Here is a 57,671-nt window from a genome sequence, read left to right as displayed (position 1 = left end):
CCCGGCAAGCGTCAGCGCGTGCGGCTCACCGGCGATCTTCCTTCGCCGCAAAACCCGCCGCCGGGCTGCAAATTCCATACCCGCTGTCCGCTGGCGATTGACCTGTGCCGGAAGGAAGCGCCACCCCGCCATGAGGCCGGCAACGGTCACACGGTGTCCTGTCACCTAATCAATGACGAACTCTCGATCCTGAGGTAGTGCGATGCCGCTCTTCAATGCTGCTCCTGCTGTTCCGGTTCTCCTCTCCGGCAGCCCTTGCGAGCGCGGGCGCGCGCAAGCGGCCAGGGCTGGCGTGAGCGAGTCCCAGGTCCGAACCGCCGTCCTTGGCCGTGTCGAGGAGGCCCGCGCCGCCGGCCTGATCGACGCCGATGGCTTGCGTTACGTCGAGGCCCAGCGCGCCTTCCTGACCGCCAACGATCCTGACACCATGGCGGAACTGGCCGGCATAGCTGAAGGGTTCGGCGTTCCTGAGGACGATCTCTTCGTCCACCAGCACCTTACAGTCCTTCGCGACCTCAAGACGGGTGCGCACATCGACACGGATGGTTGCAGCACCTGGGCGGTCGGCGATAGCGAGGATGGACCGCTTGTCGTGAAGAATCGCGACTTCTCGGGGTCGCATCTCGGCGTGCAGCGCGTCTTCCTGCATGAGGGTCCGGACATTGCGACCGGCCGGATGATCTGCGTCGGTAGCGCCGGCAGCCCCGGGGCCTATTCGAGCGGGATAAACGCGGCGGGTCTCGCCCTCGTCGACAACCACGTGGGAACCAACCACCATGGTGTCGGCTGGCTCCGCTACTTTGCGATGACCCGGATACTGGCAACGTGCCGCACGGTCGACGAGGCGATCAGCTTCATCGCCGCACGGCCCCATGCCGGCGGCGGAAATCTCATATTGGCCGATCGCAGCGGGGCGACGGCTGCAATCGAATTGGGAACTGGTTCATCCGGCATCGAGAAGGGCGCGGCATCTTGGCGGACCAACCATTTCGTCACGGCGAACATGGCGGACTGCAATCTTCTCGAGCATGGCGACCGGATCGACGACAATTCGTCGATCCGGTTCGACTTCCTGTCGCGCATGGTTCCGAACCGGCGTTGGAGCGTCGAAGCGGCTGCAGCCCTGATGGCGACCCATGCCGAGGACGGGGCAGGCATGGCCCCGCTCTGCCAGCATCCGGACCACGACGGTTCCCAGACCATTTCCTCCGTCATCTACCGCTGCGACAAGGCGAGCCTTCATTTTCTGGAGGGGAACCCCTGTTCGGGAGAGTGGCAGTTGTTCGAAATGACCGTATAATCGCCATGTCTCAACCAGGGCGACCCATGGCGAATTACGAGCGTGATCTGATCGGCGAGCATGCGAGCATCGATGCCCTGCGGAAGCTGATCACGCGTGTGGCCAAGAGCCCCGCCCGCACGGTCCTCATCTACGGCGAGACCGGGACCGGCAAGGGACTGGTGGCGCGCATGCTGCACCAGCAGTCGGCGCGAGCTTCGGGCGAGTTCGTCGACATCAACTGTGCGGCTATCCCATCGAGCCTGCTGGAATCAGAACTGTTCGGGCATGAGCGCGGCGCCTTCACCGGCGCCCAGGTCAAGAAGGCCGGCCTGGTCGAGATGGCAAACCACGGCACGGTGTTCCTCGACGAGATCCGCGAAATGGACCTCGTGCTGCAGGCCAAGTTGCTGAGCTTCCTCGACACGCAGAGATTCCGTCGGGTCGGAGCCGTCACTTCGACTTCGGTCGACGTCAGGCTCGTCGCCGCGACGAACAAGATCCTGCTCGGCGAGGTCAATTCCGGACGTTTTCGCGAGGATCTCTATTACCGGCTGCAGGTGGTTGCGATCAACCTTCCGGCACTCAGGGAACGCGCCTCCGACACCCTGATCCTGGCGCAGCACTTCGTCGACAAGTTCAACGTCCAGTACAGTCGCAAAATCAAGGGCATGAGCGAGGAGGTCCAGCAGATATTCCTGGACTATCCCTGGCCCGGAAATGTTCGCGAGCTGGAAAACCTGATCGAACGCATTTTCATTCTCGAGGACGACGACCTCATCCTGCCACGACACCTGCCTGACCGCATTGTGCGAACCGTCAGGGCGAAGGCCGCGGGTGTCGTGTCTCACCCGAAGGAGCAAGCCTCCGTCGATGATCTCTCGCTCGGTTTTCACGGGGCCACTGCTCACTATCAGAAGCAACTGATCGAGGCAGCACTCGCGGCGGCGGCTGGAAATCTCCAGCGCGCTGCGGCAACCCTGAAACTGAGCCGGCATGCCATGCGCCACCAGATGATCAAGCTCGGCCTGATCAACGACTGAGGCGGCGCGCAGCGCACGACACGCCGCGTGCGTTTCGCGCAACCCTGTCGGACCGGATTATTTCGGCGCTTTTCGCGATGCATTTTCAATACCTTAGACGTGCGTCTACGTTTGGCACGTTGCATGCATTCACCAGGACAAGACGGTTCTCGTTCTTCAATGGAGAAAGTGCATGCGATCTATGAAGATCATCTGCCCTAACGGGCATCTGGGTTTCGCGCCGCTGAAGCCTGCGAGCTTCCACATCGGCGTCGACGCCGGCCCCGACTTCATCGCAGCCGACAGCGGAAGCGATGACATCGGCCCGGTGCCGCTCGGCAACGATACCTGCGCAAGTCCCAAGGCCTGGCAGGCACATGACCTCGAAGAGATGTTGCTGGCCTCGCGTCGTATCGGCGTGCCGATGATCATCGGCTCGGCGGGAGACACCGGCACCAACAGCCGGGTCGACATGTATGTCGAAATGATCCGCGAAATTGCCGAAAAGCACAGTCTGCCGCCTTTCCGCATCGGCTGGTTCTACTCCGAGGTCGACAAGGAGTTGATCCGTTCAAGGATGCGTTCCGGCTCGACCGTCGAGGGCCTCGATGCCCGTCCGCCGTTGACGGAGGCGGTGCTGGATACCACCGATCGTGTTGTCGCCATGGCCGGCGTTCATCCGTTCCGCGCTTTGCTCGACCAGGGCTGCGACGTCATCATCGGCGGCCGCTCCTCAGATAGCGCAGTATTCGCGAGCGCTGCGCTTGCCCGCGGGTTTCCCGAGGCGCAGTCCTATTATCTCGGCAAGGTGCTGGAATGCGCTTCGTTTTGCGCGGAACCCTATGGCGCCAAGGAAACCGTCCTCGGTGAAGTCACGCAGGACTGGGTGGAAGTCACGGCCATGGCGCCAGAACAGCGCTGCACCATCGCCTCCGTCGCCGGTCACGCCATGTACGAGCGCTCCAACCCGTTCTTCGAGTATGTCGCCGGCGGCATGCTCGACATGACCAATTGCGTCTACGAACAGGTTTCGGAGAAGACCACCCGGGTCACCGGCATGGAATTCGTCCCCGCAACCGATTTCCGCGTCAAGCTGGAAGGTTCCGGCAAGCTCGGCGAACGCTTCGTCGGAATGGCCGGCATTCGCGATCCCTACACCATTGCTCACGTCGACGAGGTAATCGAATGGGCGAGAACGCAGGTACGCGAGCGCTTCGGCCCTGAAGGCTGGGAACTGCACTACAACGTCTTCGGCCGAAACGGCATCATGGGCCACATGGAACCGCTGAAGGACAAGCCGGCGCACGAGCTGATGATCGTGGTACAAGGTGTGGCTCCCACCAGGGAGATGGCCGAGGAGGTCACCATCACCGGCACCCGCCAGCTGTTCTACGCCCGTCTCCCCGACGTCAAGGGTACCGCCGGTGGCGTCTCCTTCATCCTTGACGAAGTCATGCCGGCAAGCCCAGCCTATCACTGGACCCTCAATCACACGATGTCGGTCAGCGACCCGCTGGAACTCTTCCCCACCCACACCGCCATCATCGCCAATGGGCAGATCGAGGCTACGCAATGACCGTGACCAAACTTTCCGACCTCGCCAAGACGATCCGCAGCAAGAATGCCGGCACGGACAAGATCACCTTCGACGTCATCTTCCGCGAGCGCGAGACCTACGACAGGGTTAAACGTTCAGGAGCGCTGACGCCGGAGACGGTCTGCGCCATCCTCGGCATCGACCGGGCACGGCTGACCGATTTCGTCGAATATGATCCGGCCTATGCCATCAAGTTCACAATCCTGCGTCTGCGCCCGAGCGGAAGCCCCGGCGACGCCGACATCTTCGGCGCGCAGCAATATGCCCCCTTCCTCGACGTCGAGGTCAGGGAAATCTGATCCGGGCGCTGCCCGGGACCACCTCTGCCTCCCGCGGTCCGGCTGCGGGAGGCGCGTCGTATATCGGGTTCATTCGATTCTTGTGTCGTGGAGGAGTCGTCGAAGGCCTGGACCTGGATCGCAACGGCGGATTGAAACAATCGTCCAGTTTCGTCAATGAGCAGACTGCCGGCCCTCCCGGTTGATCGCCCTTCGCGCCCGGGCGTTCTAGTCCCTGGCTCGCCTCCGGCGGTCACCTCAGCGAGACGACATCGACCGAGCTGAAGGAGGCGTTCGCCCTGATGGAGCAGGCAAAGCAATGCTGAAATCGATTGCACCACCGAGGTGACAGCTCGATCGTCCGGTCGCGTCCGCAAGTGATTTTCATTTCCGTCCGGAGTTTCGCCCCACGAATTTGATCATTCAGCTCTATCGCTATGGCCTTCCCACCGCCGTCATGGCCGCCGTCCTCCTGCTGACGGAGATCACGCCGCTGTTCTGGCTGCCCATCTGCCTAAATTCACGCGCGGCGATCCTGGTTACCTTTTCGAACTTCCACTGCTAACATTGGCGGGAGGCACCTGGGACCGCATCCGCGGCGCGTCAGGCTTAGCTGTGGGGGCTGCCTTCCGTACCGCGTCTGCTCTCGCTCCGGCCCGATCATTGCAGCAGGCGTCCTGCTGAGGATATCATGCCGACACGCATCAGAACGGCAAATGAGATTTCGGACGATGCGCATGGAGCGGAATGGTTCATCGAATTTGCCGGTTGCACTACTTTCATGTTGCCTGACACTCCTCAAATTCCCAATCTGCGGACGATTGACTTCCAATTAGCCGACCACGCCGGGCAGGCAAAACAACGCTCGTCAAGAAGATGGGTACGTCTGAGCGCACCTACATAACCTTAGATGATCAAACGGTTCTGGAAGCCGCCAACAATGATCCGGTCGGCTTCATCCGAGGTCTCGATCAAGCGATTATCGATGAGGTACAGCGAGCGCCTGACCTTCTATTGGCGATCAAAAAATCGGTTGATGAAGATTACCGTCCCGGTCGGTTCTTACTGACCGGCTCGGCAAATGTGCTGACCCTGCCGAAGGTTGCCGACAGCTTGGCGGGGCGCATGGAAACCATCCAAATGCTCCCCTTGGCAAGGGCTGAGATCGCCGGTCATTGCCCGAGCTTCCTTGAAGGTTTGTTTGATGGAAAGTTGAAAAGTCAGCCGAACGCAATTGTCGGAGACGATCCGGTTCAGTTGGTCTTGCTTGGCGGTTTCCCAGAGGCTCTCAGTCGAGAGAACGAACGTCGCCGCCAGGACTGGGCGCGCTCTTACCTCACTTCTATCCTCATGCGCGATTTGCGGGATATTGCGGACGTCGAGAAGTTGACCGAGCTGCCGAAATTTGTTCGGTTGCTTGCAGAGCATTCCGGCCAACTCGTCAACTACTCCGAGTTCGGAGCTGGCATCAACGTAAGCCACAAGACGCGCCAACGATACGTAGGCCTGTTGGAGCAGGTTTTCCTGATAACAACGCTGCGGCCCTGGTTTACCAATTCCCTGAAGAGGATAGTGAAAACGCCGAAGCTGCACTTTGTTGATTCCGGGCTGCTGGCGACGATACGCGGGCTCACATTCGATCGGGTGAAAGCTGATCGCGGAATGTTCGGCGCACTATTGGAAAGCTTTGTGTTCTCCGAGATCCAGAAGCTCATGACCGCGACAGATCTTAGGGTCACTGCCCACCATTTTCGGGATCGAGATGGCCGGGAGGTGGACGTCGTCTTGGAGCGCGACGATGGGATGATTGTAGGCATAGAGGTCAAGGCAAGCGCTACAGTTAGAGGCGGCGATTTTTCTGGTTTGAAGGCCCTAGCCGAAGCTGCCGGCAGTCGTTTCGTTCATGGTGTCGTCCTTTACGACAGCACGGATATAGTTCCTTTCGGCGATAGATTGGCGGCCGTGCCTCTGTCCTGCTTGTGGGATTGATTCGAAAATTATAGACAACATCTCGCAATTGCTGGGCGACGCTTTGAAAGCGATACTCACTCGCGGTTGGCGCGTTAGGTCCTCAAAGCAGAGCTATCCAAGGCAGAGAGCCTGCAATTTGTCTTGACGTCACTGACATTGATGTCCTGCGGGACGACCTCGCGCAAATTGCAGTCTATCCGCTCATCGCCGTACGAGGACGTCTTGCGTTGGTGAGCCGTGGTCAACGCCTCTACTGCAAACCTTGGCCTCACCGGCGCGCGATCACGTCGACATGATGCTTCGCCGCGCGGGCCAGACGGACATTGGGCGCGGGCGGATCAATCAGTGCCTTCGCAAAGCGCACCTGATCCTCCGCCGCCAGACGCAGCACGTCGGCTTCCTCGACCGTGCGGCGGGCATCCTCGCCCGCCGTGGCGATCAGGTAGCTCGTCAGTGTCATGCCGCGCAGCTTGGCCGCGCGCTGCATCTGCTCATAGACATGGACGGGAACGCGTGCCTCAAGGCGGGCGGTTTCGACTTCACTTGCGGGTCTGGGCACGACTGATCTCCTTGACAGGATTATATTCGGCATACTGCCGAATGTATCAAGGACCGGATGAGCCAAAGAGTTCATCGGACAGATCTCAGAACCATCGTTCGAAGACCTCGATCTCTGCCTCAGCAACGGGAACGAAGTCGGGCCAGTTGTCGGCGACGGCTTTTGTGCCGAGGTCGCGTTTGGGTGGCTTGCCGGGAAAGGGCCAGGGATGGCCCAGTAATTCCTCAAGCTGCTCCGACGCCGATCGCGCTCAGCGTCAAGGACCACGCGATCCGTCTTCTGGTATCCGACGAGAAGCTGGAGAAAAGGCGAGCCGAGCGGAAGTTCGAAAAACGGTCGGCACCGCGCGGTTACGATCTGCTCTATTGCGATCATGTCCTTCAGGCAGACGAATGCTGCGATTTCGACTTCCCCCGAAATCCGGGGGAGGCCATCACGCGATAGCGCACGCCAAACATGCGGGGTCAGGGATCTCTGCGTCCGAAACGGCTGCGCCTGTCGCTGGCAATGAGGTTGCGGAAGAGACCGACGGCAACTGCATTGCCGTCGGCGCTCATCTTTCAACCGCCCGCTAATGTGAAGAACATTGGGCCGCCGCGCCAGCGCGGGAAACCGTAGCCGTGGATTTCGGCCAGGTCGATATCGGACGGCCGCTCGGCAATCCCTTCAGCGAGGATTGCCTCGCCTTCGCGGGCCATTGCGCCCACCAGACGATCGGCGATTGCCGCTGCATCCAGAGCCGCCCCGGGCTTGATCTGGTCGCGGAGTAGCTGATCAACGTCCTGCGAGGGAAGCGGACGCCGGTCTCCGGCCTCGTAATCGTACCAGCCGCCGCCGGTCTTCTGGCCTTTGCGACCGGCTCGCACCAGAATGTCACCCAGCGTTTCGGGAACGTCCCGACCGGCGGCCCGCGCACCTTCTCGCTGCAGGAACGCGATATCAAGGCCGCCGAGGTCCTGCGCCTCGAAGGGACCCATGGCGAATCCGAACGCACGCATCGCAGCATCAACGTCGGCGATCGAGACGCCCTGCCGGACCAGCGCTTCGGCTTCGGCGCGGTAACGCTTGAGGATGCGATTGCCGATGAAGCCCTCGCAGATGCCGGCACGGACCGGCACCTTGCCGAGCAGGCGGGCGAGCGCAAAACCCGTGGCGAGGGTCGCGGCGTCCGTCTCCGGTGTCGGCGCGATTTCCAGGAGCTTCATGATGTTGGCCGGGCTGAAGAAATGCAGGCCGATGAACCGGCCCGGATGCGGCAGGTCCTCCGCGATGTCCCGGGGATCGAGATAGGAGGTGTTGGTGGCCAGCACCGCATCGGCGCGGCAGACGCGGCCAAGCTCGGCGAACACCTGACGCTTGACCGACAGCTCCTCGAAGACCGCCTCGATCACAAGGTCGGTGTCGGCGAGCGCGGCATAGTCGGTCGAACCCGTGACCCCGGCAAGCCGCGCTTCGGCGGTCGCCTCGGTCAATCGACCGCGCTTCACCGCCCCGTCGAAGATCGCCTTCAGATTGGCAAAACCGCGTTCGACAGCCGCATCGTCCCGTTCGATCAGGACGACCGGAAGCCCGGCATCGCGAAGCGCCGCGGCAATGCCCGCCCCCATGGTGCCGCCGCCGATCACGGCGGCGTTCCGCAACGGTCTTGCCTCAATGCCTTTGAGCGCCACCGGCCGCGGGGCTGCGCGTTCGGCGAAGAAGACATGGCGAAGTGCAGCCGCCTGTTCGGAGGCGCGCAGCTCGAGGAAAGTTGCCCGCTCGAATTGCATCGCGGAGGCAAAATCGGTCTCGGTCGCCCGGCGCAGGCACGCGAGCGCCCGCAGCGGGGCCATCTCACCTTTGGCGCGTTTGGAAATGGCGACCTCGGCGTTCTCCCAGAAGGTCTCCGGCACGGACGGCGTCGCTCGCAGAGAGATCGGAAGGGGCAGCTCGTCGTCAAGATCCTCGGCAAAAGCGATGACACCGGAACGAAGATCGCCCTCAACGATCCGGTCGATCAGCCCGAGCTCCATTGCCCGAGGTGCTCGCACCGGCTTGCCGGTCGTCACCAGATCCACCGCGACCTCGACACCCGCGAGACGCAAGGTGCGCACCGTACCGCCGGCGCCGGGACAATGCCGAGGGTCACCTCCGGCAGGCCGACCGAGGCCTCCGGCGCAGCCAGCCGGAAACGGCAGCCGAGCGCGATCTCGAAGCCGCCGCCGAGCGCCGAACCGTGGATTGCCGTAATCCACGGCTTGGCTGCCAGTTCGATGGCCGAGACGACGTCCGGCAAATGCGGTGGCTGTGGCGGCTTGCCGAACTCATTGACGTCGGCGCCGGCGATGAAGGTTCGCCCGGCGCAGACGAGCACCACGGCCGAGACATCGGGATCGTCGTCCAGGGCGGCCACCGCGTCCAGGAGACCCTGGCGAACGGCCTGGCTCAAGGCGTTGACGGGCGGATTGTCGACGGTGATGACGGCGATCTTGCCCTCACGGGCGATGGTGATAACGGACATGTGCAATCAGATTCCCAGATAAGCTTCTCGAACACGCGGATCGGCGAGCAATTCGCCGGCCGATCCTTCCATGGTGATCCTGCCGGTTTCCATGACGTAGCCGCGGTCGGCGACGGAGAGGGCGCCAAAGGCGTTCTGCTCGACGAGCAGCACGGTGACCTTGAGATCCCGCATGCTCCTGACCACGTCGAAGATCTGCTGGACAAGGATGGGCGCGAGCCCCATGGACGGCTCGTCGAGCAGCAGGCAGGAGGGGCGGCCCATAAGCGCACGGGCGATCGCCAGCATCTGCTGCTGCCCGCCCGACAAACCGCCGGCGGCGAGATTGCGCTTCTCCCTGAGGATCGGGAACATCTGGAAGGCGTTCTCCATGTCCTGGTCGACCCGGTCGTCGGTGAAGAGGAAGGCACCAAGACGCAGGTTTTCTTCAACCGTCAGGTTGGTGAAGATCTGCCGACCCTCGGGCGACTGGGCAAGACCTCGCCCGAGACGCTTGTGGGCCGGCGTCGCGGCGATGGACTCGCCACGGAAGATGATCTCGCCGCCGCTCACCGGCTGGAGGCCGGACAGGCAGCGCAAAAGCGTGGTCTTTCCGGCGCCGTTCGCGCCGACGATGGTGACGATCTCGCCGGAATCGATGTGCAGATCGATGCCGTGCAGCGCTTCGATGCGGCCGTAACGTGATCTCAGTCCCTCAACCGTGAGCATGGGACGGCTCCTCCGTCTTCGTTCCGAGATAGGCCGCAATCACGTTCGGGTCGCGCGAAACGGCGGCAGGCTCGCCCTCGGCGATCTTCACCCCGTGATCGAGGACGACGATATGGTTGGAGATCCGCATCACCATCTTCATGTCGTGCTCGACCAGAAGAATTGCGACGCCGGAGGCGGCGACCTCGGCGATCAGGTGATCGATCTCCGCGGTTTCGACGGCGTTGCAGCCGGCTGCCGGTTCGTCGAGCAACAGGACCTTCGTGTCGAGCGCGAGCGCCCGGGCGATTTCCAGCCGCTTCAACGCACCATAGGAAAGGCTGCCGGCCTCGAGCTCGGCCGCATTGGCAAGTCCCACGCGAGCCAGCAGCTCCCGCGCCCCCGTCCGTGCATCGCGCGAGCGTCGGCGCGATCCCGGGAGCCCGAAGAGGTCGGCCAGAACCGAGCCCTTTTCGCTGAGATGAAACCCGGCGATGGCGTTCTCGAGCACCGTCATGTTCTGGAAGATCTGCAGGTTCTGGAAGGTTCGCGACATGCCGCGGCGTGCGAGCAGATGCGGCGAGAAGCCGGTGACGTCCTCACCGTTCAGTCTCACCCTCCCCGACCTCGGCACGTAGACGCCCGAGATCATGTTGAACAATGTGGTCTTGCCGGCACCGTTCGGCCCGATCACGGAGACGATTTCCCCGGGATTGACCGAGAAGCTCACGTCATCGACGGCTTTCAGGCCCCCGAAAGCAATTCCCAATCCTTCGACGCTGAGAAGGCTCATGCTCCCCTCCCCGTAAACTGACGCATCAGCGACGGCAGGAGGCCCTCGCGCAGGAAGATCATCACCAGCATCATCACCAGGCCGAGCACGACTTGCTCGTATTCGGCAAACACGGTCAGCACCTGCGGCAGGAGGGTGAGAATGCCGGCACCGAAGATCGCTCCCAACACTGAACCTGCGCCGCCGAGCACAGCCATGGTGACCAGTTCGATCGAATGCATGTAGCCCGCGACATCCGGCGTGATGAACTTGTTCTGCAGGGCGAGCAGAGAGCCAGAGGCCGAGGCATAGACCGCCGAGATGACGAAGGCCTGAAGCTTTGCCCGGGGTACGTCGACACCGACCGTGCTTGCGGCGATTTCCGAACCGTGAAGGGCACGAAGCGCACGGCCGGTCGGGCTATCGTAGAGATTGAGCGCCAACCACGCACCGACCAGCAGGCAGAGGCCACAGAAGAAGTACCAGAATTCCGGTGCCGAGAGCTCGAGGCCGAGCTTCTTGAGCGCCTGGCGGAGGCCGAGATCGGCAACAGCGATGCCGTCCGGGCCACCGGTCAGCCATGCCTCGTTCGAGAGCACCATGGAGACGAGGATGCCGAAGCCGAGCGATGCAACGGCGAGATAGTACCCCTTGAGCCGCAGGATCGGGCGACCGACGACGTAGGCGACCACCGCGGAAAGTCCCGCGCCGAGGATCGCGGCGACGGCCGGATGAAGGCCGAGATGCACAGGTGCCAGTGCCGAGGCATAGGCACCGATCCCGGCAAAGCCGGCGTGGCCGAGGCTGATCTGTCCGGCGAAGCCCGTCAGGATGACGATGCCGAGCACCGCTACGCCGTTGACGAACAGGAGCGAGCCAACCCGGAAATAGAAGGCGGACGGAAAGAAGAATGGCGTCACCGCTATGAGCAGAGCCAGAACGAGTAGCGTGGTCTGTTTTACCGTGAGCCGCATCGTCATACCCTGTTGACCGCATTACGCCCGAAGAGGCCTTGCGGCATGGCGAAGAGGACCGCGAGAATGACCACGAAGGCGACCGCGTCCTTGTATTGGGAACTGATGAAGCCGGCGGTCAGCGCTTCTAGGAGGCCGAGCAGCAGGCCGCCGACCAGAGCACCCTTCGGGTTGCCCATCCCGCCGAGCATGGCCGCGGCGAAGCCCTTGAGGGCAAGCGCAATGCCAAGATCATAGCTCGTCAGCGTAATCGGAGTGACGAGCACACCCGCGAGCGCGCCGATGGCGGCCGAGAGTGCGAAGGACAGCGTCATGACCCAGTTGGTGTTGATGCCGACGAGCTGGGCTGCGACACGATTGTTGGAGGTGGCGAGCACCGCCTTTCCGGTCAGCGTCCGGGTGAAGAAGAGCCAGAGCGCGATGAACACCAGGACGGCGCCGGCGATGACCCACAGGCTCTGCGGCAGGATCGTCGCGGCGAGAATCCTGATCGGCTCGTCGCCGGTGAAGGCCGGGAAGCGATGGAGCTGCTTGTCGAAGACGAGCTGCGTCACGCCTCGAATGAAGATCGACGCGCCGATGGTGATGATGATCAGCGACACCACGGGGGCGCCGCGTGCGGGTTCGATGGCGAGCTTGTTGAGGGCGACACCGACCGCTGCGGTCGCGGCAATCGCAATCAGCGCTGCCAACGGCAGCGGCAGGCCCGCTTCAAAGGCGAAGACCGTGATCATGCCGCCCAGCATCACGAATTCGCCCTGGGCGAAATTCACGACATCGGAGGCGTTGTAGATAATGGTGAAGCCCAGCGCCACGAGCGCATAGACCGCACCGACCGTCACGCCGGAAAGGAGAAACTGCATCAGTTCTGGCATCGAAGACCCCGTTGTGGCCGCTTTTCTACGAAGCGGAGCCTGCAGATCGTTCGCAGGCTCCGCATCAATGCCCTTGTCCCCGCGAGGGGACGGTTCGGGTGCCTATTCGATGATGGTCCAGCCACCGTCCTTGATTTCCAGCATGCGGAATGCCGAGAGATCGAGGCCGAGGTGATTGTCCGCCGACATCGTCACGACACCGGTGGTTCCGACGAGGCCGGACGTGCCTTCGATCGCGTCGCGGATCGCTTCTGGCTCTGCCGAACCGGCACGTCCGATGGCATCGACGAGGATGCGCAGGGCGTCATGGGCATAGCCGCCGAAGGTCGAGACGGCGGAGCCGGTCTTCTTCTCGTAGGCTGCCTTGTACTCCGTCACCACGGCCTTCTGGGAATCGCCGTCGGCGAGGATGCCGGCAACCAGCAGCGCGGTGCCCGGAAGGCGAACGCCTTCCGCGGCCTTTGCGCCGGCGAGCTCGATGAAGCCGTCGGAGGCGACGCCATGCGACTGATAGAGCGGCACGCCGACGGCAAGCTGGGAATAATTGCGGGTGACGATCGACGGACCCTGGCCGAAACCGGCATTCAGCACGGCCTGGACACCGGCCGTTCCCTTGATGTTGGTGAGCTGCGGCGTCATGTCGGCATCCTGTGGACCGTAGGTCTCGTCGGCTGCGATTTCGATGCCGTAGTCGCCGGCAACGGCGATACACTGCTTGTGCATCGAGGCACCGAAGCCGTCGGTGCCGGAAATGACGCCGATCTTGCTGATCGCGTTCTTCTTCATGTCTTCGAAGATCTTCTGGCAGGCCATGCGATCCGTGTGCGGGGTCTTGAAGACCCAGTGCTTGACCGGATCGATGATCTCGATGGCACCGGCGAGCGAGATGAACGGCACCTCGGCATCCTCGGCGACCGGAATGATCGACATCGTCGTGCCGGTCGTCGTGCCGCCTATGATGGCCACCACCTCGTCGTCCTCGACGAGGCGGGTTGCGAAGGTGCGCGCCTTGTTTGGATCGCCGCCATCGTCGTAGAGAACGAGCTTGAGCTGTTCGCCGTTGACCCCGCCCTTCGCATTGATCTCCTCGACCAGCATTTCCAGCGTCTTGGCCTCGGGGTCGCCGAGGAACGAAGCGGGGCCGGTCGCCGATACGGTGGCGCCGATCCTGATCTCGGCCTCAGCCGCGGTTGCAAAACCCATCGCCATGAGTGTGACGAGTGCTGTCGTCGTCTTCATTTTATTTCTCCTCCCTGAGAACATTGAAAGAAAAGGCGTTACGCCGCCTTGGGGCGGCGCCACATCGCCAGCCGGAACCGGTTGGCGACGAAGGCGGTGTCGGTCAGGCTGGCATTTCCAGCTGGATTGGCACCGGTGACGTGAAAGTCGGAAAACGCAGCCGACTGGTTGACGAAGATGTTACCCGTGAGATTGATCGACAGGTTGACGCCGGCGCGGGCAAAGGTCTTCACCGCGTAAGCGATGCGCGCTTCGTCGGTGTCGTAGAGCGCGGCCGTGATTGCGCCCTTGCTGCGGGCGAGGCCAGCGGCCAGGTCGATCGCCGCCTCTGCGCTGTCCGAGGCGACGATGAAGGCGATCGGGCCGAAGCATTCTTCCTCATGCGCCTTCGTCTCGCCCGCATCGACCGCGACGATCAGCGGCGTTGCGCTGCGGCCATCGGAAAGTGGCGCGGACTCGCGGATGACACGACCGAGGCCCCGTGCCTCATCGACCCGCGCCAGCGTCGCGGGATTGGCGATGGCCCCGCAAACGCCCGAAGCGCGCGCCGAATCGCTCAGAAGCACGTCGACGGCAGCGGCGATTGCGGCCGCGACGTCGTCGAAGCTCTTGTGGCCTTCGTTGGTCTCGATGCCTTCGCGCGGAACGAAGATGTCCTGCGGCGCGGTGCACATCTGACCCGAATAGAGCGAGATCGAGAAGGCGATGTTGGCGCACATACCGGCGAAGTCGTCGGTCGCGGCAATCACGATCGAATTGACACCTGCCTCCTCGGTAAACACCTGGGCAGAACCGGCATTGTCGCGCACCCATTCTCCGAACGCGCTGGAGCCGGTGTAATCGATGATGGCGATGTCCGTGTGAGTGACGAGGTTCTTCGTGATCTCCACGCCCGCTTCATCGACGGCCAAGAGAACGACATCCGCCGGGAAACCGGCTTCGACCAGCACCTCACGCGCCACCTTCACGGTCAGCGCAAGCGGCAGGATCGCGCCGGGATGCGGCTTGACGATGACCGTATTGCCGGTGGCGAGGCTGGCAAAGATGCCGGGATAGCTGTTCCAGGTCGGGAAGGTCTGGCAACCGATCGCGAGCGCGATACCCCGCGGCACGACCTGCCAGTTCTTTTCGAGAATGATCGCCGGGGCCTTGCCCTGCGGCTTTTCCCAAGTGGCCTGGCCCGGCGTGCGGGTCATCTCCGCCCAAGCGGTGGCAACCGCCTCGAGACCACGGTCCTGTGCATGCGGGCCACCGGCCTGGAAGGCCATGGGAAAGGCCTGGCCGGTCGTGTGCATGACGGCGTTGGCCATCGCGAAGCTGATATGATTGAGGCGCGTCAGGATTTCGAGGCAGATGCCGACCCGTGTCTCCGGCGATGCATCCGCCCAGACCTCTCCGGCTGCTTTCGAGGCGGCGACGAGCGTCGTCACGTCGCTTGCCGGGTAAAGCACGTTGAGATCGAGGCCCCAGGGCGATTTCTCGGAACCGAGGCGCTTGCTCTCCGGGTGGCCCGGCAGGTCAAACCGGGCGCCGACGAGCGACCGGAAGGTCGCTTCACCGTCGTCCTTGGCGGTCTCACCGTAGATCTTGCCGCTCGGAACTTCCGGAAAGGGTGACCAGAAACCGCGCTCGGACAGAGCCTTGACGGCAGTTTCCAAGAGATCACGATGACGGTCGAACAGGTCGGACATGACAAAATTCTCCTCTGCTGTCGTTTATAATTGACCGTCCGGTCGGTTTATGCAAGAGGTTTTTACAGCCCCGGATGTGGAGTGGGGCAAGGGAGACAGCGATGCACCAATCCGACACTGTTCTGGTGGCGATGGATGGCGGCGTTCTGCGGTTGACGCTGAACCGCCCGGAAAAACTCAATTCGTTCAACGAAGAAATGCACATCGCCTTGCGCGCAGCATTGCAGCGCGCTCACGATGACGATCTTGTCCGCGCGGTCCTGCTGACCGGCGCCGGTCGTGGGTTTTCCGCCGGCCAGGATCTCGGCGATCGCGACCCGCGCAAGGGCGGGCCTGCTCCTGATCTCGGGCATACGCTTGAAACCTTCTACAATCCGACACTGCGATTGATCCGTTCGCTGGAGAAGCCGGTCGTCTGTGCGGTCAACGGGGTCGCGGCAGGGGCCGGTGCCAACATCGCATTTGCCTGCGATATCGTGCTTGCCGCCCGCTCGGCGAAATTCATCCAGGCCTTTTCCAAGATCGGGCTCATCCCCGATGCCGGCGGCAGCTGGAGCCTTGCACGCATTCTCGGCGAACCGCGCGCCAAGGCGCTCGCTATGACTGCCGAGCCGCTGATGGCCGAGCGTGCCGCCGACTGGGGCCTGATCTGGAAGGCGGTCGATGACGACCAGCTGATGACGGAAGCCGAAACGCTCGCCCGGTCGCTCGCCGAGGGCGCGACCCGCGGGCTCGGCCTCACCAAGCGGCTCATCCAGGCGGCGGCCACCAACAGCCTCGACCAGCAGCTCGACATGGAGCGCGACTGCCAGCGCGAAGCCGGTCGCACGGCCGACTATGCCGAAGGCGTCACCGCCTTCCTTGAAAAACGCAAGCCGGAGTTTTCGGGCCGATGACGATGACCGCGCAACAAATGTCGGACGCCTGCGCCGAGGCAATGTGGAAGCTCGACACTGCGTCACAGCACCTCGGCATGCGCATCGAGCACATCGCGCCGGGCGAGGCGACACTGTCGATGGATATCACCGAGACCATGTCCAACGGCCACGGCAATTGTCATGGCGGTTACATCTTCACCCTCGCCGACAGCGCCTTTGCTTTCGCCTGCAACGGCTACAATCAGGTGACCGTCGCGCAAAACTGCACGATCACCTATGTCAGCCCCGGTAGGATTGGTGACCGGCTGACCGCCGAAGCCCGAGAAGTATCGCGAAAGGGCCGGTCCGGGATCTACGATATTCGCATTTCAAATCAGAGTGGCGACCTCGTCGCCGAGTTTCGCGGCCTGTCGCGGACGGTGAAGGGCACACACCTGCCCGATCCCGCCTGAACCACCGCATTCCAGGGAGGAAATCATGCTCGACTTTGTAAGCCGTCCCCAGGATCTGGATCCGATCGAAATCGCCTCGCGGGACGAAATCTCGGCGCTCCAGTTTCACCGGATGAAGCGCTCGCTCAAACACGCCTACGAGAACTCGCCCTTCTATCGGACGCGTTTTGACGAGCACGGCGTGCACCCGGAAGACCTGAAGACCCTGTCGGACCTGTCGAAGTTCCCCTTCACCACCAAGACCGACCTGCGCGACACCTATCCGTTCGGCATGTTCGCCGTGCCGCGCGAAAAACTGGTGCGCATCCACGGATCGTCCGGCACCACCGGCAAGCCGACGGTCGTCGGCTACACCAAGCACGACATCGACGTCTGGGCCGACGTGGTTGCGCGCTCGATCCGGGCATCCGGCGGTCGCCCCGGCGACATCGTGCATGTCGCCTATGGCTATGGCCTGTTCACCGGTGGTCTCGGCGCGCATTACGGCGCCGAACGGCTCGGCTGCACCGTCGTGCCGATCTCGGGCGGCATGACCGAGCGCCAGGTCACCTTGATGAACGACTTCAAGCCGCGCGTCATCATGGTGACACCCTCCTACATGCTGTCCATCCTCGACGAGTTCCGCCGCCAGGGTATCGACCCGCGGGAAAGCTCGATCGAAGTCGGCATCTTCGGCGCCGAGCCTTGGACGAACGCCATGCGCTCGGAAATCGAACAGGCCTTCAATATGCATGCGGTCGACATCTATGGCCTTTCCGAGGTGATGGGGCCGGGTGTCGCCAACGAATGTGTGGAGACCAAGGACGGCCTGCATGTCTGGGAGGATCACTTCTATCCGGAGATCATCGATCCGATGACAGGCGAAGTGCTGCCCGACGGAGAGCTCGGCGAACTGGTGTTCACGACGCTGACCAAGGAAGGCCTGCCGATGGTGCGTTACCGCACCCGCGATCTCACACGCTTGCTGCCTGGCACGGCGCGCTCGATGCGACGTATCGAGAAGATCACCGGGCGCAGCGATGACATGATCATCCTGCGCGGCGTCAACGTCTTCCCCACCCAGATCGAGGAGCAGATCCTGAAATGCGGCGGGCTCGCGCCGCACTTCCAGATCGAGCTGACCCGAGTCGGGCGGATGGACAATATGACGGTACACGTCGAGTGCGCGGCCGATCACACCGATGCGGCGGCCCGTGCACAGTCGGCCAAGGAACTGGCGCATCACATCAAGAGCGTGGTGGGCATCAGCACCAGGATCGAGGTCCGAGACCCCACTTCCATCGTCCGTTCGGAGGGCAAGGCCAAGCGCGTAGTGGACAACCGACCGAAGGGCTGAGCGGCTACCCGTGACAGTTCAAGGACAATTGTTGTAATGAGGCGGGGGCATAAGTGCCCCCCTTTTGCAGGCGCTCTGCAAGCAGGAAAGCGAAATCATGGCTCGCACCCGGGCAAACGACTTTGAGGAAAAGCGTCGCGGCATTCTGGACCATGCCGCCGCCGTATTTGCCGAACAAGGCATGGAGAAGGCCTCCATGTCCCAGATCGCGACCCATTCGGGCGTCTCCAAGGCTCTGCTCTATCACTACTATCCGAGCAAGGACGCGCTGATCTACGCGATCATCGTCACCCATCTTGAAGAACTCGACCAAGCGATCCAGGCGGCCGACGCCCCGGACGAGCAGGCAGAAAAGCGGTTGCGCCGGTTGGTCGGTGTGGTGCTCGAAAACTACCGTGGCGCCGACAATCAGCACAAGGTACAGCTCAACGCGACCTCCGCCCTCTCCGACGAGCAGAAGGCCGGGATTACCGAGATCGAGCGTCGGATCGTCCGCCGCTTCTCCAACCTGCTCCGCGACATCAACCCCGAACTCGACAGCAAGGAGAGACCGCTGCTGATGCCCGTCACCATGTCGCTGTTCGGCATGATGAACTGGGTCTACATGTGGTTTCGGGACGGCGGACGCATCACGCGGGAAGACTATGCCGACGTGGCGACGACGCTGATTCTCGAAGGGATCAAGGCAGTTCGCTGAAGCGAACTGCCAGTCGTCTTGTCAGTCTGTTTCGGCACTGCCGATCTTATGAGAACCCTCGGACTGCCGGAACTCTATTGCGCGGGCACACGTGTGAGCGCATGCCTGACATGGTCCTGAGCACCATAGAAGATTTCCGGCACGACGATGCGGCGACAATGTTTTGCCGGTAAGGACCACGTAGGCAGCCTCGTCCCATCGGGACAAGCGAAGCGTCCCTGTTAGAAGGCGTGTTGACGAGAAGTCTCAATCCCCACCAGCCGGTAGAGCGCCCTCCGAGGTAGGGGACGTTTGTCGAATCCGCTTCCGATTGTTTCATTTTTGAAACACCTCCTCGGGAGGAAGAAGTCCCAGTTAGGACCGGTTAACCATTGCGGCGGCTTGCTGAATCTCATTCCGGCCTAATGCTGGCTACGGTCCGAAAATGGGATACAGGACATGCAGTTTCGATCTATACAAACAAAAATCGCGGCCCTCTCGGGGATTTGCGTTCTCGCTGCCACCGGCGCAGTGGTCGGCTTCAGCGTCGTCTCGGGGGGCAACAGCCGCTCCTTCGTCAGTGAAGAGACACGCGCTCTAACTGATCAATTGACGCGCGACAGTCTCAAGACCTTGGCAGCGACGCAAGCCGGCGTTGTCCGCTCCGCGCTCGAAGGCGCCTTCGATGCGGCTCGCGATATGGCTCGTACATTCGAAGTGCTCGCGTCCGAGGAGGGTGAGACTGCGACGCCGACTGCAGCGCGGCGGACCCAACTGAACGCTATTTTGCTCAACGTCCTGAAGGAAAACCCGGGCTTCAACGGCACTTATAGCGCGTGGGAGCCGAACATGCTCGACGGCCAGGACACGGCATTCCGCGACCGGCGCGACATGGGCTCAGACGCTACCGGCCGATTCTTGCCGTACTGGACGCGGGACGCCGCCGGCAAGATCGCCATTCAGCCGCTCGTCGAATATGACAGTCACGACCTCCATCCCAATGGCGTCATGAAAGGTGGTTGGTACATTGGACCGCAAAACGGCAACGGTGAGAGCATCCTCGATCCGTTGCCCTACGTGGTTCAAGGCAAGAATGTCTACTTGGCTACCATGTCGGTCCCGATCATGGTCAACGGCACGTTTCGGGGCGTCGCAGGTGCCGACTTCGACCTTGCTTTTGTACAGAAGCTAGCCGAACAGGTGAACAAATCTATCTATGATGGCAAGGCCTCGGTCGAGATTGTCAGTTACAAGGGTCTTGTCGTGGCATCGAGCGAACGGCCCGAGACGATCGGCAGCAACTTTGACCAGGCCGAACCTGGACTTTCAGGATATCTCCAGACTATTCAGGCCGGCCAGACAGATGTGGTGGTCGACGCTGACTTCTTTCGAGCTTTCGCTCCGATCGTGATCGGCCGCACAAAGACGCCATGGTCAGTCATGATCAAGGTGCCGAAGGACGTCGCCATGGCGCAGGCGCACCACCTCGATGCGGAATTGATCGAGCGCAACAGCAATGACACGAAGATGCAGATCGTCGTCTCTCTCGTCATTGCCCTTGCGGGCATCGCCGGCATGTGGCTCGTCGCACGCAGCATCGCATCACCAGTAAACAGCATGACCGACGCGATGCGCCGGTTGGCTGACGGCGACACGGCCGCCGACATCCCTGGCACAGATCGTTCTGACGAAATCGGCAAGATGGCTGCAACGGTCTCCGTCTTCCGCGAGAATGCGATCGCAAAGGCAACAATGGAGCAGGAAGCTGAAGCCAACCGCTCGGCATCCGAGGTCGAACGCCTTGCTCGCGAAGCACAGAAGGCACAAGAAAACCAAGACATCCAGTTCGTCGTGGAGTCGCTCGCCGAAGGGCTGGGCCGGCTTGCAGATGGCGATATGTCCTACCGCATCGAACGGTCGTTCGTCGCGAACCTGGACGGGCTTCGCTACGATTTCAACAATTCTGTCATGAAGCTGCAAACGGCGTTGCGTGACGTGCAGATCAACGCCTACGCCATCGACGGCGGCGCAAATGAGATCCGGTCCGCAGCCGATGATCTTTCACGCAGGACCGAGCAACAGGCGTCTTCTCTCGAAGAGACGGCAGCGGCGCTGGAAGAAATCACCGCGACGGTCAAGGACACTGCCAAGAGGGCCGAAGAGGCGGGCCAGCTCGTTGATCGTACCCGCAAGGGTGTGGAAGAAGCTGGAGAGGTTGTCGGAGCCGCCGTCGCGGCGATGAAGCACATCGAACAGTCATCGAGCGAGATTAGCAACATCATCGGCGTGATAGACGAGATAGCTTTCCAGACAAATCTCCTGGCGCTCAATGCAGGCGTCGAAGCAGCTCGGGCCGGCGAGGCCGGCAAGGGCTTTGCGGTGGTCGCGCAGGAAGTTCGCGAGCTCGCCCAACGTTCGGCCCAGGCCGCCAAGGAGATCAAGGGACTGATCCTGACATCGGGTGAACAGGTCCAGCAGGGCGTATCCCTCGTCGGCAACACCGGCAAGTCCCTTGCGGCGAGCGTCGAAGAGGTCAAGCGGGTCAACAAACTCGTCCATGAAATCGTGGAGGCGTGTCGCGAGCAATCCGTCAGTGTCCAGGAGATCAATGTTGCGATCAACACCATGGATCAGGGCACGCAACAGAACGCTGCCATGGTGGAGCAGACAACGGCATCGACCCACAGTCTGGCCCGCGAAGCGGCTGCGCTCAATGCTCTGATCGCCCAGTTCAAGATCGATGAGCCTGTCGCCAGCGACGCGCCGCGGGGGACGCACAAGGCCATGGTTGCGACACAATCTCCGGTTCGAAACCTCACGCGCAAGGTTGCGTCAGCGTTCGGCGGCGGAACGGCCGCAGCCGCAGCAAGCGCGGCGGACTGGGAGGAGTTCTGATTACGGGACGTCGTCTGGTGAGGTCCGGGTCGGACTGCAGTGACGAAACGGCGGGCGAGAAACCGTCTCGTCTGAGTACGTGGCGCAGACCGGGCTCCTCACGAGGATGCCCTGTAGAGTCATCGACATCACCAGCCGCGCAACCGCACGCCCAGAGCAGAAGACGAAGACAGTACTGCAAAGGTCAGTGTCGCGGCGACCAAGCCGGCGTCGACGAACGGCAGGCAACCTGGGAGCGTAAACGGCAAGTCCAGACCATTGTGGCCGTGTAGCTCCACGGCCTTAGTGCGTCGATTTCCGAGCTTAACCAACCATAGGCAATGCGCTCCAGGTGTCTGAGCGAACCACGCTCGCGGAACGGCGATGCTCATCTGCGTCGTTTATGCAGACCGGCGGAGCATGCCGATGAACCTCCGATCTCGTAATGGACGAAGGTTGCTAAGGCGACGGTTTTCTGGAACATCTTCAGGTGAACTTCGTCACGCTTGAGAGGCGTACATGATCTACGAACAAAGAGTATATTCAGCCATCCCAGGTCGCCTGCCGGATTTGCTTGCGCGTTTCCGGGAGCACACACTGGGGATATGGAAGCGTCTTGGCATCGAGCCCGCCGGGTTCTGGACCACCGCGATCGGACCGGACAGCAATCAACTTACCTACTTCCTAAGATGGGAAAGTTTGGCGGAACGCGAGGCAAAGTGGTCTTCTTTCGTCACCGATGATGAGTGGCTGGCAGTCAGGTCGGCCAGCGAAGCGAACGGTCCAATCGTGGAGAGGATAGCGAGCAGTCTATTATCGCCGACCGACTTTTCATCCGTCCAATGACAAGGCAGCCGTCGAGTACCCGCTAGACGGGCGAGGAAGCAAAGAGCCCGCGGCAAGCGGCCTTTTCGGCCATCAGCCGATTGTTTAGATCCACTCGCCGGATGCCGGTTTGGCAAACCCGACAATGTGTTCGGTGAGCTGCGCCTCTGGTGACATCTTGAACGACGTTATGCAGACCGCCCCGCTCAAGTTGACTAATCTTGCACGCTGGGAACTGCTGCTTGACCTTTCGCCAAGACCTCGGGAACGTGGCTGACCGGAAGAGGCTTTCCAAACAGATACCCCTGGATTTCGGTACACCCATGCCGCCTCACTCGGTCGAGCTGTTCGGGTGTCTCGACGCCTTCCGCTGTCGTTGTTATGCCCAGACTGTATCCGAGATCGACCACTGCTTTTACGATGGCGGCACAATCCTTCGAAGTTCCGAGCTCCCTGATGAACGATTGATCGATTTTGATCTTGTCGAAGGGGAAGAGCCTTAGATAACTCAAGGAGGAGTATCCGGTCCCGAAGTCGTCCATTGCGATCTGCACGCCGAGCCCCTTGATGTGGTGCAGGGTCGCCAAGGCGGATTCACTGTCAGTCAGAAGCACAGATTCGGTGATTTCCAATTCAAGCTGGCATGGCGTCAGACCGGAATCGCCAAGGGCGGAGACTACGGTGTGGATGAGCAACGGGCTTCTAAACTGTAGCGGGGAAAGATTGACCGCGACTTTTATATTCTTCGGCCAGGTTGCTGCGTCTTTGCATGCCTGCCGCAAGACCCATTCTCCCAGGGGCACGATCAGACCGGTTTCCTCCGCTAGGGGAATGAACTCCGCGGGAGAGACCAAGCCCCTGTCGGGGTGATGCCAGCGCACGAGTGCCTCGAACCCGACAACGTTTTCGGTTTCGGTATTCACCTGGGGCTGATAGAAAATTTCGAACTCATCGCCTGCGATGGCCTGGCGAAGATCGATTTCAAGTCTGCGTCTCTTCTGGATCCCCGCGTCCATCTCGGCTTCAAAAAAACAAAAGGTGCTTCGGCCGCTCGTTTTCGCTTTGTAAAGAGCCGTATCAGCGTTTCTGAGGACACCATCGGGTGTGTCGCCGTCTTCAGGTGCAATAGCAATCCCGATGCTTGCGCCAACATGAACAGCTTGCCCATCAATGCTGAAGGTCTCGCCGACGGACTCGACCAACCTCTGCGCAAGGTCTGAGACAAGTTCAACGTCCTGAACATTTTCTCGGACCACTATGAACTCGTCTCCCCCAAGCCGTGCAATCGTGTCGTGGTCGGTCAGATGGCTCCTCAGGCGGTCTGTGACCGTCTTGAGCAGCTGATCGCCGGCGCCGTGTCCCATGGTGTCGTTGACATCCTTGAAGTGATCGAGATCGAGGCAGAGAACCGCGCAGCGTTTTCCAGCGCGGCTGAGGATGAGTTCCCGGTCAAGCTTCTCTCGCAGAAGGGCCCGATTAGGTAAGCCAGTCAGCGGATCGTGACTCGCCATATGCCTTATTTGTTCCTCGGCTCGCACGGACTCGGTGACATCTTCGTGGGTCGCGACGTAGCCGCCGTTTTCTATTGGGTTGTGCGTAATCTTGATTACCCGACCATCGACCAGGTTCACGCATTGGCTGGCGGCAGAGCCCTTTATTGCAGCCTCGACGACGACGTCAAAATACGCCTCCCGCTGCGCAGGTTCATTTCCGGCTGTTCGGCGATAATCGAGGATTTGGCCGAGGGGTGTTCCAGGCCGAGTGAGCGAGTCTGGCAGGTCGTACAAACGTGCGTAGGCAGCGTTACACAGCAGGAGCTTCGTTTCCGCATCGAACATGCATAACCCATGCGGCATATTTGCAAGGGCAGCGTCAAAACGGCTGTTTTGGTCGGCCAAATCCCTCCTGATCGTGGCCAGTGCAGAAATGTCGTCACAAGTCACCAGCCACCCGCCCTCTTCGATTGGAGCGGTGGTAAGCAAGATCACTCTGCTGCCTATGGAGATCTCGCGGCGGAGCGTGGTGGAACGCGTTTGCACATGCGTAACCCAGCTCTCGCGCGCTGTGCCCGACTTCGGCGTGATGGCGAGAACTGGGATCTGGTCGGCCAATCTCGTCGCGCTGAGACCAACTTCGATGCCATCCTTGGGCGCCTGCAGCAACTCGCCTGCCCGGCCGTTGAATGCCACAACCTGTAGATCTGCATCCAGGAGCATCACGCCTTGCTGCATGTTCTCCAATATGCGGAGTAGACTGAGCATAGCTCTACCTGTTGCGATGGGCGCTCATACACGTAATTGTAGAGCGAGTATGAGGGAATACAATAGGCAGACATGTCGCCGGCGCGATCACCGCTGCGGGCATGTGAACCGTGGCATCAGGACCGCATTGCGTGCGTTCGTCACGGTGTCTGCGGGGAGTCTTCCTGAGCCTCCTGCACCTTCACCCGAAACCAGCCGTGATGGCTGGCTGTATCAGGGTACGGTGTCAATATCTGTATGTCTGAACTCGTCTGCCGTGGCAAGAATGGGTACATCGTAGTATCGGGCGCATGCATAATGCAGGCAGTCGCCGAGATTGAGGCCCCGGCGGCCCGCCCGGTAACGATGGGCGGCGGAAAGAGCCATCCGGGTCGTCGCGTCCGCAGGCGGAAGACCGCGAATTTCGATCCCGCGCTCTTCGAGGAACTCGATGACGATCGGTTCCACCTCCGCGACGGTCAGGCCAAACTTATCGGGGCGTGCAAGACCGAGCACGGCCTCGAGCACGACAATTGGGGAGGTGAAGGAGGCCTTCGCCGACGCGATCGCATCGGAAACACGTTGTGCTTCCGGCTCGTCGGAGAGAAGCGCGATGATGGCGCAGGCGTCCACGAACATCAACTTTCCCACATTTCGTCAAAGGCTTCACGTGGTAGCGGCCGCCTGGCCGCAGCGCCGAGCTTGACGCCATGTTGTTCGCGTATCCGGGCGGCGGTCTGCAGCGGGGTCTCTGCGTTACGACGGCGTTCGATTGCCTCCTTCATGGCGAGGACGATTGCATCGGTAATGCTGACGCCGGCCATACGCGCGAACTTGCGCGTGAGCGCATCCGCTTCCGGATTGTTGACGTTGATCGGCATGGGCTACTCCATGTAGATAAATTCGCGAAATAATGTAGATCGCCTGACGCCAATACGCAAGACTCATGGAACGAGGGACGCAAAGGATCGCTCCACCGGCTGGGACGCAGCACACCCTCCCGATCTGCCGTCGAAGCCGGAAGCGTCACGCTGCCCCACCAACGAAAGGCATGTCGGCATTTGCATGTGCCACGGCTTTCATGGCCTAGGAGGTTAGAAGGCAGGGGACCGATTATGGCTATCATTTTACTCGCCTCGAAAGCTTGGAAACGGCATTCGCTATCCGCGCCTGACGCCAAGCGGCCCGCGGCCAATTCCATGAGTTTGGCCACGATCAATGTCTCCACCTCGCCGCACGCGCCTCCCAGCGCTGAATGAACCCATGCTCAACGATCAGCATGACAGCGACGAACGAGAGGGAATAAACGAGCACGTGGGCGATCTGGAACTGCTGAAAATAGAGGTGGATACGAAAGCCAACCCCACTGGAACGGCCGAGAAACTCCACCACCAGAACGATTTTCCATATGATCGCGATGCCGTTGCGAGCTGCCACCGCAAGCCAAGGCGCAAGTTGCGGCAGGATGAGATGCCGAAACCGCTCTCTGCGCGAAAGCCTCGCGACGGAAGCCAGATCATCAAACGCGGGATCAAAGGAACCGACACCTTGGCGGATGGTAACCATCACCATCGCGGTCTTGTTGAGCGTCACAGCGACAATTGCCGCAGTTTCATTGAGTCCTATCCAAAGATAACACAGCACGATCAAAACCAGGGCGGGCAGATTCATGAAGATCGTTACCCAGGGATCGGCCCAGCGGTTGAGGCCACGGTAGCGGCCGAGCAAGAAGCCGAGCAGGCAACCCAAACCCATGGCAAGAAGAAACGAAGCCACGACACGTAACAGTGTCGCGAGCAGTTCGGTGGGCAACCGGCCAGCTCGCGTCTCCGACCAGAACACCTGCGCGACCTCCACGGGTCCGGGGAGAACGGTCGGATCGGCCTTGAGGGCAGCGAGGCCTGCCCAAAACAGTCCAAACAGGATGAGCGAAAGCAAGAACACGCTCGCTTCCACGTAGGCGCCGAGGGTCTTTTGCGACATCTAAGTTTCTCCCGTGCAGACTATAGCTGCTGAACCGCGGCTCTGATCCGCGACCTTGGTCGTATGGCAACGGCTCCTCCGACGCATAGAAATCGGGGGGAGGAATACGGCCATGAGGAGACACCTGGCACTGCTGAGCCTGTTCGTTCTCTGCATGCTTTCTGGCGCCCACATTGTGCAGGCGGCAGCGCTCGGCCGCGAGGCTCTCGCGGAGTTGATCGTGCCGCCCTATGCGCTTGGCGAGAAGGTGAATCAAAAAGGCGTGTGGGCGCTGCTCAATTCCGGGGGAGCACAGGCGGGGTATGCCTTCGAAACCGGACCGCTCGCACCGCTTCCGGGTTTTTCCGGCGCGCCTATCGACATGCTCGTGCTAATCGACAAGGAGGGCCGCTTCCTGGACGTCCGGCTTATCAAACAGAACGAACCCATCTTCGTGTCGGGTCTTGGTGAAGCGCCATTGCGCGCCTTCCTCGAGCAATATCGCGGTCATTCGATCCGCGAGGCGCTCGTGGTCGGAACACCGTATGGAGAGGCGGGAGGCGGCTCCAGCCTCGTCTATCTCGATGGTGTGACCAAGGCGACGGCGTCCGTCCGCATCGCGCACGAAACGATCCTCGCTGCGACACTCGCCGTCGCGCGGGAGAAGATGCAAGGCCTCACAAGCGGCCCGCCCGTACACCCCAATCCGTCGGTCGACGAAAAGCTTGACTGGGCGACGCTCGTCGAACGCAAGTTGGCCCGGCATCTCAAGGTGACGAACGCAGAACTTGACGATGCGTTTGCGGGTACACAATGGGAGAATGATGACCCGGAGGCAGCGAACGATCCGGAGGCCTTCTTTCTGGATCTCTGGGTCGTGGACATCGGCCCTCCCGCAGTTGCCCGAGCGGTCTTGAGTGATGAGAGTTTGGGCGAGATTCAGGGCCTCGTGCGCGTGTCCCCGGACGATGAGCCGGTACTGATCATCGAATCCGGCCGCCACGGACTCGTTTCGGCGGACTTCGTGCGCAACACCGCGCCCGACCGGATTATGGCCATGCAGGACGGGTTGCCCGTCGCCCTGCGCGATGCCGACATGATGATCGAAGTCCGGCCGGAAGTGCCGCGGGGTACGACGATGATCCTGAGGATCGACCGCCGTTTGGGTTTCGATCCCACGCGGGAATGGACCCTCTCCGCCCTGGCCGTACGTTCCCATGGCATGTTGCTGCCCGAGATGCGCTCCGTCGAATTCCCGATCACGGTCAGGGCTGACCCAGCTTCCTTCATCCGACCGGAAGTCTCCCGCAGGTTATCGCCATGGCAGGCGGCAATCATCGGCCGCAAATGGGACCTCCTCGTGCTGGCTGCCCTTATCGTGGGTTTGCTTGGCGCGGTCGGCCCCGGTATGCACCGGCTGGCTACACCAACGGTGCTGCGCCCGACACGGTTTGCCTTTCTGACGCTGGTCATCGGGTTTGTGGGTTGGTGGGGCCAGGGGCAGTTATCGATCGTCACGCCCCTTGCTGTTCTCCGGCAAGCAGGGGATGGCAACCTGTCGGTTCTGCTGTACGACCCTTTCTCGCTCATGGTCTGGGGCGCTGCCATTCTCGGGTTTGTGCTCTGGGGACGCGGTCTTTTCTGCGGCTGGCTCTGTCCGTTTGGCGCAATGCAGGAATTTGCCCACCATCTCGGCCGCTTGTTTCGATTGCCACAATGGAGACCGTCGCCAGTGTGGGACAGGCGATTGAAGGTCGGCCCATGGCTCTCGCTCGCCGGCCTGGTCGCAGTCAGCCTCATTGCCCCGGATAAGACCGAAACAGCCGCAGAGATCGAGCCCTTCAAGACAGCGATCACAACCCTATTCCAGCGCGAATGGTATTACGTCGCCTACGCGGCCTTCTGGATGCTTCTCGCTACAGTGACCTTCAAGGGGTTCTGCCGTTACATTTGCCCGCTCGGTGCAGCGATGGCTCTCGGTGGACTGCTGCGCACGCGGAACTGGATACCCCGGCGACTGGAATGCGGTTCTCCTTGCCAGCTCTGCCGGGTGCGCTGCCCCTACGGTGCTATAGGAAGAACCGGGCGCATCAATTATTCCGAGTGTTTCCAGTGCCTCGATTGCGTTGCGATCCATGATGATGCGACACAATGTGTACCGCGAGTGCTGGCTTATCGAAAACGCCCGACGGTTACCGAGGCGGAGGTCCCTGCATGAACCGGCGTCGCTTCTTGCTCATCGCCGCGGCCATGACCGTCCAGAATGCTGCGCGCGCGGAGGTGACCTCCTGGCAAGCTGAGATGCTGGGCGGGTTAGTACGGGTGGACCTGCGCGGTCCCCGTGGTCTGTCTCGTTACGTTGCGGAATCGATCGGCACGACGATCGCAGAAATCGAGGCGACAGCAAGCCTCTTCAAACCGACGTCCGCAATCAGCCACCTGAATACTCTTGGTCACCTCGACAATCCGCCCGCTGCACTTCTCGAGCTTCTTCATCTCGCCGCCTATGTCCATGAGGCAACCGGCGGGCGGTTCGATCCAACGGTGCAGCCGCTCTGGCGCGCCCTTGCCGAGGGCAGAGACACGACGCAGGCGCGTGCAGCGATCGGCTGGAAACAGGTGCGCGTCGGTCCGTCTGTTCGGCTGGGCGAAAGGCAAGCGGTAACGTTCAACGGCATCGCCCAAGGCTACGCTGCCGACCGGGTGCGTAGCCTCTTGCGGGATGCAGGCTACGCTCAAGCTCTTGTGGAGATGGGAGAGTTTGCTGCCCTCGGTGGACCGTTCAACGTCTCGGTCGAAGATCCGACTTGGGGCCGGGTTGCAATCCGCCGCCTTGGAGGCACTGCGATCGCAACGTCTAGTCCCTCCGCCATGACGCTCGGTAACGACTTTCACATTCTCGGTCCGCATGGCGAGCGGCCCTGTTGGTCGACGATCTCGGTAGAAGCGGAGAGCGCGGCGATCGCCGACGGTCTTTCCACCGCCTTCTGCCTGATGTCGGCCGACGAAATCCGCGCAACGCGTGACCGGATCAGAGAGGTGACGCGCGTAACGGCGGTGGATGCCACAGGCGACGTCTCCACATTCTGAAGCTACCGCTGCGGCGGTGTGAAGGTCAGTCCGTATTGGGCAAAGATGCGACTGATCTCACCGTCGCCAAGCGCGTTTTCGATCGCATCATCGACGGCATAGGCGAGATCCCTGTGCTGAAAGCTGACACCGACGCCGATCGTCCAGTTCCCCCGCGCGAAACCCACGAGCGGCGGGGAGTGCACCTTCAGCCCGCCCTCAGGATGGCGAACAATCCCCGCCTCCAGTTCAGCGCGCGGTCCCATCGCCGCCTTCGTATCTCCTGCCGCAAGTCCATCCATGGCCGCGGCGGTCGATCGAAACCGGTGGATCTTGCCGGCGGGGCCGATCAGCGATGTAAGATAAAAGTCGGCAATTGAATCGTTCTCTACAGCGACGGGATCGAACCGGAAGAAAGGCGGGGTTGGACCCTTCTCCTCATAATCGGCACCCTGATAGGCGATGGCGATGTTTTCGGCGGCATACTGTCCGGTAAACGTTACCTGTTCGATGCGGCAAACAAGCTCGCTGTCATAGGGCACATGCAGCATGACGTCGCTGACGCGACCGCCCACGGCGGCCCCCTTCCAGACGTAGTTCATCAGGTCGGCTTCGAGGTTCTCACCAGCCGCAACGAGGCGGAACTTTGGCTCCACCCCCAACGCCTTCGCAATCAGCCGGCCGACCTCGACATCCACGCCGGCCGCCCTCCCCTTCTCTTCAAAGGACCATGGCGCATAATCCGCATAAACCGCGAACTCGATCCAACCGTCCGTCAGGATCCGGTCGAATTCACGGCCGACATCTTGTGCAAACGTGTTCTGCGGCCTGGCCTGAGGCACATAGCCTTCGCAACGCGCAACGGCGCCGCCCGGAAGAGCGACGCCGATTGCCAGTGCAAGAGAAAGGCGGCGTACCATGGCAATTACTGCGTGGCCGAAAGGCCGACCGTCAGCACGTCTGACGCTCTTTTCCAACTTTCCGGCTCGTCCGAGAGGATGCGCGCGGCTTCATATGTAACGCTGTCGGCGACGGGAGCACCGGAAGCTGTCTTTACGCCGATGGCAATCGTCTCAAGCTCCTTCTTGAGAGCTTCGGTATCGGCGACCTTCCCGCTGCCCAGTTCGTCGCGGATTTCATGCAAGCGCTTCGCATGCGCATCCAGAGCACCATCTTCCGGCCGCGTTTCCACATAGGTGCGAATGGCCCAGGCCGCCTTTTGCCCAAGGATGTCCCCAAACGCCGGCATCTTGGTCGTACCATCCTGAGTATAGCCGTGCCGAAAGCGCTCGATAAACCATTCGTCACCATACTCCTCCGCCTCAAGGAGCCGCAGATCGGGTGCAAGACCACCGGAGACCGCGCCAAGGCCATGACAGCGTGCACAATTCTGGTTGAAGCCCGACCCCCCGATTTCGACCGCCTTCAGCCAGACCTCATGGCCGGCTTTGGCCTCTCGATAAGGGTTTTCGCCCAGCCACTCATCACCCACCTCGGGCAAGGCGTCCGTGTTGACTGGTTGTGGCGCGACGTCGCCGTGAGCGACGACCAAGCTCGTCGTCGCCATGAGAATGAAAACGGCGATCCCGCCGCGAATACTATTGGCCGTCATGCGGTCCTCCCTCGCATTTCCAATTCGCAAACATGTAAGGCAGCAAGGACGCGGCGCGATATGCGACCTAGGTCGCGCCATCCCATGGCACCAAGGTCGTATTTCGGCTTCTCACGCGTGCCGCCATTCTCGGGCCGGGGAGGATGCTATATGCGCGAAAGCTTCAACGCGTTCCGGAGTAGCCTGTGGTTCGCGGCGGCGATCTTCTGCTGGGCGTCCTCTGCCATGGCTGAAATTGCTATACCGATGGCTTATCTGAGGCAGGAAATTCAGGCGCCGCCAGTCCTTTCCAACCTGGATCCCATTCCGGAAGACCGGGGCATTGCCGGAGCGCAGGTCGCGCTGGCAGACACCAAGACGACCGGCAGCTTCATGGGCCACGATTATAGCCTCGCGATCGCGTCAGTCGAGCCGGGAGGCGACTTCCTCGGAGCGGCCCGCGCGGCGCTCGCCACATCGAAGATCCTGTTTGTCGACGCGCAGCCGCAGGACATTCTGGCCGTGGCCGATCTGCCTGAAGCCAAGGACGCCCTGCTCTTCAACGTTGCGTCCGGCGCAAGCCAGCTGCGAGATGTGGACTGCCGCATCAATGTGTTGCACACCATGGCCGAAGACACCATGCGCAGCGATGCACTGATGCAAGTGCTGAGAGCCCGCCGCTGGACTCGAACGGTGCTGATTGTCGGTCCAAAACCCGAGGACCAGGTTTTTGCCGAGAGATTGCGCGCCTCGGCGCAAAAATTCGGCGTCGAGATCCTCGCCTCGAAGAACTGGACCTTCAATACTGACCTGCGGCGGGCTGCCGGCCGCGAACTCCCACTGTTCACCCAGGACTTTCCCGATCACGATGTTCTGCTGATCGCCGACGAGGCCAATGATTTCGGGCGCTATGTCCAGGACAATACGTGGCTGCCCCGCCCGATCGCCGGGTCGGACGGCTTGCATGGCGAGGGATGGGCGCCAGTGCTTGAGCAATGGGGAGCAGTGCAGCTACAGAACCGGTTCGAGAAGACAGCGGGCCGCGAAATGGGCTCGCGCGACTATGCCGCATGGATAGCGCTACGCACCATCGGCGAAGCTGTCACTCGCACCAATTCTGCCGACCCGGTCACGCTGCGAAAGTTCATACTCTCTCGCGATTTTGCGCTCGACGGTTTCAAGGGCCGCAGCCTTAGCTATCGGGATTGGGACGGCCAGCTTCGCCAACCCATGCCGGTGGTCAATGCCCGCGCACTGGTCGAACTCGCCCCTCTCGAGGGATACCTTCACCAAAACAACGAGATGGACACACTTGGCCTGGACCGGCCCGAGAGCGGCTGCACCGCCTTTGGAGGATGAAATGAGACTTCAAGTCCTGCTTACCGCGACCATGTTGGCCACGACGTCTCTTGAAGCCGTCGGAGGGGAGATCTGGGTAACGAACGAAAAGGATGACACCATTTCGGTTGTCGACACTGACCAGCTCGAGGTCGTGCGCACCATCCCGACCGGCGAACGGCCACGCGGGATTACCTTCAGTTCCGACTGGAGCCGGGTCTATATCTGCGCCTCTGACAGCGACACGGTTCAGGTAATGGATCCTGCCACCGGCAAGATCTTGTACGATCTGCCCTCGGGCGAGGATCCCGAACAGTTCGTACTCGCTCCCGACGACAGGCATTTGTGGATCGCCAACGAGAACGACGCCGTAACCACGGTTGTCGACGTCGACAGTCGCCAGGTCGTGGCTCAGATTAACGTTGGCATCGAGCCGGAAGGAATGGCCGTCTCGCCAGATGGCAAGACCGTCATCACGACGTCGGAAACGACCAATATGGCGCATTGGATTGACACCGAAACGAGGAAGATCTTCGCCAATACGCTCGTCGATCCCCGCCCGCGCCATGCCGAGTTCGCCAAGGACGGCACCGAACTCTGGGTCTCCTCCGAAATTGGCGGCACAATCACCGTCTTCGACGTGGCAACGCACGCCGAGAAGGCCAAGATCTCCTTTGAGATTGCCGGTATCAAAGCTGATCTGATTCAACCTGTCGGTTTCACGTTCACGCCCGACGGCAAAACGGCTTTCGTCGCGCTCGGGCCCGCGAACCATGTTGCGGCAATCGACACCGATACGTTCGCAGTCAAGACCTATATCCTCGTCGGGCGTCGGGTCTGGCATCTCGCATTCTCGCCGGACCATAAGCAGCTCTTTTCCACCAATGGTGTCTCTGGGGACGTGACCATCATCGATGTCGCGTCGCTAGAGCCCGTAAAATCTATCAAAGTCGGACGCTTCCCCTGGGGGCGGCGATGCGGCCATAACGATCCGGGGGACATGTCGGTGAAGAACAGGATTATCGCAGCCTTGGCGCTCACGGCCCTGCCTTTCGCCTCGCTGGCGGACGCCAACGAGATCACGGCAGGCATGGCACCTGCCGGCATCCTTGCGAAATCCAACCGCGAACGGCTACCGAAGCTTACGCTTGCGGCCGGTCAGCCGATTGCCGAGGAGCCGCTGAGGTTGAAATCCGGACGATTTTACACCCTTGAAATCGAGGCGGACGGCAGCCAGGAGCTGGCGCTCGAGGGAGCCGGCTTCTTCCGGGCGGTCTGGATCAACGAGATCGTCATCGAGGGTATCGAAATCCGGCCGTTCGGGGTCGCTTCGATCGAGTTCGACGAGAGCGGCAAGGCGGAAATCAGCTTTGTCGCCATAAGGCCCGGAAGCTACCATCTCACGGTTCCCGGCAGCAAAGGCGACACGCAACAGGTCACAATGACCATAGAGTGAGCAGGACATGAGTGGCCTGATTTTAGAAGACGTGAGCCACAACTGGGGCACCCGGCATGCTCTTGACGGCGTTTCCTTTTCGGTCGAGCGTGGACGCTTCTGCGCTCTGCTTGGTCCGAATGGCGCAGGCAAATCAACATTGTTCGGCGTGCTCACGCGGCTGTTCCTTCCACGAGAGGGCCGGATCGCAATTGCTGGCCATGACGTGGGGCGTGAACCGCGTGCGGCACTTGCCCGTATGGGCGTGGTGTTCCAGGCCTCGACGCTTGATCCGGACCTGACCGTCAGGCGCAATCTGCTCTATTTCGCCGCCCTTCACGGGCTTTCAGGGCGAGAGGCGGAGACCCGCATCGTGGCGGCACTCGAGAGGCTCGGCATGGCCGAGCGTGCCGGGGAAAAGGCCGCAAGCCTCAATGGAGGCCACCGCCAGCGCATGGAGATCGCCCGTGCGCTCGTCCACCGGCCCGAGGTGCTACTGCTGGACGAGCCGACCGTCGGGCTGGACGCAGCCTCGCGCGCCGCAATCACACAGCACGTCCACGATCTTGCCGCAGAGGGGCTGACCGTGCTTTGGGCAACGCACCTCGTGGACGAAGTACGAAGTCGGGATCAGCTCGTCGTCCTTCATTGCGGTCGAGTCCTGTCCGACGGTGAGGCAGGGGAAATCGGTGGTGACGAGTTGAACCAACACTTTCTCGCGCTTACAAGGGAGCAAACATGACCGTGGAGGTGTTCTTGACGGCGGAGCAGGAGACCGCTGGTCTTTTCAGGCCGCATGCCCTGATCACATTGCGGGCGATCGTGCACCGAGAGGCTCTGCGGTTCCTCGGGCAGCGAGGGCGGCTCATCGCGGCGCTGGTCAGGCCGCTCGTGTGGCTCTTTGTCTTCGCCGCCGGTTTTCGCGCCGCGCTCGGACTCTCGATAACACCGCCCTACCGGACCTACCTTACTTACGAAATCTATATCGTGCCGGGACTGATCGGAATGATCCTGTTGTTCAGTGGCATGCAGTCCTCGCTCAGTCTCGTCTATGACCGAGAGATGGGATCGATGCGGCTGTTGCTAACGGCACCCTTGCCTCGCTGGTGGCTGCTTGCCTGCCGATTGCTGGCCGGAAGTCTGATCGCCGTGTTGCAGGCCTATGTCTTTCTGGCAATCGCGGCCCTGTACGGTATCCGCTTTCCCTGGCTCGGCTACGTGGCCGCGGCCCCGGCAATGGCACTCGCCGCGATGATGCTTGGTGCGCTTGGCCTGCTGCTCTCCTCCTTTATCCGGCAATTGGAGAATTTCGCCGGGGTCATGAACTTCGTCATCTTTCCAATGTTCTTTCTCTCCTCGGCTCTGTACCCGCTGTGGTCGATGGCCGAAGCCTCTCCTCGCCTGAGAGACCTCTGTGCGCTCAATCCCTTTACCCATGCGGTCGAACTCATTCGCTTCGCACTCTATGCAAAGAGCAACACGACGGCGCTTGCCATTACGCTCGCCGCCTTCATCGTCTTTGGCCTTGTCGCCGTTTGGGGTTACGATCCCGCACGCGGAACGACCGCGCGAAAGACATAACCCACCCGAGCGCGGGCAATAGCCTGGAGAAGAACTATCCGCACCCAGTCCGGCTCCCGATCATCTGCAAGTCGGCTGCTGCGATCCCGAAGTCGTCTCTGAGGTCACCGCGATTTGGAAGCGCGCCTGGGTGTTTTGATCTTCCTCCAGGATACGGGCCGGGCGGCCCTCCATCCGAAGAATTCGTCCGGCAAGACGATCGGCCTCGCCCCGAACATGGGTGACGAGGAGCGTCGCACAGGGACGATCGGCAATCAGACGTTCGAGCAGAGTCATCATGTCCGAAGCAAGCGAGGGATCGAGACTGACGAAGGGCTCATCCAGGAGCAGCAGCTCCGGTGCACAGGCAAAGGCCCGCGCCAGGGACAACCGTCGTTGCTGTCCGAGGGAAAGCATATGAGGAAAGCGATCCCCAGCCCAGCGAGCCCCACCTTTTCCAGCCAGAGCTCCGCCTCCTCACGTGATATTCGTGCGATAACCGTGAGGTTTTCAACTGCCGTACGCCACGGCAGGAGCAGTGGTTCCTGGAAAACCATGGCGATGTGGGCCGTCGCTTCACGATGGCCGCTAAAGCAGTGGTCGAGGCCGCCAATGATCCGTAGCAAGGAAGTCTTGCCGACGCCCGACGGGCCGGTCAGTGCCAATGTCTCCCCCGGCGAGAGCGTAAGGGCGATGGGGCCGAGCACCCTGCCCGGCCCGCCGGCGTGAAGATCGAGCTTCAGGACGGGTTCAGCTGCCGGGGTGGTGGAAGACGCCATCAGGCAGCTCTTTCAGATCCCCGACCAGATCGGAACCACCGAGTTCGGCCATGAGCGCCAGCATCCTTGCTGCGGCCCGTTCGTTGACGGCTCCCTGCTTCGGCGTGCCGGCCAGGAAGCCCGCCTTCAAGGCCTCGAATTCCGCGTCGGTCTCAGCCCGCATCATCGGTCGGATGCGTGCCCAGGCGCTCGGATCGGTGGAGAGTTTCTCTTTTGCCTGGCGCGAGGCAGCGGCGATTGCTTCACCGAGTTTCGGGTGCGTCTTCAGGACCTCGCCACGCACGACATAACCGATGAGCGGTGTTTCCGGATCGAGGCCGAGAGCTCTGGCGGCCTCGTCCACCCCGAGCAGGGTGCGCATGCCCGCAGCCTGCATCCGGGCGCCGAAGTTCCAGAAGTTCAAGGCCCCCTGCAGCTCGCCACCGAGCGCCGCCTTGTAGACGAGTGGCGGAGCAGCGAAGACCTGCTCAGTCGTTTCGGCAAGATCGAAATGCTCGACCTTCTGCGCATACGCGCGCAGGATTAGCCAACTCTTGTCGATCGGGCTGCCGGCAACACCGATCTTTTGTCCTTTCAGGTCGGCAAGCGTCTTGGCCCGACTGTCGGCCGGTACCATCAGCCCGCCAACGGCGCGTGAATAGGGGATGAAGACAAGATCGCGGCCGGCGGCCCGCTCGCGCGCCACCCAGAGCCAGTCGGAAACGATCATGTCAACCTCACCGGCGACGAGCGCGATCTGAGCAGCAGGTGCCCCGGCGATGTCGGTCACGGCTATCGAGAAACCATTTGCCTTGTCGAAGCCATAGTGGCGGATGGTATCGGCCTCCCAGTTTACCGTGCCTGAAAGCTGAAGTGCCGCCCTGATGACGGGCGTTTCCGCGAAGGCTGGCATGCTGGAAAGAAGCGCAGCGACCGCAGCGCCGATGAGTGATTTCAGGAATGTCATAGCTCTCCTCCCCTTGAACAGTCGAATGGTATCCCCCCGCTCATATGGCTCGATATACGACCTATTGGGGGGGCTCTGCGGTGCCCAAGCCTCCAAGATTACGACCAAGGTCCAATTCATGGTGGTGGCGAGTAGGCGGATGATCCGCATGTGGAGCCCGCATCCTTTGTGGGCATGGAGGGAGGATGTCATGAGGAGTCTCGTACTGGCCGCGATTGCGGCCATCGCCTGCGCGAGTGCCGCGCATGCCGGTGTGACGGAAGAGGATATTGCAAAGGACGCCGAAACCGTCGGCGACGTCTTGACCAACGGCATGGGTCGCGGCCTGCAGCGTTTCTCACCGATGGAGACGTTGAACACCAAAAACGTCAAGAATCTCGTGCCGGCCTGGGCGTTCTCGTTGGGCGGTGAAAAGCAGCGTGGTCAGGAAAGCCAGCCGATCATCTACGACGGCATCATGTATATTACCGGCTCCTACAGCCGCCTCTATGCAATCGACACGAAGACCGGCAAGGAAATCTGGCAATATGATGCGCGTCTTCCGGAGGGCATCTTGCCCTGTTGCGACGTGGTCAACCGCGGTGCGGCGATCTTCGGCGACAACATCTATTTCGGCACCCTTGATGCCCGTCTTGTGGCATTGAACCGCAAGACGGGTGATGTGGTCTGGAACAAGAAGATTGCGAACTACAAGGAAGGTTACAGCTATACCGCCGCACCACTGATCGTGAACGGCCTCGTCATCACAGGCAATTCCGGCGGCGAATTCGGCATTGTCGGCGAAGTGCAGGCGCGCGATGCGCAGACCGGGGAACTTGTCTGGACCCGACCGGTGATCGAGGGTCACATGGGCACCTACAAGGGCAAGGAAAGCACGATGACCGGGACGCTTAATGCGACATGGCCCGGCGACCTGTGGAAGACCGGCGGCGGCGCCACTTGGCTCGGCGGTTCCTATGACGAAGACACCAAGACGCTCGTGTTCGGCGCCGGCAATCCCGCACCCTGGAACAGCCATCTCCGCAACGCCGGCAAGCCGGTCGAGGGCAACAAGGGCGACAACCTTTATGCCGCCTCACGACTCGGCATCGATCCTGAGAATGGCGAGATCAAATGGCACTTCCAGACCACTCCGCGTGAGGGCTGGGACTTCGACGGCGTCAACGAGGTTGTGCCCTTCGTCGACAAGGACGGAAACAAGCGCTTTGCGACGGCCGACCGGAATGGCTTTTTCTACGTGCTGAACCGCGAAGACGGGAAGTTCGTCTCCGCCCATCCGTTCGTGAAGAACATCAGTTGGGCAAAAGGCATCGATGAGACGGGACGTCCGATCTATAACGAGGACAACCGGCCAGGCGACGCGGCGGCAGCTGCCAACGGCTCCAAGGGCCAGCAGGTCTTTGCCGTTCCCTCGTTCCTCGGCGGCAAGAACTGGATGCCCATGGCCTACAGTCCGAAGACCGGCTTGTTCTATGTTCCTTCCAACGAATGGGGCATGGACATCTGGAATGAGCCGATCAGCTACAAGAAGGGAGCCGCCTATCTCGGCGCAGGCTTTACCATCAAGCCGCTCTTCGAAGACCATATCGGCAGCCTGAAGGCGATCGACCCCAATACCGGCGAAATCAAGTGGGAGTACAAGAACGGGGCGCCACTTTGGGGCGGGACGATGACCACAGCCGGCGGGCTCGTCTTTTTCGGAACGCCCGAAGGCGATTTCATCGCGCTCGACAACGAGACCGGGGAGGAACTCTGGAAGTTCCAGACCGGCTCGGGGATTGTGGGACAGCCTGTGACCTGGGAACAGGACGGCGAGCAATATGTCTCGGTGATCTCCGGCTGGGGTGGCGCGGTGCCTCTCTGGGGCGGCGAGGTGGCCAAGAAGGTCAATTACCTCAATCAGGGCGGGATGATCTGGACGTTCCGCTTGCCCAAGGAGCTCGCATCGCTGAACTGAACCGGTGCCGGGCGGAAACGCCCGGCTTTCTCCTTTTCCACGGGCCAGACAGGCCGATGAAGACGGACGAAAACCATGTTATGCTATCGCCAGCCTTTTCGGGAATTTCGTGTAATGCCAATTCCGACCGTCGAGAAGCCCGTGCGTAAGTTGAAATCGGCGTTGATCGTTGATGATCACCCGTTGTTCTGTGACGCGCTGGCAATGACGTTGACGGGGCCCGTCGGTATCCCGGACGTGGAGGCTGTCGGGACTCTGGAGGCTGCACTGGCCCGGTTGGAGGCAGGCCCTCTGCCGGACGTCGTGGTGCTCGACCTGAACCTGCCCGATGTCAACGGCCTCGACGGAGTGGTGCGTCTCCGGCGCGCCGTGTCGGAGACGCCGATTGTCGTCGTGTCTTCGCTCGACGAGATCCGCGTGGTACGAGCCTCACTGAAAGCGGGAGTGAACGCCTTCGTGCCAAAACATGCCTCGCGCGAAGAGTTTCGCGAGGCTTTCTCGGTTATAGCACGCGGCGAAATCCATGCGAGCAGCATGGCACTCGAAGCCTCGTCGCCTACGCCGTCCGAAGAGGCAGTCAAACGCTTGGCGCTGTTAACACGCCAGCAAGCGCGGATCCTGCAACTCATTTGTGCCGGCCGAATGAACAAGCATATTGCCTACGAGCTTTCGATCGCCGAGACCACGGTAAAGGCGCACATTACCGCGATCATGCGCAAGCTTGGCGTGCAAACCCGCATGCAAGCCGTCCTGTTCGCCCAGGAGGCCAGTTTCAACACGATGGTGAACGACATCTGAAAACAGTTGATCGGTCACGACTTCGCGCTGGCACGCGGGTCGCCAGATGCTTTAGACTCGATGACGGGGGAAAGGCGGAGGAGGCCATCGCCCGTGGAGGAACAGTTCGTTGCGCGTGCGCGCGTTTCAGCGCACGACACCTGCCCGGTCGAGCTCCTGGCGGCAAGCCTTGGCCCCGGCCCGTTTTCGCTTGTCCTACTCTTCGTTTCTCCTGAGGCTAACGTGCTTGCCACCGTTTCGCACGCGGCACTAGCCTGGCCGGACGCCCGAATCGCCGGTTGTACGACAGCGGGTGAGATTTCCAGCGCAGGCTATGATGACGGAAGCATCGTCGCGGTGGGCTTTCATGCCCGCTATTTTGCTGCCGAGACGCTGCTTGTTTCGGATCTCTCGACGCTCGTTGCGAGCGAGCTTTCCGATGCGCTGTTGCATCTTCGCCAAACGCTCGCTCGCGAGAGTGGACACTTTCCGGAAGAGTTCGCTTTGCTGCTCGTTGACGGCCTGTCGACCCGTGAGGACGAGCTGGCCTCGGCGCTCGCTGCGGGCACCGGGGCAATGCCGCTGATTGGCGGTTCGGCGGGCGACGGCGCCCGCTTCCGCGAGACTTTGGTCTTCGACCGCGATCGGGTTCTTGCAAACGCCGCCGTGATCTCGGTCATGCGCAGTTCTTGCCCGATGCGCACTTTCAAGATGGATCATATCAAGCCGACGGAGCGGCGGATGGTCGTGACCGAGGCGGATCCGTCCGCCCGCATCGTGCGGCGGATCAATGCCGAGCCCGCTGTGCACGAATATGCCCGGCTCATCGGGATGCATCCGGAAAGCATCAACACGCTGACCTTTGCAATTCATCCCTTACGGTCCGCATGGGTGAGCGTCATTATGTCCGCGCGATCCAACGGGTTTTGCCCTCGGGAGAGCTTCTGTTCTTTTCTGCAATTGATGAGGGTATGGTTCTGACGATCGCCGAACCGAGGGATCTTGTGACCCATCTGGCAGACGAGCTGCAGGCCATGAAGCAACCACGAGACCCGGTCGCCATTCTGGCCTTCGATTGTGTACTGCGGCGGATCGAGGCTGAGGAAACGCAGATGACAGGGCGTGTTTCGGAGTTGTTGCGGAAACATGGCGTGATTGGCTTCTCGACCTACGGGGAGCAGATCGGCCCCATGCACGTCAACCACACGATGACCGGACTCGCTTTCTATCCTCCCGGCACCATCGTTTCTGGAACCATCCCATGAACAAGCGCATCTCCGATGGCCTTCTCGATGCCGCTGACGGCGAAGCACGCAACCTCGAAAAAATGCTCGAGATCGCCGATGCCCTGATGCGTCAAGTCGAGCAGAGTTCGGGAGACCGGGGAGCAGCCTTTGAGCAGTTTCGCCGCGCAGCCATCCTCGAGGAGCGTGTCCGACAGCGCACGCGTGATCTCGAAGCAACTCTGAAGCAACTCAATGATGCCAACAGCGCCGCAGAGCGAGCGAGACTTGACCTCTCGCAAGCAATCGAGGCGATCGAAGAAGGCTTTGCGCTGTTCGATCAAGCGGACGTGCTGGTTCTTTGCAGTTCGCGCTTCTGTCGCGATCTTGACGATGTGCGCCGGAGGCTTACACCCGGGATGACCTTTGTCGCCTATGTTGAGGCCGTCAGCCGTTCCAGCCTGCTCGCTCTCCCCAAGGGAGTAGCGCCGGACGTCTGGGCGGCGGAACGGATGCGGTTGCACGGAACGCCGCAAGTCTTCAACGTGGAATTGGCGGGCGACCATTGGCTCCAGGTCAGCGAACAGCGTACCGCGGACGGTGGCACTGTCGTCCTCCAGACCAACATCACCGATATCATGCGCAAGGAACGATCGGAACGGGGCAAGCTTCTGAACGATCAGGCGCGCATGATCGGCGCCACGCTGGAGCACATTAACCAGGGCGTCGGGATCTTCGATGCCAATCGCCGATTAGCGGGATGGAACAGCCGGTTTGCGCATCTTCTGGATATTCCACCACGACTATTGCGGCGGGGAACGCCCTTCGGGTCACTGGCCAACCGCATGGCCCGCACCACAACAATGGGCAAGGGCATTCCTCTTGACGTACTGACCCGTTGGGTTGACGGCACGCTGCCACGCGGGCCGCTTTCCTTTGAACTCGAGCATTCCTCCGGAATCATACTGGATGTGTTCGCGCAGGAGATGCCGGGACGGGGATTTGTTATGTCGTTTGCCGACGTCACTCGTGAACGCCATGCGATACAAGCGATGACCCGCGCGAACGCCACGCTCGAAGCACGCGTAGCATCCCGCACAGGAGACCTAGCGGCAGCGCTCGCCGAGGCAGAGCGAGCCAATTCGGCCAGAGTCCGCTTCGTCGCGGCGGCGAGTCATGACCTGTTGCAGCCGCTTTCCGCCGCAAAGCTGTTCGTCGCAGCGGCGCGGGACGATGCGGATGCGATGCCGATGCGTGGCACCCTTGAAAAGGCACACAACGCACTTGTTAGCGTTGAGGGGATACTCGGCGCATTGCTGGACATCTCTCGGCTTGAGGCCGGCGGTGCTGCAGTCGATATCGGACCGGTTCCCCTTTCCCTTCTGCTCAGACAGCTTACCGACGAATTTGCGCCCATCGCGGCTGGCAAGGGACTGAGGCTCGACATCCTGCCTTGTAAGCTGACGGTATCAAGTGATCCTACTTATCTGCGCCGTATTCTGCAGAATCTGATCAGCAATGCGATCCGTTACACGAGCAACGGTCGCGTTCTCGTCGGGCCAAGACGGGTGAAAGGTCAGGTGCGCATCGAAGTCCATGACACGGGACCGGGTATCCCCTTGGACCAGCAAGAATCGATATTCCGCGAATTTCACCGCATCGAGGGTTCCGCCTCGGCATCAGAAGGCATGGGCCTGGGTCTCGCAATCGTGGAAAGGGCGTGCGGGCTGCTTCGTCACAGGCTCGCACTTCGGTCCACGCCAGGACGCGGTACCTGCTTTTCTGTTGATCTGGCCGTCGCCGTACAGCACGCGAAACCCACCCGTCGGGAGACCACTCCGACGATAGCGGAGGAGCCGGGAGACAACGGCGACTGCATCGCGCTTTTGGTGGAGAACGACGCTGACCTGCGTCGAGCTATCGCCATGCTTCTCGAGCGGAGAGGCGTAAGCGTCCTCGAAGCGACAAGCGGTGAAGAAGCACTCTCACTGCTAGAGGAGATCGGGATCGTACCTGATGTATATCTTGTCGACCAGCAGTTGGACGGGGCTCTGACTGGAATAGAGACTGTAAAAGCCTTGCATGCGGAATATGGCGAGCGCCCAACCCGCATCCTCACGGCAAACCGTACACCAAAGACCCGTCTCGATGCAGAGGCCGCCGGCATCGAGATTATGTATAAGCCGATCGCAGCCGACGCCCTCGAAGCCTTTGTTCTGCATTCCAGCTAGCTGGAGCCGAGGACGCATCGCGGTGCGAACGGCCCCGTAGCCAATCCCATAAACCTCGAACCGGCTGCACCGCCACCGACCGACTTCTTTGTCAGTCGTCAATGAAATCCGGCGCGCGCCCAGCTATTTAGGAAACAGACGAAGAAGCGAACGAAAACGGTACGGCCATGCTTCCTTTCACCATCGAACAGTTCCTTGCAGTCTTCGCCGCCTATAACGCCGCGATTTGGCCAGCGCAAATCGTTGCCTATCTGGTTGGTGCGATGGCCGTCGCGCTCATTTGTTCGAAATCGGGCTGGTCCGACCGGGTGATCGCGTTTGCTCTTGCGCTGATGTGGCTTTGGACGGGCATCGCCTATCACGGCATCTTCTTCTCCGCGATCAACAGGCCAGCCTATCTGTTCGGTGCCCTGTTTGCGCTGCAGGGGTTCTACTTCGTCTTCGCCGGTGTTGTCCGATCGAGGATAGCATTTTCCGCCCGCGACGACCTCGCCGGATGGATCGGCTACGCATTCATTGCCTACGCGATGGTGATCTACCCGCTTCTTGGCGTCGCGACAGGACATTCATGGCCGGCAATGCCGATGTTCGGTGTCACGCCGTGCCCGGTCACGATCTTCACATTCGGAATGTTGCTGCTCGCAACGGGATTTTCGCGCTGGTTGCTTGCCATCCCTGTGATCTGGTCGGTGATCGGCGGTTCGGCCGCCTTCCTGCTCGGGGTGCAGCAGGACTGGCTCCTCCTGATAAGTGGCGCGATTACGATTGGCGCCTTGATGCAGCAGCGGCGCCCGACGGCTTGACTGGTACGGATCATCCACGGTCGGCGACAGACTCTCGCTTGCGCGGGCGGATCCTCCTCCGGATCTCGCCGACCATCTGCAGAGCGCAACCGCCCATCGCTGATCACGCGGTAAGGACTTGATGATCTGTCCCGATGGTTTGATAGATCAGTGGGGATGGACTGTGACCAACTGGACGAATCGGATTCTTCCGCTCGATCTGCTGAACTGATGTGCGCACCCGACGGCGCTCGGGATCCGCAACCGGAACGGCATCAAGCAACTGCCGCGTATAGTCGTGTCGCGGGTGCTGCAGGACTGCATCCGTGCTCCCGATCTCGACGATACGGCCCTGATCGAGGACGGCGACGCGATGGCTCATTTTCTCAATGACAGCGATGTCGTGGGAGATGAAGAGATAGGCAATACCGTCCTGGCGCTGCAATTCCTGCATCAGGTCGATGACCTCTGCCTGAACCGAGACGTCGAGCGCCGAAACCGCTTCGTCGGCGACAATGATCTTCGGCTTCGACGAGAGCGCGCGGGCAATGCAGATTCGTTGGCGTTGTCCGCCGGAAAACTGGTGAGGGTAGCGGTCGATGCTGTCGGCCGGCAATCGCACCCGGGCGAGCAGTTCCGCCGCGACCTCCCGCCTTTCGCGCGGATCAAGCCTTGTGTGAATGATCAGCGGCTCGGTGACGAGCTCGGCGACCTTCATACGCGGATTGAGACTCGCATAGGGATCCTGGAAGATCATTTGCAGGTTTCGCCGCATCGGACGCATGTCGCGACGGCCGAGCGGCATGAGGTCCCTGCCACCGAAAAGGATCCGACCGCTTTCCGGCTCGACCAGCTTGAGGACCGAGCGGCCGACGGTCGACTTGCCTGATCCGGACTCACCCACCAGACCGAGCGTTTCGCCCGCCCGCAGAGTGAAGCTTACATCCTCGACAGCATGGACCCGCGCGACGAGCCGCCTGAGCATACCCTTGTGGACAGGGAACCGGGTGACGAGATTCTTCACCTCGAGCACCAGTCCTTCGGCCGGCTCCGCCTCGGTCTCGAAACCGGGCGCCTCTGCCTTCGACGTCGCGGCAGCGTAGACTGGCGCACCCGAGCCGAGCTTCGGAACGGCATCGAGCAACTCACGCGTATAGGCGGCGCGCGGCTGGCGAAACAGCGCGCCTGTCTCTGCCGTCTCGACCATCGCCCCGTGGCGCATGACGACGACCCGATCAGCCATCTCCGCGACGACGCCCATGTCATGGGTGATGAAGATGACCGCCGTACCGCTGTTTTCCTGCAATTCGCGAATGAGATCGAGAACCCCGGCCTGGATCGTAACGTCGAGCGCGGTTGTCGGTTCGTCGGCGATCAGCAGGCGCGGCGAACACGCAAGCGCCATGGCGATCATCACCCGCTGACGCATGCCCCCGAGAGCTCGTGCGGATACTGCGCAAGTCGGCGACCGGGATCGGAGATGCGAACGCGGTCGAGAAGATCGCGCGCCTCGCGCAACGCCTGGCTCGGTGATAATCGCTTGTGATGGATGAGTGGTTCGCAGATCTGGTCGCCGATCGTCAGCACCGGGTTGAGTGCGCTCATCGGCTCCTGGAAGATCATCGAGATGGAGTTGCCGCGAATGCGCTGCAATTGCGGCCGGCTGATCGCGGCGAGGTCGACGACGCTCTCGTCATCGCGCCGGAACGCAATGCGGCCTTTGTCGAGCCGTCCGCCCTCTCGCTCGATGAGCCCGAGGATGGACAGCGCGGTGACGGACTTGCCCGAGCCGGATTCCCCGACGATCGCAAGCGTTTCACCGGCGAAGATATCAAAGGAGAGACCCTGGACCGCAGCGCGCGGTCCGTTCGCCGTGTCGAACGAGACCGACAGGTTCTCGACCTGGAGCAGAGGGGTTCTGGTTCTGTCGGTCATCGTCATCCCTATTCGGCCGCCTGCTGGAGATGGCGAAGTCGGATTTCCGGATGCTCGTGGAAGGGCGGAAGCGGTTCGATCCAGTGACGAGCCGTCTCCGCGGCGTCGAGCGAAACGCGCATCGAATCCTTGCCGAACACCGTCCAGTCGATCCGGTCCGAAAGCTCGAGAAGAGCATAGGAGCCGGCCGGTTCCGGATGCGTGGTGAAGGTCTCGGTCAGCGATTGCAGGGTGAAATGCGGCTGGCCGTTGACCATGGTCATCGTGTTCCAGTGCACATGACCGGCAAAACAGGCAACCGGCACGCGGGCGCCGGCGAGAATTGCGCGGACGCGCTCGGCTCCCGCCGGATAGGTCGAGGCCTCGGGATTGCGCTGGAAGTAGTAGTTTCCGGCCTGGGAATGGCCCGAAACCGGGACATGGCTGAAGATTGCGAGCGGGCGCGTGGCGTTGCGCACGACGCCGGCGAGCCACAGCAGATCCGCCTCCGGCAGGATGAAACCGCCCGGCCGATGGATCTTGGCATCCGCCCGCCAGATGACCAGGGTCCAGTCACCGATGTCGACCGTGGCGCTGGAAAGATCCTGGCCGAGGATGGCGGCGTTTTCGTCCACGCTCAGATAGTCGCGGTCGTGATTGCCACAGATGTGGAAACGCGGCGTGTTCACACCGGCGAAGATTTCGGCGACGTCCTGTTCCAGTCGCTTGTCCGTCTCCTTGTCACAATCGGAAATCCGGTCGCCCATGTCGATGACGACATCCGGCTTCGTCCGGTCGACGAAACCCGTGAACTCCTCGAGGAGACGGAGCGCAGAGGTGCCTTTCTTAGTGAAGTTGTCCTTGCCGTGATGAATGTCGGTGACGATGCAGAGGCGCGTAGTGGCCATGGATGATCCGCCTTGAAAAAATGGGAGGAACCGGGCGGCAGACACGCCGCCCGATGACGACATGTCTCTTAGTTGGAAGCGACCGAGATGGAGCCGGCGCGGAAGTCGAGCACATATGGGATATGACCCGGCTTGGGACCCCACTGAACGTCCTTCTGCATCGCCCAGGACTCGTATGGCTGATAGAGCACCAGCATCGGAGGATCCTGCTTGATCCGGTCCATCAGCTCGACATAGGCGGCCTTGCGGTCTTCCACCTTCTCAGAGAAGCGGAACTTCTCCCAGGTCGTGGCATAGGCTTCGTCGGTCTTGAAGCGGCCCTCGCCTTCCGACGGTCCTTCGGGTGCCCACATGACGCCGAACGAACCGAAGGGGTCGGCAAAATACATTGGGTTAGACCAGTTGCGCACCATCATGGTCGGATCGCCGCCCGTCCACTTGTCATCGACATTGATGCGGGTCTTGATGCCGATTGCGTTCCACATCTCGGCGATTGCCTGCATGGCGAGCAGACCATTGGTATAATAGACGGCCGAGGTGTCCATCCGGATCTCCTCGCCCTTGTAGGAGGATTCGGCCAGCAGTTTCTTGGCCTTCTCCAGATCGTACTCGAAGGTCTTCAATTCCGGCATGTAGAGTTCGCCGAACTGCTTGTAGGTGTGGGTCGAAGGAACCACGGCCTTGCCGAGCCACAGCGCCTCGTTGAGCGTGTCGCGGTCCACCGCATAGCTGATCGCCTGGCGGAACTTCGGATCCTTCATCACCTCGTTCTGGGTGTTGAAGATCAGGATGTGGAACAGGGGCGTGACGTCGCTCGCGACCTTCAGATTGCTGTTGGACTCGATGGTTGCGAGCTGGTCCGGCGGCACGTTGGTGATGATGTCGACTTCCTTGTTCTTCAGCGCCGTTATGCGGCTCGCCATTTCCGGCACGTAGGAGACGGTCACCTTGTCGAAGGGGGCCTTGTCGCCCCAGAAGGCCTCGTGACGTTCCCAGACGAGCTTTTCGCCCGGCACGAACTGCGCGATCTTGTAGGGACCCGTGCCGATCGGAGCCAGCGAGAAGGCCTCGTAGTCGGAATCCTCGGCGGCGTTCGGGTCACCGGTGAGCGCCTTGGTATATTTCTCCGGAATGATCATCAGTTGCTGCATGTTGATCAGCGTTTCCCAAAGCGGCTCGGGGCGCTTGGCGACGATGCGGATCGTGTGGTCATCGACCTTCTCGGCGCGGTCGAAATTGCCGAGACGGTCCTTGGCGCGCACGACATAGGGCTTGAAGGTCGGCTGCAGCATGCGGTTCAGCGAGAAGATGACGTCGTCGGCCGTCATCGGATCGCCGTTCTGGAAAACGACGCCCTCGCGCAGCTTCAGTTCCATGACGGTCGGCTCGACGAGCTTCCATTCAGTCGCAAGACCCGGCCGGAACTTCGTCTCGGCCGATTCGGCATCCTTGTCGATCAGCACGTCGAAGCTGTTGTAGTAGAATTGCGATCCGACGTTCGAGTGGTCGCGGCCGGGGTCGAGATAGGGCGGCATGTTGGCCGATCCCACCGTCAGTTCGGCGGAAAGGGCACTGCCGCTGGTCAGCGCGAGCAGTGTCGAAGTGATGATCATCCTGGTCTTCATGATGGTCTCCGTTGCAGGGCTTCAAAAGGTCCGGCCGTTTTTCGGACGGCCGGTATTGGTGTCGGCGGCGAACCGCCATCGTCGCGTGGTGCTCAGCGGTCCCGCAGGCGCACGTCCATACGATCGCGCAGCCGGTCTCCGAGCATCTGCACCACGAAGGTGATCAGCAGGATCAGCAGAGCCGGCGCTGCGACGATCCACGGTGCGGTGTGCATGTAGTCGCGGCCGATACCGACCATGGAGCCGAGCGTTGCGGTCGGCGGCCTTAGGCCAAGCCCGAGGAAGGAGAGGCTCGATTCCAGCAACACGATGTTCGAGAAGTTCAGCGTGAACATCACGACGAGCGGCGAGATGACGTTGGGAACAATGTGGCGGAAGGCGATCCGGAACGACGAGGCGCCCGCCGCCCGCGACGCTTCGATGAACGGCATCTCGCGCAGCTTCAACACTTCGCCCCGGATGATCCGCGCGTACTGCTCCCAGTATGCGATGCCGAGCACAACGATCAGAACCTGGATGTCGCTGCCGAAGACGGCGACCGCCAGAAGAGCGACGAGGGTGAACGGAACCGCAATCTGAATGTCGACGAGCGCCATCACCAAGGCATCGATCCTACCGCCGACAGCACCCGCTAGAAGGCCGAGCGTGCCCCCGATCAGCATGCCGATGATCGCGCCGGACAGTGCAATCGAGAGCGTCATCTGCAGACCGTGGAGACAGCGCGACAGCACGTCGCGGCCAAGTTCGTCGGTACCCAGGAAATGCCCGGCCTTGGCGCCGGCAAAACCGATCGGCGGCTTCAACCGTGACAACAGGCTTTGCGCATTCGGCTCGAACGGCGAGATCAGGGACGCTCCAAGGGCGGCAAGCACCAGCAGGACCGCGCAAAGCATGACGAGCCGCATCGGCCAGTCCAGCCCCATCCAGGCGCGCCGCGCCATGGCCAGCCATCGAAGGCGTCCTGAAAGGGGCGAGCACGTCACCTCTGGAAGGGTGTCGATCGTGGTATCGGACATCTTTGCCAGCCTTTCTCAAGCGTTCCTTCCGAGGCGTACCCTCGGATCTGCAAGGCCGTATGCGAGGTCGACCAGCAGGTTGATGACGATGACGGCGAGGGCGACGGCAAGCACGCCGAACTGCAGAACCGGATAGTCCCGGCGAATGGCCGAGGAGACCAGAAGTTCTCCAATGCCACGCCAGGAGAACACCGTCTCGATGACGACGCTGCCGGCTGCCACCAGACCGGCAATCTGCAGACCCAGCACCGAGAGGATGGTAATGTTGGCGTTGCGAAGCGCATGCTTGAGGATGACAACCCGCTCCGGCAGCCCTTTTGCCCGCGCAGTACGCAGATATTCCTGGTTCAGCACGTCCAGCATGGCGTTTCGGATGAAGCGGGTCATACCGGCGATGTAGAAGGTCGAAAGCGCGGTGACCGGCATGACGAAATGCAGCCAGGTGGAGTTGCCGGTCGAGGGCAACCAGCCCAACCAAAAGGAGAAGACAAGCAACAACAGTATCGCCAGGACGAAATTGGGAATGGCGTAGCCGAAGAAGGCACCACCCATGATCGCATTTCCGATCCAGGAATTGCGGTAGATCGCGGCGGCTATGCCCGCAGGCACGGAGACCAACAGCGTCAGCCCCACTGCGCCGATCATGAGCTGGAGCGATGGCCATACGCGCTCGGCGAAGATCTGTGCCACTGGACGCCGCTCGATCAGCGATAGGCCGAAATTGCCGTCGGCCAACGAAGCCAGATAGCGGACGAACTGTTCGCCGTAGGATCCGTCGAGCCCATAGTATTCGATCAGCAACTGGCGATCCTTCGCGCCGAGCCCTTCGCCGGCGAGAAAGTCGATTGCATTGCCGGAGAGCCGGGTGGCAAAGAACACCGCCGTAACGATGACGGCGACGGTCAGGCCTGTACGCAACACTCTGCTGACGACGAATTCGAGCATTCGCTTCACCTCGCAACTTGTCTAGACTGTATGAACATGTTCTGTTACAGCGATGTTGCCGGCACATGATTTTTTTGTGACGTGGTCGAGGATCGCTGGAAGGGCCGAGCAACCAAGGAATATGCCGGAGCGGCGCGGTGGATTCGGGCAGGCAAGGGTCAGCGAATGGACATTTCGAAAAATCCCGTCTGGCGGGACCGGGAACTGCCGGTATGGCGGCAAATCGAGGCGGATCTGGAGGTCGATGTACAGACGGGCGTGTATGACGCCGGCGAACGGCTGCCGAGCGAGCATGAACTGACGGCAAAGTACGGCGTTAATCGTCATACGGTGCGGCAGGCGCTTGCCAGCCTCGCGCAGAAGGGCATCGTCAAGGCGCATCAAGGTAAAGGCGTCTTCGTCGCCGACGAGCCGTTCGAATATAGGCTCGACCGAAACGCCAAGTGGAGCGAAGTGGAGAAGCGCTTCGACGGCGGACGTGGCGGACGCCTGCTCGACAGCTACGAGCAGCCGGCCAATCAGGCGATCGCCCGCACCCTGAAGCTGGAGGTCGGCACGCCGCTGGTTGTGACCGAGACCTTGCGCACGGTTGGCCCCGGCATCGCCACCTACGGCTATCACATGTTCGCCAAGCAGCGGTTCGACGGGATCGCCGCGGCCTTCGGCGAGACTGCGAGCTTCACGCAGGCGCTGGCCAGGTTCGGCGTCGATGCCTTCTTCCGCGCATCGACGTGGATCGACTGCCGCATGCCGCGACCGCGCGAGGCCGCGGCACTCGGTGTCTCAGTTTCCCTTCCGGTCATGATCATGACCTATGTCGACACTGACAGCGCCGGCACCCCCATCCTCTATGGCCACGGCGTGTTCCCGAAGCGAACGATGCGGATCAGGATCGACACTTGATCCAGATCCGGGCTCTGCAATGGAGAGCCGGGGACACTTGCAGCGTCCGGCAGACAAGGCGACAGCCGGTGTCTCACCTTCACGATGAGGACCGGTGCAATCCCGATCAGGGTCCGGCGAGATCCAGGGGCGCACCCGTTGAGAGCCTTCCCGGGCTCAAGAGAACCGGGATGCCGGTTTCCACGGCCATGGCGCTCCTCGGAGGAGGTGAAGGTTCGATCAGGACGGTATAGCCGCCGGCCCGTCCGGCGCTCTGGAAACCAGAGGGATAAGCGCAAACGCACCGGCGCCCGCCAGACCCACCGCCATGACGACCCAGAGCGCGCCGTGCACGCCGATCCCCGCCATGGATATCGACATCATGACCGGCGCGACGGCCGACGTCACCTGCTTGGCCGTCGTACCCCATCCCATCCTGCTGCCGTAGCCCTGCCGCCCGAAGAGTTCGAGCGGCAAGGTTCCTCCGACGATGCTCGTCAGGCCGGAGCCCAGTCCCATGCATATGGCGAAGATCACCGCCCCCGCGAACCACGGCGTCGTGGAAAGCAGGATCACGATCCCGATCGGCATCAAGACGGCCGCGATGACCGCGAGCCGGGACTGGGAAAGGCCGCCGCCTAACAACAGGTTTAGCAGCCGGCTGGCGACCTGCGCGGGGCCGAACAGGGAGGCGATCAGAAGCCCTGCCGTCCCGAGGCCCAGCGCCTGCGTAAGCGGCACCATGTGGACCAGCATGGCGGACAGTGCGTAACCTTCGATGGCGAAGCCGAGGAGCATCAGGAGGAAGACCAGCTTTCCGTTCGCTGCCGGGCGCCTTGCCTCTTCGGAGGGAGCCGCGCGCGCCGCCATCACGGCGCCAGATGTAAGGCGGGCAATGCCGAGGTGCACGGGAAGACAGACGAGGACATGCAGCGCCGCGTAGAGCAGCAGGACGTCCTGCCAGGGCATCCGGGCATGCAGCCATGAGGTCAGTGGCCAGAAAAGGGACGACGCGAAGCCAGCAATCAGCGTGAGATGCACGATGGACGTCTGCGCCCGCCGTCCCCCGCCTGCACGATCGCCGTGAAGGCGGTGGAATAGAGGACGCCTGCGGAGACGACCTGCATCATCGTCAGCGCAAGCGCGAAGGTCGCGGGTCCTGTCGAAAGCGCGGCAAGGACCAGGGTGAGCGCCGCGCCGCAGGAGCCGGTGGCCATCACCCTTCCGGCACCCCACCGGTCCGCAAGCCTGCCGGACATGGGCGCAGCGAAGGCCCCGACGAGCAGGGCGACGGAGAACATTCCATAGACCTCCTGCTCCGACACCGCGAGGTCGCGCGCGATGTCGGGCACGAGAATGCTCAGGCAATAATAGAGCGTGCCGTAGCCGATGATCTGCGTGGCACCCAGCCCGGCAAGCGCCCGGACCGGCAGTCTTGCTTCGGACGACTTCACAATCTCTCGACCGCCCTTTCCGTCGGGGCCTTCGCACCGCAGCCGCAGCCTGCTTTGCCTTCGTCCTTCGCCACAGTGTCCGCCTCGCAGCATGCGTCCTCACGTGTGGTCGACGGCCCGCCGCAGCAGCCGGACGACACGGCCGACTTGACGCCGGCGGAACAGACGCCTGTTTCTGGAAGTACCAGTTCCACCCGCCGGGCTGCCTCGTGGTCGCCAGCGATCTCCGCGACGACAGAGCGGGCCTGCTCGTAGCCGGTCTTCATCAGGAACGTGGGCGCGCGTCCGTACGACTTCATGCCGACAATGTAGAAGTCCTTTTCGGGATGGGAAAGCTCTTCCACGCCATGCGGAGGGACGGTGCCGCACGAATGCAGGTTCGGGTCGATGAGCGGAGCCAGCGCTGGCGGCGCCTCGATCGCGGGATCAATCCCGATGCGGAGTTCGCGAAGGAAGTCGAAGGCCGGCCGGAATCCCGTCGCCACCACGACGTTGTCAACGACTAAGCGGATCTCCCGTCCGCCGGCAGCCGCAAGCACCGTCACCTGCTCCCCGTCCTCCTGGACGGCACGGGCGGCAAACCCCGTCAGCATACTGAGCTTGCCCTCGTCCATGGCCTTCTTCGCGGCAAGGCCGAGCGCGCCGCGTTCGGGGAGCTGATCGTTCAGGCCCCCGCCGAGCAGACGGTCGACGCCACTCTGGCGGAGCGCCCAGAAAATCTCCGTCTCCGGATCGGATTGCTGCAGCTCCATGAGCGCGAGGGCCGTGTTGATCGCCGAGTGGCCGCTGCCGACGACGAGGGTCCGTTTTCCCGCGAACGTGCCGCGGCGCATCCCGGTGACGTCCGGAATACCGTAGGAGATCCTGGTCGTCTGGCGCTCGCCCGCGACCGCGAGCCCATCCACGCCCATCGGGTTCGGCTGGTTCCACGTGCCGGAGGCGTCGATGACGGCGCGCACATCCACCTCCCGCTCGATGCCACCGTCGAGGTATCGCACAACGAATGCCGCCGTATCCCGCCCTCGCGAAGCCGCCTTGTCCAATCCCTTCCGAGTCACTGCCGTCACCGTCGCGCGCAGCCTGACGGCCCGGCGGATTGGAGCGACCCTCGACAAAGGCACCAGATAGTTCTCGATGATCTCCTTTCCATTCGGCAGAGCGTCTGGATTTGGGGCTTTCCAGCCTTCGGCCTCGAGGAGGCGGCGTGCGGCGTCATCGATATTGTATCGCCAGGGCGAGAAGACACGGACGTGCCCCCATTCCAGCAGAGAAGCGCCAACGGAACCGCCCTTCTCGAAGACAATGGGCTCGATGCCGCGTTCAACGAGGCGTGCGGCCGTCGCAAGCCCGACCGGCCCCGCACCTACGACCGCCACGGGAAGTTCTGATCTGGCAGACATCATGCCCTCCTTTTCCATAGTTCTAGAATTATAGAATTACCGGCGTAAAAAAAGAGGCGTCACACCACCTCTTCCTCCTGCTCGCCGCAACATTTCTCGTCCGCGCAGCACTCATCCACGAGAAAGCCGATCAGCGACTGCATGGTCGGATAGTCTGCCCGGCAGATCAACGTCGTCGCTTGTCTCTCCTGTGATGCGAGACCCGCCTCCACCAGCCGTTTGAGGTGGTGGGACAAGGTCGACGCCGGGATGCCGATGCGCTCCTGGAGATGACCGACGGCGATGCCGTCGCGCCCCGCCCTCACGAGCACCCGGTAGATATTCAACCGGGAGGGATTTCCCAGCGCCTCCAGTTGTGATGCTGCTTCTTCGATAATCATGGAAATACGCTATGCAGTTTGAGCGAGGCTGTCAATGGCTATTTCGACATTCATCGAAATACATCATCTTGCCACCAGACGTTCATAGCAGAGACAATGGGGCTCGTTACCAACAACGGAAGCAAGACTGCCGCAGGTACCCATCCGAAAGGTCGACCTCCGATGAGCGTTCCAACGAAGGAGCGAGCGGCCATCACCAAAAGGAATTCCGGTTCCTGCCGAAGACTGCAAAGGCGTTGCCGCGGCCGCACCGGATGAACCCGCCAATCATAGAGGGCAGACTTCCGACCAGCTTGATGACGACGCCGAGAAGCGACGACCCGATCGTCAAGGGATGACTCCTTCTTCTGGCCGAAGGCGTCGACCTTTTCGAATGCTTTCGCCAGGGAACTCTGATTGGGAATCGTCATCAACATTCGGGCGGCTCAGCCATGTCCCGCGTGGCCAAGTTTTTCCTCCAGGTGTCGGCCCCTACCGACCAAGGTCCGATGTAACGCAGACTTGCTGACCGTGATGCCCTCAATCGCGAGGCTCGAACAAGGTCCTGTCCCAGCTATCAACGAGCCGGGCCACGGTCGCATCTGTATGCGCTTCAATCTTCTAGGAACTACTATCCTCGCCAAGGCGGACAATTCAGACATGAACGCTCCGCGGCCCATGCACCATTCTACGTGATCTATGTGTATTCCGCATTTCCCCAGAAATGCGGGCCACCATACTCTGGTTCGACCCGCTGTTCTGCTTCGGCGCCATGCCAACCGATACAAATCTGTAGGTGCTTCCGCAATGCAAGACCTCCCCCGACGACCGTCGTTGTCGTCACTGACACCGAATTTTGCCAAGCAGAACACAGTGCCGAGGCTATTGGGAGAGGCGCCGACACGTCGAAGTCGCTTGCCGTCAACACCCTTCTTCCCAACTTCACCCACTTCGACACGCTTGATGCCGCCCGTGACGCCTCGATCGACCCCGAGAATTCGCCGGCAAGCGCTTGGACCGAGGCCGGCTTGCAGATCCGCGTCTGCACGTTGGAATGAATGCGGCGGCAGCACTCTGAGGTCCGGACCGGAGGTTGCGGACGAATATCCGCCCAAGGGCGATTACTGAAAAAGTTCCGCTTAGGGAGAAACGCATGACTGATCGGACGCTAATCCGAAGTGTTCGCATTATCGATGGAACCGGTTCGCCGTGGTATCGTGGAGATGTGCTGATCGATGAGGGTCACATCTCGCGAATCGGGACGGACTTTCCACGAGAAGCGGCGGACATCGTCGTCGAAGGCGCGGATCGCTATCTCGCGCCTGGCTTCATCGATGCCCACTGCCACGACGACCTTATATTCCTGCGCGAGCCGGACCGGCCGGAAAAGGCCTTCCAGGGTGTCACCAGCATTGTCGTGGGAAACTGTTCCTTCTCGCTCTATCCGGCCGTCGATACGTCACGGGAGAACCTGCGACGGCACTTTTCGGGACTGCTCGGCCACACCGAAGACCGCGAGATCTTCGATGATCTGCAGTCCTATCGCGAGCGACTGGAAGGTCAGGGAATTGCCCTCAATCTCGTGTCCCTTGTCGGCCACGCAGCTTTGCGCCTAGCGATTTTGGGGCACGATCGCAGGCACGCGAGCGAAAGCGAGATCAACACGATGTGTGCGATGCTAGACGTCCAGCTCTCGCAAGGCGCGGCGGGTCTGTCTCTCGGACTCGTTTATCCCCCGAGCGCATTCGGCGACATGACTGAGATGGTAGCGCTCGCCGGCGTCGTCCGCCGCCACGGCAAGGTCCTCGCAGCCCATATCCGCGCCTATGAGGCGGGACTGCTTCCGGCAATGGAGGAGTTCGCCGACATTCTGCGTCTGTCGGGGGCCGCTGGGCTCCTCTCGCACCTTCAGTCGGCGGGACGGCCCAATTGGGGCCAAATCCCGGTTGCTCTGGACAGGCTGGAGGCCATGCGCCAGGAGGGCGTCGACATCAGTTTCGACATGTATCCCTATCCGGCGGGCAGCACCTGGATCCTGCAATTGCTGCCGCCGGCCACGATGGATGGCGGCCTCGAAGCCCTCAAGAAGCGGCTCGAAGATGAGTCCTTCCGGGAACTCCTGCGGCGCTGGGTCAATCAGGGAGGCCCGGAATTCGACAGCCAGAGCAAGGTGTCCCTGATCGGGTGGGAAAACGTACAACTTTCAGCGATCGGCATCGACGCGTTGAAAAACTTCGAGGGACTGGACATGCAAGCCGCGGCGGAGCGGGTTTCTGTTGAGCCGTTCGACCTCATGCTCCGTTTCATTCTGGAGGATGATGGCCAAACAGGCATCATCCTGTTCCAGCTCGACGAGGACGACCTGAAATGCGCCTGTTGCCATCGCCTTTACATGGCGGGCTCGGATGGCTTGCCACGCCCGGGATCCAGGCCTCATCCGCGGGCGTTCGGGACTTTTCCGCGCATTGCGGGGCCGCTTCGGCGGGACAGGAAATGGTTCGGGATCGAGGATGCCGTTCGGAGGATGACATCGGTTGCCGCCCAGCGATTTTCGCTGCTGGATCGCGGCGTCGTCCGGCCCCGCATGGCAGCCGATCTGGTGCTGTTTTCCGATGACATCGCCGATCGCGCGACCTTTGAGCGATCGACGGAAATGGCCACCGGTATTTCCCATCTCTGGGTCAACGGAAGGGCGGTCGTTGCCGACGGGAGGCTGACGGGAATCCGTCCTGGCCGCGTGATCTGACTGTCACGCTCGGAGACGGGTAACGGCCTTGCGGACCCAGTCGAGCC

Annotated in this window: 50 protein-coding genes and 5 pseudogenes (2 of these 55 running past the window's edge); 27 read left to right on the top strand and 28 right to left on the bottom strand. The window is 61.5% G+C overall.

Features of this window, described 5'->3' with window-relative positions; all coding sequences use genetic code 11:
* The 7 genes and pseudogenes from H4I97_RS21175 to H4I97_RS21145 form a co-directional block, all read left to right on the top strand.
* On the top strand, window positions 1–198 hold the final stretch of the coding sequence (locus H4I97_RS21175) for an ABC transporter ATP-binding protein (RefSeq protein WP_244658898.1). Its footprint begins 819 nt before the window's first position; only the last 198 of its 1,017 coding nucleotides appear in the window; its start codon lies off the left edge, out of view; its stop codon occupies window positions 196–198.
* Window positions 199–292: 94 nt separating this feature from the next.
* Window positions 293–1,300, top strand: coding sequence for a C45 family autoproteolytic acyltransferase/hydrolase (locus H4I97_RS21170; RefSeq protein WP_182308969.1), 1,008 nt, complete (start codon window positions 293–295; stop codon window positions 1,298–1,300).
* Between the two features lie 26 nt (window positions 1,301–1,326).
* Window positions 1,327–2,322 carry a sigma-54 interaction domain-containing protein gene (locus H4I97_RS21165; protein WP_182308968.1) on the top strand — a complete coding sequence of 332 codons (996 nt, stop codon included), beginning with the start codon at window positions 1,327–1,329 and terminating at the stop codon, window positions 2,320–2,322.
* 172 nt (window positions 2,323–2,494) lie between these two features.
* Window positions 2,495–3,877: an acyclic terpene utilization AtuA family protein gene (locus H4I97_RS21160; RefSeq protein WP_182308967.1), complete on the top strand. Its 1,383-nt coding sequence runs from the start codon at window positions 2,495–2,497 to the stop codon at window positions 3,875–3,877.
* Window positions 3,874–4,197, top strand: a complete 324-nt coding sequence (locus H4I97_RS21155; protein ID WP_182308966.1) for a DUF4387 domain-containing protein — start codon at window positions 3,874–3,876, stop codon at window positions 4,195–4,197. Before H4I97_RS21160 ends, H4I97_RS21155 begins: the two co-directional genes overlap by 4 nt.
* Window positions 4,198–4,591: 394 nt before the next feature.
* Complete coding sequence (locus H4I97_RS21150; protein WP_182308965.1) at window positions 4,592–4,741, top strand: hypothetical protein; 150 nt, start codon at window positions 4,592–4,594, stop codon at window positions 4,739–4,741.
* A gap of 275 nt (window positions 4,742–5,016) precedes the next feature.
* A pseudogene (locus H4I97_RS21145) lies at window positions 5,017–6,165 on the top strand (ATP-binding protein); the annotation flags it as partial.
* A 250-nt stretch (window positions 6,166–6,415) separates the two neighbouring features.
* On the opposite strand, the gene H4I97_RS21140 reads toward H4I97_RS21145, so the two are convergent.
* The 8 genes and pseudogenes from H4I97_RS21140 to paaN form a co-directional block, all read right to left on the bottom strand.
* Window positions 6,416–6,706 carry a type II toxin-antitoxin system TacA family antitoxin gene (locus tag H4I97_RS21140; protein ID WP_244658897.1) on the bottom strand — a complete coding sequence of 97 codons (291 nt, stop codon included), beginning with the start codon at window positions 6,704–6,706 and terminating at the stop codon, window positions 6,416–6,418.
* A gap of 560 nt (window positions 6,707–7,266) precedes the next feature.
* A pseudogene (locus tag H4I97_RS21135) lies at window positions 7,267–9,206 on the bottom strand (3-hydroxyacyl-CoA dehydrogenase NAD-binding domain-containing protein).
* A 6-nt stretch (window positions 9,207–9,212) separates the two neighbouring features.
* Window positions 9,213–9,914 carry an ABC transporter ATP-binding protein gene (locus H4I97_RS21130; protein WP_182308962.1) on the bottom strand — a complete coding sequence of 234 codons (702 nt, stop codon included), beginning with the start codon at window positions 9,912–9,914 and terminating at the stop codon, window positions 9,213–9,215.
* A complete protein-coding gene (locus tag H4I97_RS21125) occupies window positions 9,901–10,686 on the bottom strand; it encodes an ABC transporter ATP-binding protein (protein WP_182308961.1) in 786 nt (261 codons plus the stop codon). Before H4I97_RS21125 ends, H4I97_RS21130 begins: the two co-directional genes overlap by 14 nt.
* Window positions 10,683–11,639: a branched-chain amino acid ABC transporter permease gene (locus H4I97_RS21120; protein WP_182308960.1), complete on the bottom strand. Its 957-nt coding sequence runs from the start codon at window positions 11,637–11,639 to the stop codon at window positions 10,683–10,685. Before H4I97_RS21120 ends, H4I97_RS21125 begins: the two co-directional genes overlap by 4 nt.
* A 2-nt stretch (window positions 11,640–11,641) precedes the next feature.
* Entirely contained in the window at window positions 11,642–12,514 is an 873-nt protein-coding gene (locus H4I97_RS21115; RefSeq protein ID WP_182308959.1) for a branched-chain amino acid ABC transporter permease, read from the bottom strand.
* Between the two features lie 102 nt (window positions 12,515–12,616).
* Window positions 12,617–13,753: an ABC transporter substrate-binding protein gene (locus H4I97_RS21110; RefSeq protein WP_182308958.1), complete on the bottom strand. Its 1,137-nt coding sequence runs from the start codon at window positions 13,751–13,753 to the stop codon at window positions 12,617–12,619.
* Between the two features lie 38 nt (window positions 13,754–13,791).
* A complete protein-coding gene (gene paaN / locus H4I97_RS21105) occupies window positions 13,792–15,444 on the bottom strand; it encodes a phenylacetic acid degradation protein PaaN (protein WP_182308957.1) in 1,653 nt (550 codons plus the stop codon).
* A gap of 101 nt (window positions 15,445–15,545) precedes the next feature.
* Between paaN and paaG the strand changes: the two genes are divergently transcribed.
* The 6 genes from paaG (at window position 15,546) to H4I97_RS21075 (ending at window position 22,506) form a co-directional block, all read left to right on the top strand.
* Window positions 15,546–16,340 (top strand): 2-(1,2-epoxy-1,2-dihydrophenyl)acetyl-CoA isomerase PaaG, encoded by a 795-nt coding sequence (paaG, locus tag H4I97_RS21100; protein ID WP_182308956.1) that lies wholly within the window; start codon window positions 15,546–15,548, stop codon window positions 16,338–16,340.
* Entirely contained in the window at window positions 16,337–16,774 is a 438-nt protein-coding gene (paaI, locus tag H4I97_RS21095) for a hydroxyphenylacetyl-CoA thioesterase PaaI (RefSeq protein ID WP_378144286.1), read from the top strand. Before paaG ends, paaI begins: the two co-directional genes overlap by 4 nt.
* Before the next feature lie 25 nt (window positions 16,775–16,799).
* Window positions 16,800–18,110: a phenylacetate--CoA ligase PaaK gene (gene paaK / locus H4I97_RS21090; protein WP_182308955.1), complete on the top strand. Its 1,311-nt coding sequence runs from the start codon at window positions 16,800–16,802 to the stop codon at window positions 18,108–18,110.
* 97 nt (window positions 18,111–18,207) lie between these two features.
* Window positions 18,208–18,807, top strand: a complete 600-nt coding sequence (locus tag H4I97_RS21085; protein ID WP_182308954.1) for a TetR/AcrR family transcriptional regulator — start codon at window positions 18,208–18,210, stop codon at window positions 18,805–18,807.
* Between the two features lie 438 nt (window positions 18,808–19,245).
* The gene (locus tag H4I97_RS24815; RefSeq protein ID WP_182308953.1) at window positions 19,246–21,681 is read left to right on the top strand and encodes a methyl-accepting chemotaxis protein; all 2,436 of its coding nucleotides are present in this window, start codon (window positions 19,246–19,248) and stop codon (window positions 21,679–21,681) included.
* 498 nt (window positions 21,682–22,179) lie between these two features.
* Complete coding sequence (locus H4I97_RS21075) at window positions 22,180–22,506, top strand: NIPSNAP family protein (RefSeq protein WP_182308952.1); 327 nt, start codon at window positions 22,180–22,182, stop codon at window positions 22,504–22,506.
* 194 nt (window positions 22,507–22,700) lie between these two features.
* Here H4I97_RS21075 and H4I97_RS21070 read toward each other — a convergent pair whose 3' ends face one another.
* The 4 genes from H4I97_RS21070 to H4I97_RS21055 all read right to left on the bottom strand — a co-directional run bounded on the left by H4I97_RS21070 (window position 22,701) and on the right by H4I97_RS21055 (window position 26,708).
* On the bottom strand, window positions 22,701–24,746 hold the full coding sequence (locus H4I97_RS21070) for a putative bifunctional diguanylate cyclase/phosphodiesterase (RefSeq protein ID WP_182308951.1): 2,046 nt from the start codon (window positions 24,744–24,746) through the stop codon (window positions 22,701–22,703).
* Window positions 24,747–24,959: 213 nt separating this feature from the next.
* Window positions 24,960–25,364 (bottom strand): type II toxin-antitoxin system VapC family toxin, encoded by a 405-nt coding sequence (locus tag H4I97_RS21065; protein ID WP_182308950.1) that lies wholly within the window; start codon window positions 25,362–25,364, stop codon window positions 24,960–24,962.
* Window positions 25,364–25,606: a type II toxin-antitoxin system VapB family antitoxin gene (locus H4I97_RS21060; RefSeq protein WP_182308949.1), complete on the bottom strand. Its 243-nt coding sequence runs from the start codon at window positions 25,604–25,606 to the stop codon at window positions 25,364–25,366. Before H4I97_RS21060 ends, H4I97_RS21065 begins: the two co-directional genes overlap by 1 nt.
* Before the next feature lie 334 nt (window positions 25,607–25,940).
* The gene (locus H4I97_RS21055; protein ID WP_182308948.1) at window positions 25,941–26,708 is read right to left on the bottom strand and encodes an ABC transporter permease; all 768 of its coding nucleotides are present in this window, start codon (window positions 26,706–26,708) and stop codon (window positions 25,941–25,943) included.
* Window positions 26,709–26,820: 112 nt separating this feature from the next.
* Between H4I97_RS21055 and H4I97_RS21050 the strand changes: the two genes are divergently transcribed.
* Together H4I97_RS21050 and H4I97_RS21045 are read left to right on the top strand one after the other, a co-directional pair.
* Window positions 26,821–28,905, top strand: a complete 2,085-nt coding sequence (locus H4I97_RS21050; RefSeq protein ID WP_182308947.1) for a 4Fe-4S binding protein — start codon at window positions 26,821–26,823, stop codon at window positions 28,903–28,905.
* A complete protein-coding gene (locus H4I97_RS21045) occupies window positions 28,902–29,777 on the top strand; it encodes an FAD:protein FMN transferase (RefSeq protein WP_182308946.1) in 876 nt (291 codons plus the stop codon). Before H4I97_RS21050 ends, H4I97_RS21045 begins: the two co-directional genes overlap by 4 nt.
* 2 nt (window positions 29,778–29,779) lie before the next feature.
* Here the strand turns inward: H4I97_RS21045 and H4I97_RS21040 are convergent, their stop codons facing one another.
* Window positions 29,780–30,676 (bottom strand): substrate-binding periplasmic protein, encoded by an 897-nt coding sequence (locus H4I97_RS21040; RefSeq protein ID WP_182308945.1) that lies wholly within the window; start codon window positions 30,674–30,676, stop codon window positions 29,780–29,782.
* A gap of 5 nt (window positions 30,677–30,681) precedes the next feature.
* Window positions 30,682–31,368 carry a cytochrome c-550 PedF gene (gene pedF, locus H4I97_RS21035; protein WP_182308944.1) on the bottom strand — a complete coding sequence of 229 codons (687 nt, stop codon included), beginning with the start codon at window positions 31,366–31,368 and terminating at the stop codon, window positions 30,682–30,684.
* A gap of 150 nt (window positions 31,369–31,518) precedes the next feature.
* Here pedF and H4I97_RS21030 point away from each other — a divergent pair, with 150 nt between their 5' ends.
* The 4 genes and pseudogenes from H4I97_RS21030 (at window position 31,519) to H4I97_RS21015 (ending at window position 35,701) form a co-directional block, all read left to right on the top strand.
* The gene (locus H4I97_RS21030) at window positions 31,519–32,706 is read left to right on the top strand and encodes an ABC transporter substrate-binding protein (RefSeq protein ID WP_182308943.1); all 1,188 of its coding nucleotides are present in this window, start codon (window positions 31,519–31,521) and stop codon (window positions 32,704–32,706) included.
* A 1-nt stretch (window position 32,707) separates the two neighbouring features.
* Window positions 32,708–33,655 (top strand): annotated as a pseudogene (locus H4I97_RS21025) (YVTN family beta-propeller repeat protein); the annotation flags it as partial.
* A gap of 493 nt (window positions 33,656–34,148) precedes the next feature.
* Window positions 34,149–34,862 carry an ABC transporter ATP-binding protein gene (locus tag H4I97_RS21020; protein ID WP_182308942.1) on the top strand — a complete coding sequence of 238 codons (714 nt, stop codon included), beginning with the start codon at window positions 34,149–34,151 and terminating at the stop codon, window positions 34,860–34,862.
* Complete coding sequence (locus tag H4I97_RS21015) at window positions 34,859–35,701, top strand: ABC transporter permease (protein ID WP_182308941.1); 843 nt, start codon at window positions 34,859–34,861, stop codon at window positions 35,699–35,701. Before H4I97_RS21020 ends, H4I97_RS21015 begins: the two co-directional genes overlap by 4 nt.
* A gap of 60 nt (window positions 35,702–35,761) precedes the next feature.
* On the opposite strand, the gene H4I97_RS24650 is transcribed toward H4I97_RS21015, so the two are convergent.
* The 3 genes from H4I97_RS24650 to H4I97_RS21005 all read right to left on the bottom strand — a co-directional run bounded on the left by H4I97_RS24650 (window position 35,762) and on the right by H4I97_RS21005 (window position 37,405).
* A complete protein-coding gene (locus H4I97_RS24650; protein WP_244658928.1) occupies window positions 35,762–36,070 on the bottom strand; it encodes a hypothetical protein in 309 nt (102 codons plus the stop codon).
* Entirely contained in the window at window positions 35,977–36,345 is a 369-nt protein-coding gene (locus tag H4I97_RS24645) for an ATP-binding cassette domain-containing protein (RefSeq protein WP_280527699.1), read from the bottom strand. Before H4I97_RS24645 ends, H4I97_RS24650 begins: the two co-directional genes overlap by 94 nt.
* A gap of 85 nt (window positions 36,346–36,430) precedes the next feature.
* Entirely contained in the window at window positions 36,431–37,405 is a 975-nt protein-coding gene (locus H4I97_RS21005) for an ABC transporter substrate-binding protein (protein ID WP_182308940.1), read from the bottom strand.
* A gap of 190 nt (window positions 37,406–37,595) precedes the next feature.
* On the opposite strand from H4I97_RS21005, the gene H4I97_RS21000 reads away from it, so the two are divergent.
* The 6 genes from H4I97_RS21000 to H4I97_RS20980 all read left to right on the top strand — a co-directional run bounded on the left by H4I97_RS21000 (window position 37,596) and on the right by H4I97_RS20980 (window position 44,396).
* Window positions 37,596–39,362, top strand: a complete 1,767-nt coding sequence (locus H4I97_RS21000; RefSeq protein WP_182308939.1) for a PQQ-dependent methanol/ethanol family dehydrogenase — start codon at window positions 37,596–37,598, stop codon at window positions 39,360–39,362.
* Window positions 39,363–39,476: 114 nt separating this feature from the next.
* Window positions 39,477–40,160, top strand: coding sequence for a response regulator (locus H4I97_RS20995; protein ID WP_244658896.1), 684 nt, complete (start codon window positions 39,477–39,479; stop codon window positions 40,158–40,160).
* Window positions 40,161–40,253: 93 nt separating this feature from the next.
* Window positions 40,254–41,120: an FIST signal transduction protein gene (locus H4I97_RS20990; protein ID WP_244658895.1), complete on the top strand. Its 867-nt coding sequence runs from the start codon at window positions 40,254–40,256 to the stop codon at window positions 41,118–41,120.
* Window positions 41,027–41,404 carry an FIST C-terminal domain-containing protein gene (locus H4I97_RS24640; protein ID WP_244658894.1) on the top strand — a complete coding sequence of 126 codons (378 nt, stop codon included), beginning with the start codon at window positions 41,027–41,029 and terminating at the stop codon, window positions 41,402–41,404. The genes H4I97_RS20990 and H4I97_RS24640 overlap by 94 nt, the downstream gene beginning before the upstream one ends.
* Window positions 41,401–43,593 (top strand): PAS-domain containing protein, encoded by a 2,193-nt coding sequence (locus tag H4I97_RS20985; RefSeq protein ID WP_182308937.1) that lies wholly within the window; start codon window positions 41,401–41,403, stop codon window positions 43,591–43,593. Before H4I97_RS24640 ends, H4I97_RS20985 begins: the two co-directional genes overlap by 4 nt.
* A gap of 167 nt (window positions 43,594–43,760) precedes the next feature.
* Window positions 43,761–44,396 (top strand): DUF6064 family protein, encoded by a 636-nt coding sequence (locus H4I97_RS20980; RefSeq protein WP_182308936.1) that lies wholly within the window; start codon window positions 43,761–43,763, stop codon window positions 44,394–44,396.
* Window positions 44,397–44,499: 103 nt separating this feature from the next.
* Here H4I97_RS20980 and H4I97_RS20975 read toward each other — a convergent pair.
* The 5 genes and pseudogenes from H4I97_RS20975 to H4I97_RS20955 form a co-directional block, all read right to left on the bottom strand.
* Window positions 44,500–46,316, bottom strand: a pseudogene (locus H4I97_RS20975) (ABC transporter ATP-binding protein).
* 2 nt (window positions 46,317–46,318) lie between these two features.
* A complete protein-coding gene (locus H4I97_RS20970; protein ID WP_182308935.1) occupies window positions 46,319–47,197 on the bottom strand; it encodes a metallophosphoesterase family protein in 879 nt (292 codons plus the stop codon).
* Window positions 47,198–47,265: 68 nt separating this feature from the next.
* Window positions 47,266–48,822, bottom strand: a complete 1,557-nt coding sequence (locus H4I97_RS20965) for an ABC transporter substrate-binding protein (protein WP_182308934.1) — start codon at window positions 48,820–48,822, stop codon at window positions 47,266–47,268.
* A gap of 92 nt (window positions 48,823–48,914) precedes the next feature.
* Window positions 48,915–49,838: an ABC transporter permease gene (locus tag H4I97_RS20960; protein ID WP_244658893.1), complete on the bottom strand. Its 924-nt coding sequence runs from the start codon at window positions 49,836–49,838 to the stop codon at window positions 48,915–48,917.
* Between the two features lie 15 nt (window positions 49,839–49,853).
* Entirely contained in the window at window positions 49,854–50,783 is a 930-nt protein-coding gene (locus tag H4I97_RS20955; protein ID WP_182308933.1) for an ABC transporter permease, read from the bottom strand.
* 165 nt (window positions 50,784–50,948) lie between these two features.
* Between H4I97_RS20955 and phnF the strand changes: the two genes are divergently transcribed.
* Window positions 50,949–51,686, top strand: a complete 738-nt coding sequence (phnF, locus tag H4I97_RS20950; RefSeq protein WP_182308932.1) for a phosphonate metabolism transcriptional regulator PhnF — start codon at window positions 50,949–50,951, stop codon at window positions 51,684–51,686.
* Between the two features lie 219 nt (window positions 51,687–51,905).
* Here phnF and H4I97_RS20945 read toward each other — a convergent pair whose 3' ends face one another.
* The 5 genes and pseudogenes from H4I97_RS20945 to H4I97_RS24635 all read right to left on the bottom strand — a co-directional run.
* Complete coding sequence (locus H4I97_RS20945) at window positions 51,906–52,706, bottom strand: MFS transporter (RefSeq protein WP_182308931.1); 801 nt, start codon at window positions 52,704–52,706, stop codon at window positions 51,906–51,908.
* Entirely contained in the window at window positions 52,691–53,119 is a 429-nt protein-coding gene (locus tag H4I97_RS20940; RefSeq protein ID WP_182308930.1) for an MFS transporter, read from the bottom strand. Before H4I97_RS20940 ends, H4I97_RS20945 begins: the two co-directional genes overlap by 16 nt.
* Window positions 53,116–54,519: an FAD-dependent oxidoreductase gene (locus tag H4I97_RS20935; RefSeq protein WP_182308929.1), complete on the bottom strand. Its 1,404-nt coding sequence runs from the start codon at window positions 54,517–54,519 to the stop codon at window positions 53,116–53,118. The genes H4I97_RS20940 and H4I97_RS20935 overlap by 4 nt, the downstream gene beginning before the upstream one ends.
* A 59-nt stretch (window positions 54,520–54,578) precedes the next feature.
* Window positions 54,579–54,899, bottom strand: coding sequence for an ArsR/SmtB family transcription factor (locus H4I97_RS20930; protein ID WP_182308928.1), 321 nt, complete (start codon window positions 54,897–54,899; stop codon window positions 54,579–54,581).
* Window positions 54,900–55,213: 314 nt separating this feature from the next.
* Window positions 55,214–55,312, bottom strand: a pseudogene (locus tag H4I97_RS24635) (arsenical resistance protein ArsH); the annotation flags it as partial.
* A gap of 719 nt (window positions 55,313–56,031) precedes the next feature.
* Here H4I97_RS24635 and H4I97_RS20925 point away from each other — a divergent pair.
* Window positions 56,032–57,624 carry an N-acyl-D-amino-acid deacylase family protein gene (locus tag H4I97_RS20925; protein ID WP_182308927.1) on the top strand — a complete coding sequence of 531 codons (1,593 nt, stop codon included), beginning with the start codon at window positions 56,032–56,034 and terminating at the stop codon, window positions 57,622–57,624.
* A 3-nt stretch (window positions 57,625–57,627) separates the two neighbouring features.
* On the opposite strand, the gene H4I97_RS20920 is transcribed toward H4I97_RS20925, so the two are convergent.
* Window positions 57,628–57,671: the 3' end of a hypothetical protein gene (locus tag H4I97_RS20920; protein WP_182309016.1), read on the bottom strand. 1,144 nt of this gene lie beyond the right edge of the window; 44 of the gene's 1,188 nt are visible here — the last part of the coding sequence; its start codon lies off the right edge, out of view; the stop codon is at window positions 57,628–57,630.

The sequence above is a fragment of the Ciceribacter thiooxidans genome (genome assembly GCF_014126615.1).
Lineage (GTDB): Bacteria > Pseudomonadota > Alphaproteobacteria > Rhizobiales > Rhizobiaceae > Allorhizobium > Allorhizobium thiooxidans.
This window is presented reverse-complemented; position numbering and strand designations above follow the sequence as displayed.

Coding starts and splice junctions, on each gene's coding strand:
- H4I97_RS21165 (WP_182308968.1), top strand. CDS start 1,327: ATGGCGAATTACGAGCGTGATCTGATCGGCGAGCATGCGAGCATCGAT.
- H4I97_RS21160 (WP_182308967.1), top strand. CDS start 2,495: ATGCGATCTATGAAGATCATCTGCCCTAACGGGCATCTGGGTTTCGCG.
- H4I97_RS21155 (WP_182308966.1), top strand. CDS start 3,874: ATGACCGTGACCAAACTTTCCGACCTCGCCAAGACGATCCGCAGCAAG.
- H4I97_RS21130 (WP_182308962.1), bottom strand. CDS start 9,914: ATGCTCACGGTTGAGGGACTGAGATCACGTTACGGCCGCATCGAAGCG.
- H4I97_RS21125 (WP_182308961.1), bottom strand. CDS start 10,686: ATGAGCCTTCTCAGCGTCGAAGGATTGGGAATTGCTTTCGGGGGCCTG.
- H4I97_RS21120 (WP_182308960.1), bottom strand. CDS start 11,639: ATGCGGCTCACGGTAAAACAGACCACGCTACTCGTTCTGGCTCTGCTC.
- H4I97_RS21115 (WP_182308959.1), bottom strand. CDS start 12,514: ATGCCAGAACTGATGCAGTTTCTCCTTTCCGGCGTGACGGTCGGTGCG.
- H4I97_RS21110 (WP_182308958.1), bottom strand. CDS start 13,753: ATGAAGACGACGACAGCACTCGTCACACTCATGGCGATGGGTTTTGCA.
- paaN (WP_182308957.1), bottom strand. CDS start 15,444: ATGTCCGACCTGTTCGACCGTCATCGTGATCTCTTGGAAACTGCCGTC.
- paaG (WP_182308956.1), top strand. CDS start 15,546: ATGCACCAATCCGACACTGTTCTGGTGGCGATGGATGGCGGCGTTCTG.
- paaI (WP_378144286.1), top strand. CDS start 16,337: ATGACGATGACCGCGCAACAAATGTCGGACGCCTGCGCCGAGGCAATG.
- paaK (WP_182308955.1), top strand. CDS start 16,800: ATGCTCGACTTTGTAAGCCGTCCCCAGGATCTGGATCCGATCGAAATC.
- H4I97_RS21085 (WP_182308954.1), top strand. CDS start 18,208: ATGGCTCGCACCCGGGCAAACGACTTTGAGGAAAAGCGTCGCGGCATT.
- H4I97_RS24815 (WP_182308953.1), top strand. CDS start 19,246: ATGCAGTTTCGATCTATACAAACAAAAATCGCGGCCCTCTCGGGGATT.
- H4I97_RS21075 (WP_182308952.1), top strand. CDS start 22,180: ATGATCTACGAACAAAGAGTATATTCAGCCATCCCAGGTCGCCTGCCG.
- H4I97_RS21070 (WP_182308951.1), bottom strand. CDS start 24,746: ATGCTCAGTCTACTCCGCATATTGGAGAACATGCAGCAAGGCGTGATG.
- H4I97_RS21065 (WP_182308950.1), bottom strand. CDS start 25,364: ATGTTCGTGGACGCCTGCGCCATCATCGCGCTTCTCTCCGACGAGCCG.
- H4I97_RS21060 (WP_182308949.1), bottom strand. CDS start 25,606: ATGCCGATCAACGTCAACAATCCGGAAGCGGATGCGCTCACGCGCAAG.
- H4I97_RS21055 (WP_182308948.1), bottom strand. CDS start 26,708: ATGTCGCAAAAGACCCTCGGCGCCTACGTGGAAGCGAGCGTGTTCTTG.
- H4I97_RS21050 (WP_182308947.1), top strand. CDS start 26,821: ATGAGGAGACACCTGGCACTGCTGAGCCTGTTCGTTCTCTGCATGCTT.
- H4I97_RS21045 (WP_182308946.1), top strand. CDS start 28,902: ATGAACCGGCGTCGCTTCTTGCTCATCGCCGCGGCCATGACCGTCCAG.
- H4I97_RS21040 (WP_182308945.1), bottom strand. CDS start 30,676: ATGGTACGCCGCCTTTCTCTTGCACTGGCAATCGGCGTCGCTCTTCCG.
- pedF (WP_182308944.1), bottom strand. CDS start 31,368: ATGACGGCCAATAGTATTCGCGGCGGGATCGCCGTTTTCATTCTCATG.
- H4I97_RS21030 (WP_182308943.1), top strand. CDS start 31,519: ATGCGCGAAAGCTTCAACGCGTTCCGGAGTAGCCTGTGGTTCGCGGCG.
- H4I97_RS21020 (WP_182308942.1), top strand. CDS start 34,149: ATGAGTGGCCTGATTTTAGAAGACGTGAGCCACAACTGGGGCACCCGG.
- H4I97_RS21015 (WP_182308941.1), top strand. CDS start 34,859: ATGACCGTGGAGGTGTTCTTGACGGCGGAGCAGGAGACCGCTGGTCTT.
- H4I97_RS21005 (WP_182308940.1), bottom strand. CDS start 37,405: ATGACATTCCTGAAATCACTCATCGGCGCTGCGGTCGCTGCGCTTCTT.
- H4I97_RS21000 (WP_182308939.1), top strand. CDS start 37,596: ATGAGGAGTCTCGTACTGGCCGCGATTGCGGCCATCGCCTGCGCGAGT.
- H4I97_RS20995 (WP_244658896.1), top strand. CDS start 39,477: ATGCCAATTCCGACCGTCGAGAAGCCCGTGCGTAAGTTGAAATCGGCG.
- H4I97_RS24640 (WP_244658894.1), top strand. CDS start 41,027: ATGGGTGAGCGTCATTATGTCCGCGCGATCCAACGGGTTTTGCCCTCG.
- H4I97_RS20985 (WP_182308937.1), top strand. CDS start 41,401: ATGAACAAGCGCATCTCCGATGGCCTTCTCGATGCCGCTGACGGCGAA.
- H4I97_RS20980 (WP_182308936.1), top strand. CDS start 43,761: ATGCTTCCTTTCACCATCGAACAGTTCCTTGCAGTCTTCGCCGCCTAT.
- H4I97_RS20970 (WP_182308935.1), bottom strand. CDS start 47,197: ATGGCCACTACGCGCCTCTGCATCGTCACCGACATTCATCACGGCAAG.
- H4I97_RS20965 (WP_182308934.1), bottom strand. CDS start 48,822: ATGAAGACCAGGATGATCATCACTTCGACACTGCTCGCGCTGACCAGC.
- H4I97_RS20960 (WP_244658893.1), bottom strand. CDS start 49,838: ATGTCCGATACCACGATCGACACCCTTCCAGAGGTGACGTGCTCGCCC.
- H4I97_RS20955 (WP_182308933.1), bottom strand. CDS start 50,783: ATGCTCGAATTCGTCGTCAGCAGAGTGTTGCGTACAGGCCTGACCGTC.
- phnF (WP_182308932.1), top strand. CDS start 50,949: ATGGACATTTCGAAAAATCCCGTCTGGCGGGACCGGGAACTGCCGGTA.
- H4I97_RS20935 (WP_182308929.1), bottom strand. CDS start 54,519: ATGTCTGCCAGATCAGAACTTCCCGTGGCGGTCGTAGGTGCGGGGCCG.
- H4I97_RS20930 (WP_182308928.1), bottom strand. CDS start 54,899: ATGATTATCGAAGAAGCAGCATCACAACTGGAGGCGCTGGGAAATCCC.
- H4I97_RS20925 (WP_182308927.1), top strand. CDS start 56,032: ATGACTGATCGGACGCTAATCCGAAGTGTTCGCATTATCGATGGAACC.